Raw genomic sequence first — 53,587 nt, 5'->3', positions numbered from 1 at the left:
GAGATCGAAGCCGTGCTCGCCCACCGGGAGGTGAGCACCGATGCGGCTCGATGACCTGTACCTCAACGGGATCGGCTGCGACGTCGGTGCGCTGATCCCGGTCTCGGCGCCGATCGCGGCCGGGGAGTTCACCCACGACGACGCCGCCCGCACCGGGCAGCTGTCCACCGCCGTCGCCGAACGCCCCGGCCCGGAACTGGCCGTCCGGGCCGGGCGGCAGGCACTGGCGCAGGCCCGCGCCACGACCGGCGAGCCGGTCTGGCCGAGCCTGTGCCTGCACGCCGGGATCTACCACTCCGGCATCGACTTCTGGCACGCCGCGTCGTACGTGCGCGACCAGCTGGGGGTCGGCGCCGGGCCGGGACTGACGCTGGAGCTCGGCGCGATGAGCAACAGCCTCGTCGCCGGGATCGACGTCGCGGCCAGCGTGCTGCGCGGCCGTCCGGACCACGAAGCCGCCCTCATCACGGCCGGCGACCGGTTCGGCGCGCCCGGGTTCCCGCACTGGAGCACGGACATCGGGATCGTCTACGGCGACGCGGGCAGCGCCGTGGTGCTGACCCGGCGGCCGGGCCTGGCCCGGATCCGGGCGATCGCGTCGTACACCGACCCGTCGCTGGAGGGCCTGCAGCGCGGGGACGAGCCGTTCCGCGCGGCGAGCGTCGCCGCCCACCGGGGCATCGACATCCGCCGCCGCAAGCGCCAGTGGCTCAGCCGCCAGGGCGGGCCGGCGCACGTCGCGACCCGCAACGGCGACGCCGTCACGACGGTCGTGAAGACAGCGCTTTCCGACGCCGGGGTCGACCTGCCGGACATCGCGAAGATCTGCGCGCCGCACTACGGCAGGCGGCTGGTGGAGACACAGATCCTGCGCCCGCTCGGCATCACCGAGGACCGCACGATGACGGAGTTCGGGCTGCGGGTGGGCCACCTGGGCGCGAGCGACCAGGTCGTGGCGCTCGAGCACCTGCTGGCCGGCGGCGACGCGGGTCCGGGTGACACGGTGCTGCTGCTGGGCATCGGCGTGGGCATGACGTGGACCGCGGTGGTCCTGGAACTCTGCTGAACCGGATGGGGTGGCCCCGGCCACCCCATCCGGGGCGGGATCGGCACCGAATCCCGAGAAACCGCTTCACGAAGGGACGTGCCCGTGCCGCGTCGGACGTGGTCGAGCCGCTTGCTCGACGTCTCGGCCAAGGTGGTGCCCGGCATCGGCCGGGTCCGCGCGCAGAAGGAACCGTTCGCCCTCGCCTGGGCGGCGGCCAACCGCGTCGCGCTCGAGTCCGGCCGGCCGCTATGGGTGGCACTGGGCGACTCGATGACCCAGGGCATCGGCGCCCACGACGTCGACGGCGGCTGGGTCCCGCGCCTCAACGCCCGCCTCGGCGAGCCGTTCGCGGTGGTCAACCTGTCGGCGTCCGGCGCGCGGGTCCAGGACGTCCTCGACGACCAGCTGCCGCGCCTTCCGGCCACTCCGGCCCTGGTCACCGTGCTGGTGGGCGCGAACGACATGCTCACCCGGAGCCGCCGCCGCGACGTCCCGGCCCGGTTCGAGGCGTTGCTGGACCGGCTCCCGGCGGGCCGCTCGGTCGTCGCCACGCTGCCGCAGGGCAATACACAAGCCTTGGCGGTCAACGCCTTGCTGGACCGAGCGGGCGCGGGCGGCCGCATCGACGTCGCCGACCTGCGCGGCCCGGCGCTGGGCCCGCTGCGCGGCAGCCTGGCCGACGACTGGTTCCACCCGAACGACGTCGGCTACGAGCGGATGGCGGGACTCTTCGAAGGCCCGGTCCGCGCGTGCGTGGCCCGCTGGGCCCGCGACTGACCCCTCACGCGACCGCGCGGGCGATTTCCGCGGCCACCAGGGCCATTGTGGTGCGGGCGCGGTCCGGGTCCTCGGTCAGGAAGTAGTGGTCCACCCCGGGCGTCCGGTCGTGCAGCACCTCGACGCCCGCCGCGCGCAGCCGGGAGACGTAGTTCTCGCCGTCGGCGCGCAGGGCGTCGCGCTCGGCGGTCAGCACCACCGCTCGCGGCAGGCCGGCGAGGTCGTCGGCCAGCAGCGGGGACGCGTACGGGTGCCGCCGCGTCGCCGGGTCCGGGAAGTACACCCGGCGGACGAGGTCGCGCAGGCCCGGCGAGATCATCCCGCCGGCGGCCGGGTCCGGGTCGGTGGCGAGGTCCAGCGCGGGCACGCCCAGCACCTGCAACCGCGGCCGCCACCCACCGGCGTCGCGCGCCTGCAGGCAGACCGCCGCCGCGAGACCGCCGCCGGAGGAGAACCCGCCGACGGCGACGGGGTCCGCCGCGGCCCACGAAGCGACGTCGAAGCACTGGTGCTGCGCCACCGGGAATGCGACGTACGGACCGCAACGGTAATCGACGTTATACACCGTGACCCCGGCCGTGGCCGCGACGTACCGGCACCACCAGTCGTCCATCGCCGGGTAGCGCATCAGCCAGGCGCCGCCGTGGAAGTGGACGTACTCGCCGCCGGAATCGCCGGCGGGGCGGTAGACGTGCACGCGGACCGGTCCGTGCCGGGTCGGGGCCCGCACCACCGAGGGCGCCGGGAGGTCGGTCCCGGCGAAGCGCAGGTTGTCGCCGTAGTGCACGGTCCACCGCGCGGTGCCGTGCATGACCATCGCCGCGAGCCGGTCCCGGAGCCTCATACCCGGGGTTCGGAACCGGCGCCGCGGCGGACGGGCTCAGATCTTGCAGAAGCCGGTGGAGTGGTCCGGCGAGAACAGACGACGCCGGCGGGGGTGGTCCACGGGCCGTTCACCTGAAGGTGTCGCCCACCTTCGGCTTGTCAACCCGCAGATAGTGTTGGGAAATCACCAATCGCGAGGCCCTACGGAAGTCGGCTCCGGCGGTGTGTGTCCACGGGGTAAATTCCCCAAGCGCGCGCAAATCCGGCAAATCCCCGTCCCCCAACGAGGAGTCTTCCGATGTCCAGGAAGTTCGCTCTGACCGGCGCTGTCGCGCTCGCGATCGCCCTCACCCCGCTCGCCGCGGGCACCGCGACCGCCGCACCGGCCTCCACCCAGCAGGAAGCCGCCGTCACCACGGTGTACTACAGCACGTCGGGCGCCCCGTCGTTCCGCTCGCAGATCAACCAGGGCGCCGCGAACTGGAACAGCAGCGTGACCAACGTCAAGCTGGTCGAGCGGTCCTCCGGCGCCAGCCTGCGCTACGTCGAGGGCAACGACCCCCGCGGCTCGTACGCCCAGACCAACGGCCACGGCAGCGGCACCATCTTCATCGACTACACCCAGGCCCAGCAGTACTACCCGGTCCGGATCACCGCGCACGAGACCGGCCACGCCCTCGGCCTGCCGGACCACTACTCGGGCCCGTGCTCCGAGCTGATGTCCGGTGGCGGCCCCGGCACGTCCTGCCGCGTCGCGGTCCCGAACTCGACCGAGCGCAGCCGGGTGAACTCCCTGTGGGCCAACGGCTTCGCCGCGAACAACGCGCCGGAGCAGCGCATCTACGAGGACGGCACCGTCCTGACCTTCTGACCGGCCCCGGCACCACCGACGGCCCCCGGGGATCCGCTCCCCGGGGGCCGCTCGGCGCGTTCGAAGTGCGCAACCGGCCCGCGTGATCGACGATCGGGACGTGCAGACACCGCAGCCCCACGTGCTCGTCCTGTTCGGAGCCACCGGTGACCTCGCGCGCCGGAAGCTGTTCCCCGGGCTCTTCCGCCTCTACACCGCGAAGATGCTGCCCGACGGGTTCGCGATCGTCGGGTCGGGGCGGCACTCACCGGGCACCGACGACGAGTTCCGCGACCGCATCGGCGACGCCCTGCGTGAGAACCTCGGGGACGACTTCGACGACGACGCCTGGCGCGAGTTCGCCCAGCGGCTCTCCTTCCGCGTCTCCTCCGCCGACGACGGCGCCGACCTGGCCGGACACGTCCGCGAGCAGCGCGAAAGCCTCGGCGACGACGCCCGGACCCTGCTCTACCTCTCGGTGCCGCCCGGCGCGATGACCGGGATGGTCGGCATGCTCGGCGAGACCGGCCTGGCCGAGGGCTCCCGGCTGGTGCTCGAGAAGCCGTTCGGCAGCGACCTCGAGTCGTCGCGCGAGCTCACCGCCGCGCTGCACGAGGTGTTCACCGAGGAGCAGATCTTCCGGATCGACCACTTCCTCGGCAAGGAGGCGGTGCAGAACATCCTCGTGTTCCGCTTCGCCAACGGCCTGGTCGAGTCGCTCTGGAACCACGACCACATCGCCTACGTCCAGATCGACATCCCCGAGTCGATCGGCATCGAGGGCCGCGCGGCCTTCATGGAGTCGACCGGGACCTTCCGCGACATGGTCTCCACGCACCTGCTGCAGGTGCTCGGCTTCCTCGCGATGGAACCGCCGCCGGAGATCAGCGCCGAGTGGCTGCGCGCCGAGAAGCACAAGCTCTACCACAGCCTCCGGCCGCTCGACCCCGGCGACGTCGTGTTCGGCCAGTACGAGGGCTACCGCGACGAAGAGGGCGTCAATGACGCCTCGGACGTCGAGACGTTCGTCGCGCTGGAGGCCCGGATCGACAACTGGCGCTGGCAGGGCGTGCCGTTCTACCTGCGCACCGGCAAGGCCCTGGCCCAGACCCGCCGCACCGTGACCATCGGGCTGCGGGAGCCGCCGCTGGCGATGTTCACCGGGGCCGACGACCTCGGCGGCGGCAACGAGCTCGTCTTCGAGCTCACCGAGCAGCCGCAGCTGACCCTGGAGCTGCGGGCGAAGCGGCCCGGCGCGGACCTGTCCGTCGGCAAGGCCGCGCTGACCCTCGACGTCGCCGGCACCTTCGACGGCGTCGAGCCGCTCGAGGCCTACCAGAAGCTGCTGCTCGACGTCATGCGCGGCGACCACACGCTGTTCAGCAGCGCCGAGGAGATCGAACGGCTCTGGCAGGTCTGCGAGCCCGTCCTGCGGAACCCGCCGAAGACCCAGCCGTACGCGCAGGGGTCGTGGGGCCCCGAAGCGGCGTTGCGCCTGCCCGGCGAACGCGGCTGGCGGGTGCCCGAGTGACCTACCTGCCGATCGCCGAGCACGGCCTGGTCGGCGACCTGCGCACCGCGGCGCTCGTCGGCACCGACGGCCGGGTGAGCTGGTTCTGCGCGCCGCGGTTCGACTCGCCGAGCGTCTTCGGGGCGCTCGTCGACGACGGGCGCGGCGGCGACTGGGAGCTGGCGCCGGTGTGCGAGGTCACCGCGCGCCACCAGTTCTACTTCCCGGACACGAACATCCTCATCACCCGGTTCCTCACCGAGGACGGCATCGTCGAGCTGCAGGACTTCATGCCGATCCTGCGCCCGCACGACGACGAGCACCGGCAACGGCTGGTGCGGCGGGTGGTCAACATCCGCGGGCACGTCCGGATGCGCACCCGGGTCCGGCCGTGCTTCGACTACGGCCGCGACGTCCCGGAGGTGTCCGAGAAGGACAGTCGCATCTCCTTCCAGGGCAGGGAGATGCGCGTCTGCCTCGACTCGTCGGTCACCCTGGACACCGGCGACGGCGCGGCCACGGCCGAGTTCGACGTCCCCGCCGGCGACGCGGAGCTGTTCGTGCTGGAGGTCGCCGACGACACGGCCGACCACCCGGCGGCCGACGCGGCCGAGGCCCAGGACCTGTTCGACGCGACCGTCGGGTTCTGGCGCGACTGGCTGTCCCGCTCGTCCTACACCGGCCGGTGGCGGGAGATGGTGCACCGCTCGGCGTTGACGTTGAAGCTGCTCACGCACGAGCCGAGCGGCGCGATCGTCGCCGCGCCGACCCTCGGCCTGCCGGAGCGGATCGGCGGGGAACGCAACTGGGACTACCGGCACGTCTGGCTGCGTGACGCCGGGTTCTCGCTGTACGCGTTGCTGCGCCTGGGTTTCACCGACGAGGCCGAGGCGTTCGTCGGCTGGCTGACCGACCGCGTCTCCGACGACCGCGACGGCGACCTCGGCCCGCTGCGCGTGATGTACTCCATCGACGGCGACGCCGACCTCACCGAGCACGAGCTGGCGCACCTCGAGGGGTACCGCGGCTCCCGCCCGGTGCGCGTCGGCAACGGCGCGGCCGAGCAGCTGCAGCTGGACGTCTACGGCGAGGTCATCGACTCGATCTACCTGTTCGACAAGTACGGCAAGGGCATCTCGCACGCCAGCTGGGCGAGCCTGTGCACGATGCTGGACTGGCTGCTGGAGAACTGGGACCGGCCTGATCACGGCATCTGGGAAACCCGTTCGGGGCAACGGAACCACACGTTCTCCCGGCTGATGAGCTGGGTCGCGGTGGAGCGGATGGTCCGGGTGGCGCGCCGCCGCGGCCTGCCCGCCGACCTCACGCGCTGGACGTCGGTGCGCGACGAGATCTACGGCCGGATCCAGGAGCAGGGCTGGAACGCGGAGATCGGCGCGTTCGTCCAGCACTGCGAGCCCGAACCCGGCACCGCGCTCGACGCGTCACTGCTGCTGATGCCGATGGTGAAGTTCTGCTCCCCCACCGACCCGCGGTTCCTGTCCACTGTGGAACGCATCGGCGAGGAGCTGGTGCTGGACAGCCTGGTGTTCCGCTACAACCCGGAGGAAGCCCCCGACGGCCTCGACGGCTCGGAGGGCACGTTCTCGCTGTGCTCGTTCTGGTGGGTGGAGGCCCTGACCCGCGCCGGCCGCACCGACGACGCGCGGCTGGCGCTGGAGAAGATGTTCACCTACGCCAACCACGTCGGGCTCTACGCCGAGCAGATCGGGTTGACCGGGGAGCAGCTGGGCAACTTCCCGCAGGCGTTCACCCACCTGGCGCTGATCAGCGCAGCCCTCAACCTGGACCGAGCCCTGGACACCTAGCCCGGCCCGCGGCAACCACTCCGGTCCCGTGTCGGCCAGTCCGGCCAGCGTCTTGGCCACACCGGGTCGCCATATCGGCCACACCGGGCGCCATTGTGGCCCTTCCCGGCCGTCAGCAGGAAACCGCAAGTCGGCGGTGGCCGCGTGCCTGACCCGATCCTGCGTGATCCGGCCCGGATCACGCGAGTTCCGGGCTGAGTCACGCGAGTTCCGGGCCTGATCACGTGACTTCCGGGCTGAGTCACGCGAGTTCCGGGCCTGATCACGTGAGTTCCGGCTCGGGTCACGTGAGTTCCGGGCTTGATCACGTGAGTTCCGGCTCGGGTCACACATGATCCGGGCCGGAACTCGCGTGACCTGACCCGGAACTCGCGTGATCCGGGCCGGAACTCGCGTGACCTGACCCGGAACTCACGTGATCCCGGCCGGAACTCACGTGATCAGCGGGCGAACTCGCGTGTCCGGAGGGGCATCACGGGTGATCGCAGGGGCATCACGGGTGATCGGCGGGGCATCACGGCGCCAGGCCGTTCACGAGCGGCCACCGTGTTGGCCGGAACGGCCAACACGGTGGCCGTCGGTGCCGAGTGGGCACGGGGCCGCCGTCGGTGTGAGCGGGGCGGGTTACCAGGGGTTGTTGCCGAAGCCGTCGTCGTCGTCCGGGTCGGCTGCTCGGTGGCGGCGGCCGCGGCGGGGCTCCGCCGGGGCCGATGGCGGGGCCGGGGTGGGGGCGAACGGCGACGCCGCGCCCGCGCCCTGCTCCCCCGCGAAACCCTCCGGCTCGAAGCTCTGCGGGCCGCCGCTGTCGTCGCGGACGCCCCAGCCGGACTTGGTCTTGCGGTTGGCCATCTCCCGCACGTGCTGGACGTACCGCTCGGCCGCCTGCACCTGCTTGGTCATGTACTCCTGGGACTTGGCCTTGATCTCCTCACCCTGCTGCTCGCGCAGGGAGCGGCGCTCGGCCTGTTCGCGGACGAGGCCGTCCAAGCCGGCCTTCATGCCCGCCATCTCGTCGCTCATGCGTCCTCCTCAGCCCGCGCTCACCACCGGCGGGGGGCCGGTGGCTCCTCGTCGTCCAGCGACCCGACGATGCGGCCGGTGGGTTCGGCCATCGGCTCGAAGACGGCGCCCTCGATCCGGTACGCGCGGTTCGAGCGCTCCTGGTCGCCGCCGCCCTGGCCGCCGCCGCCCATGCCGCCCATCGGCATGCCGCCGCCCATCGACTGACCGGGCTGGCCGTTCGCACCGGACATGGCCGCCGAGGCGAACGCGGGCGCCGCCGTCTGCTGCTGGCTCGCACCCACCCCGCTGTGGACGCCCTCGGACAGCGACGGCGACTCGCCGAGCGAGCCCGTCACCGCACCGCCGCCCGTGTCGAGACCGGCCGTGGACAGCGCGTGCGCGCCACCCCCGCCGCCGCCCGGCGCGCCGGCCCCGTCGAGGGTGCCGCTGTGCTTCGGCAGGTCGTCGGGCTTCGCGTCGGGGGTGTCGCCGAGCGCGTGCGACGCCGTGTCGCCCCTGGTCTCGCCGCTGAGCGCGTCGTCGAGGTGCTTCCTGGCGTCGTCGTCCAGGCCGCCGGGCGACGTGTCGTCCTCGCCGAGGGTGTAGGTCGTCGGCTTGCCGGTGCCGTCGTCGACGGTCACGACCGTCGGGCCGTTCGGGCCGTCGGGCCGCTCGGCGGTGATCTTGACGTCGCCGTCCTGGATGTGGATCTTGCCGTCCGCGCCGGGGTGGTAGACGCCGTCGGCGTCCGGCTTCCCCGGGTCGTCCGAGCCGACGCCGAGGTCGGTCTTGGCGGCGTCATCGTCGGGCCAGTCGAGCTTGAAATCCTTCGCCGGGCCGTCGCCCTCGCCGACCTTGATGTCCATCTTGCCGTCGGAGTCCGGCTCGGTCATCTCGAAGGTCTTGTCGCCCTGCTTGACCTTCAGGTGGTCGAGCTTCTCGTCGCCGTCGGGCTTGCCGTCGCCGTCCTTGTCGGACTTGTCGTCGTCGAGCAGGCCGTCGCCGTCCTGGTCGGTCTTGATGCCGTCGCCATCGAGCTTGTCCAGCGCGTCGGACGCCTGCTTTTTCGCGTCCTCCGCGGCCTTTTCGGCCGCTTCCTTGCCGTCCGCGGCCGGGTCCGACCCGGAATCCGAGCCCGACCCCGAGCCGGAGCCCGCGTCGTCGCCACCGCCGCTGCCGCCGAGGCCCGAACCGCCACCGGAGTCGGTCTTGATGCCCTCGCCGGAGAACTCGCTCAACGCGTCGGCGGCCTTCTTCTTCGCCGCTTCCGCCGCCGCGGCGGCCGCGTCCTGACCACCGCCGGCTCCCGAGCCCGAACCGGCCCCGGACGGCGACGTGTCGCTGCCGCCGCCGGCACCACCGCCGGAGTCACTGCCACCGCCACCGCCGAGGCCGCCCGCGCCGTCGCCGGAGTCGGTCTTGATGCCCTCGCCGGAGAACTGGCTCAGGGCGTCGGCGGCCTTCTTCTTGGCGGCCTCCGCCGCCGCGGCCGCGGCCTCCTGACCGTCCGAAGACGACGGTGGCGGCGTCGAAGACGGCGTCGTGTCGTCGCCACCGCCCGAGCCCCCGCCACCGGACATGTCCGGAATGGACGGCATCGGGCCACCACCACCGGCGCCCGAACCCGAGCCGGAACCGCCGCCCGAGCCCGAACCGGAACCCCCGGAGATGTCCGGGATCGGCGGCACCGAACCGCCACCACCGGAGCCGGAACCCGGGCCCGAACCGGACCCGGAGCCGCCGCCGGAGGCACCGGACGGCGTGTCGAAGTCCGGGATCGGCGGCACGTTGCCGCCGCCACCCGAGCCCGAGCCGCCGGAACCCGACCCACCGCCCGAACCGCTGCCGGAGCCGGACCCGCCGGAACCCGAGCCGGAACCGGAACCACCGGCACCCGAACCGTCGCCGCCGCCCGAGCCACCGCCGTAGCCGCCACCGCCCGAACCCGAGCCACTGCCCGAGCCGGAACCGCCGCCGTAACCACCGTTGCCCGAACCGGAACCGGAGCCGCCACCGGACCCACCGGTGCCGGACCCGGAACCCGAGCCCGAACCGCCGGGCATCGTGACGCCCTCGAACTCGTTCTTGACCTTGCCCATGACCTTGTCGAGCGCGTCGTAGGCCTGGTCGACGAGGTCCTTGGTGTCCTTGCAGGTCTTGGCGAAGCCCTGGTAGAGCCGGTCCCACATGTCGGGGTTGAACTGGTTCTGGATCCACTGCTTGGCCAGGTCCTGGCCGTGCTTCTTGATCTCGTCGCCGTCGCAGCAGCCCTGGTCGTTGAGCGTCTTGACCAGGTTGGTGCCGAAGTTGGCGTCCATCCAGCCCGCGATCTGGGCCAGGTCCTGCTCGTTGCCGTGCTCGCCGCTGGCGACCGCGACGACCTTCTGCGCCATCGTGTAGTCGGCCTTGCCGACCAGGTCGGTGTACATCCCGATGACCGCGTCGGCCTTGCCCTTGCACAGCTGGAAGACCGTGGTCGCGGTGCTGAGCGTCGCCTCGCCCGCGTTGCCGAGGGTCTGGGACAGCTTGTTCGCCTTGGGCAGGATCTTGTCGTTGTAGGTGTCCGACGCGGCGTCGGCACCGGCGCCGGTCCAGCTCTGGTACAGGCCGGACAGCTCGGTGCCGGTGTTCTCCACCGTCTTGTCGACCGTGGTCGAGCCGGTCTTGAAGTGGTCGGCGTCCTCGACGAAGTTCTGGAAGCTGATGCCGCGCTGCTCGTCGAACGGCTTCCGGATGTCCTTGTCCAGGTCGAGCGCGCGGGTGTTGCCGCGGCAGTCGGCCGGGAGCTTCGCCAGCAGCGAGCCGAACGTCTCGAACAGCTTCAGCGCGGGCGCGGCGGCGTCGAAGATCTCGTCGGACGTCTTCGTGCCGGTGCTGGCCCCGCCGCCGGACTCGTCCGAGGCGGGCGGCTTGGTGTCGTCGAGCTTCTTCTTGCCGTCGTCGACGGCCTTCTTCTCCTGGTCTTCGTTGTAGCTGGCCTGGTCGCCCGCCTTCTTGGCGGTGTCGTAGGCCTCGTCGAGCGGGACGCCGGAGAAGAGCGGGTTCGCGTTGTAGGCGGTGGCGAGCTTCTCGGCTTCCTGCCGCTTCGCCTTGATGTCGTCCGGTTCCTGGTCGGCCAGGAACGGCGGGGGCGGCGGGTTCTCCCGCATCCAGCTGCTGATCAGCACGCTCTTGGTCTGCGCGGGCACGCTCGGGTCGTCGAGCACCGCCTTGACCTCGGTCCAGGTCTTGGCCATTACAGGTCAGCCCCCGCGGTGGTGATCGCGCCCGACTGGTTTTCCTCGTTCGCGCCGTAGCTGCTGCCGGCGGTGCCGAGGTTCGTGCCGAACGAGCCCAGCGTGCTGCTGTACCCGCTGACCGCGGCCCACAGCGCCGTCACCCCGGCGGTGTACTTCGCCGCGTGCGCGCCGTGGGCCTGGCCGAAGCCGGCCGCGTCGACCGGCGTGCTCGACAGGTCCGGGTTGTCGTCCAGCAGCTGTTCCGAAAGCTGGCCGATGTTCTTCGACGCCGACGACAACGCGTCGGTCGTCGCGGTGTACCCCCCGCTCATTTCAGAGCCTCTCGTCAGATCCGCCGGTCGCGCCCGCGAGCGCTTCCGTGAGCACTTCGGCCACCGAACCCACGTCGGTGAACCGGTCGAGCTGGTCCAGGTCGATCGTCACCCGGAAGTAGACCTCCAGCGCCGCCAGCAGCTTGATCCGGCCCTTGGAGTCGATGCCCAGCTCCTCGAGGGGAGCGTCGGGCTCGACGCCGGCGGGGTCCAGCATGAAGGTCTCGCTGACGACCTTCGTGACCTCGGCGCGGTGATCACCCACGGAAGTCACCATAACGCGCCTTGGCGGCCGACCGGGCGACCTTGCCACTGGAAGTGCGCGGAAGTCCGCCGGAAGGGACCAGACGTACCGAACGCAGCGTGAGGTCGTGCTCGCGCGACACCGCGCGCAGCACCGCCCTGGTCACTTCTTGGACGTTCACGCCGTCGGTGTCACGCGCCCACTCGGCCACGACCACCGCGCCCTCGCCGTCGTCGTCGGCCACGCCGAACGCGGCGACGCGGTCCCGGCGGACGGCCGGGTGCGCTTCCCCCGCCGCCGCTTCGATGTCCTGCGGGTGGAAGTTGCGGCCGTCGACGACGATGAGGTCCTTGATCCGGCCGGTGACGTAGAGGTCGCCGCGGTGCACGACACCGAGGTCGCCGGTGCGCAGCCAGCCGCGCAGGCCGTCGAGCGTGGCGCCGAACGCGGCGGCGTCACCGCGGCCCCAGTAGCCGGTGGCCACGTTCGAGCCATGGATCCAGATCTCGCCGACCTCGCCGTCGGGCGCCGTCCGTCCATCCCGGACGATCCGCACGCGCTGCCCGACCGGACGCCCGACCGACACGAGTTCCTGGCCGTCGACCATTTCGACGGCTGCGCCCTGCGCAAGGGCGTCCCGGTCGAACACCGCGCCGCGCGGTCCTTCGGGGCCCGCGCTCGTGACGTAGACGGTGGCTTCGGCCAGGCCGTAGGACGGGCAGTGCGCCCCGGGGCGGAACCCGCGCGGGCCGAACACCTCCTGGAACCGCCGAACCGTGCGCGGCCGGACGGGTTCGCTGCCGTTGAGGGCGACCCGCACGCCGGACAGGTCGAGGTCGTCGCCGGCCTCGGCCGCCGCGTCGGCCGCGAGGTCGAACGCGAAGTTCGGGGCGGCGGTGAACACCGCCGGGTAGTCGTGCAGCTGCCGCAGCCACCGCTGCGGCCGGTGCACGAACTCGGCCGGGGCCATGAACACCGAGCGGCCGCCGGCGAAGACGGGCAGGCACAGCAGCTGGATCAGGCCCATGTCGTGGAAGAACGGGATCCAGCCGGCGCAGGTCGTGCCTTCGTCGACGGCGTAGGCGCGGCTGCCCTGCCAGCAGGCGGCGACGATCGCCCGGTGCGGGATCACCGCGCCGGCCGGTTCCCGCGTCGAGCCGGACGTGTATTGCAGGTACGCCGGGGTTTCCGCCGTCACCGGGACCGGATCGACGCCCGGGCCGGACACTTCGTCGGCCACCACGAGGTGGTCGAAATCGCCGGCTTCGCGCACCCGGGCGGCCGCAGCCGACGACGTCAGCCAGACGCGGGCGCCGCAGTCGGCCAGCACGCCGGTGAGCCGGTCGCGCTGGCCGCGGCTCGCCGGCGCCATCAGCGGCACCGCGACCAGGCCGGCGGCGAGCGCGCCGAAGAACGCGAGCGGGTAGTTCAGGTCCTGGCCCGCGAGGATCGCGACGCGCTCCCCCGGCTCGGCGACGCGGCCCAGCGCGCCGGCCACCACGCGCACCCGCGCCGTGAACCCGGCCCACGTCAGCGTGTGCTCGGCGCCGGCGTTGTGGTCCTGGTGGGTGAACAGCGGACGCTCGTCGGCGCCGCGCGCGAAGAGGCGCTCGACGATCGAGGTGCGCAGCACCTCTTCGGGCACGTTCACCGGCGGCTCGGGCGGACGGGACGCATACGGGCAACCTACCGCGCGCGGTAGCCGGACTAGGCTCGGGTCGTGGCGCGGACGTTCCGCTTGGCGGTGGCCCAGAGCGAAGTGGTCGAAGATCCCGGCGACGTGACGGCGCTCCGCGCGTCGGGTACCCGGCTGCGCGAGCTGATGGTCGAAGCGCGCGACGCGGGCGCCCGGCTGGTGCAGTTCCCGGAAGGGGCGATCACCTACCCGCACAAGCGGGTGATGTCGGTGCACGGCCCGGAGCGGGTCGGCCCGGCCGACTGGACGCGCGCGGCGTGGCCGGTGCTGCGCGCGGAGGCCGAGGCGATCGCCGAGCTGGCCGGCCGGCTCGGGATCTGGGTCGCGTTCGGCTCGATCCACCCGCTGAGCGGCGGAAACCGCCCGCACAACAGCCTCTACGTCGTGTCGGACACCGGAAAGCTCGTCGGCCGGTACGACAAGCGGTTCCTGTCGAACACCGAGGTGCGGTACCTCTACTCGCCCGGCACCGAGCCGCTGGTCTTCGAGATCGACGGCTTCCGGTTCGGCTGCGCGTTGTGCATCGAGGTCAGCTTCCCCGAGCTGTTCGCCGAGTACGAGCGCCTCGACGTCGACTGCGTCCTGGTGTCGGTGATGGTGGACGACGCGGCCCGGGCCACGGTCGCCCAGGCGTACGGGACGCTGTACAGCTACTGGCTCGGCTACTCGGTCCCCGCCCAGTTCGCCGCCACCGTGCCCGCCGGTGTCGTCGCGCCCGGTGGCCGGTGGATCGCGCGGGCGTCCTCGAGTCCGGAGCCCGGTCTGGCCGTCGCCGACCTCGAGCTGTCGGACCCGGACATCGTCACGGCGGTGCAGCTGGCGCGGCCCTGGCGCCGCACCGCGCAAGCCGGGCTCTACGACGACCACGTCGTCCGCGGCGACCCGCGAAGCGACGAGCACGGCACCTTCTGACCGGCCACGCACAGCTTCCGCCGTCCCGCTGGACGAGGAAATCGAATCCGTCGAATCCCGTGGCGGTCACATCACTCCCCGTGTTCGCCGCGCCCCAGCCGAGTAATCACTCGGACGTGTCATAACGGGGGGTGAACCCCCTCGAATGCCGCAACGGGCACTACTCGCCGTCGATCATCGGGGAAATGCGTCGAGCCGAAGTGGCCACTTCGAGTTGTTTGTTTTCCGGAAGATCACGTTTCGCGAACTCGGGTAACCACCGGGGATCTCGGCCTACTTGGCAGCAAGCGCGATTTTGATAGCGTGGCCGAGCTTTCCTCCGCGGACCGAGTCACGCTCGGCCCGCCGTCGCCGCACGTTTTCGCGGCCCATTTCTTTGAAAGGACCTCGTTCATGCGCACAACCATGCTCCGAGCCGGGAGCCTGGCCGGCCTGACCGCCGTCGTCCTGGCCACCGGAGCCACCGGCGCCACCGGTGCGCCGGCCGGGGACGCCGGGGTGACCGGCTCCGCTTTCGGTGCGTCCGCCGGGGTCTCCCTGCTGCCCGGCGTGCTGAAGGATCTGGCCGGTGGCAAGGGGATCACCGTCGAGACCGGCAAGCTGGCCCCGTCGAGCAGCACCGGCCCGACCTCGGCGAACGTGGCCGACGCCCCGCTGAAGGGGCTCGTCACGGCGAAGGCGATCTCCAGCTCCGTCGTCTCCGACGCGGCTTCGGTCGCGAGCAAGGCGAGCATCGTCGAGGCGACGCTGCCCGTGCTGGCCGCGGTCGCCGGCCGGGTGCCGTCGGCGCGGGTGATCAGCGCCCGCTGCGCTTCGGCCGACGGCAAGGTCGTCGGCAGCAGCGACCTGGCCGGGGTCAACCTCGGCCGGCTCGGCACGATCCCGGCGGAGGCCGCGCCCAACACGCGTCTCGGCATCCCCGGCGTGGTCGAGGTGATCGTCAACGAGCAGGACCAGCGCTACGACGGCGGCCTCGACGTGACCGCGCTGCACGTCAAGCTGCTCGGCGGCGACGTCACCGGCGCCATCGGCAGCGGTGACGTCAAGCTCGCGTCCGTCTCCTGCGGCCCGGCGAAGGAACTCGCGCCGCAGGCCCCGCCGCGTCCGCAGAACCCGGGCCAGGTCACCGTCGTGCCCGCCGGTGCCCCGCAGACCGGCGACGGCAGCCTCGCGACCGAGGGCTGAGCCGATGCGCCGCGCACTTCTCTTCGTCCTCACCGCGTTGCTGCTCGCCGGGTGCGGTGCCGCGACGCCGACCGCGGCCGGCAACCCGGCGCCCGTGCCCGCCGCGGTCGCCCCCGCTGGGCTGTCGCGGTCCCTGCCCACCGCGATCGACGTCCCCGCCATCGACGCGCAGTCGTCGCTGGTCTCGCTCGGGCTCAACGCCGACAAGACCGTCGAGGTTCCGCCGGTCGACCAGCCCCTGCAGGCCGGCTGGTACGAGTACGGGCCGACGCCCGGCGAGGTCGGCCCGGCGGTCATCCTGGGCCACATCGACGGCGACCACCAGAAGGGCATCTTCTGGCGGCTGCACGAGATGAAGGTCGGCGACCAGGTGCACGTCGACCGCGCCGACGGCGGCAAGCTCACGTTCACCGTGGCGAAGGTCGACCAGATCGCGAAGAAGGAGTTCCCCACGGAAGCCGTGTACGGGAACACGAACGAGCCGGAACTGCGGCTGATCACCTGTGGTGGCAAGTACGACGCGGCGAGCCGCAACTACCTCGACAACGTGATCGTCTACGCGAAACTGGTGAAGTAACCCGCCGGTCGTGAGTGTTCAGGGCGGTTCTGACCGCCCTGAACACTCACGACCACTCGGGACGGGACGAGCCGCGCGGCACCAGGACCGTGCGGTAGTGGCCCGGCGTCGCCGACATCCGGACCTGGTCGGTGACGCCCTGGTAGTGCCCGAGCGGGGTGTCCGCGGTGAACGTCTCCGGGTCGAGGTAGGCGTGTTCCTCGCCGCGGCCGGCGGTGTCGAGCGCGTAGGCCTTGTCGAACACGCCCATGCTCAGGATCCACAGCGCCGCACGGGTGAGCGAGACGTGCACGCGGTAGCTGCCACCGTCGGTCGCCCGCCGCGCCAGCGCCTCCACGATCCCCGCGGCCAGCAGCCACGAGACGATGTAGTCGTTGACGACGAGGATCGGCGGCAGCGCCGGGGTTTCGCCGTCGCCTTCCAGGTGCATCATGCCGGTGAGGCTGCCGGCGGTCTGGTCGAACCCGATCCGGCCGGCCCACGGCCCGTGCTCGCCGTTGAGCGACGCGGTCGCGTACACGATCCCCGGCCGGGTTTCCGCGGCCTGCTCCGCGGTCAGCCCGATCTTCGCGAGGTAGCCGGGCCTTCGGTTGGCGTAGAAGACGTCCGCGGTGCCGAGCAGCTCCCGGATCTTCCGAGCGCCCTCGTCGCTGTACGGGTTCACGATGGCCGACCGCGTGCCGACGTTCGCCGTCACGTAGGTGACGTCGTGCTCGAGTTCACCCGGGCGCCACAGGTTGAGGACGTCGGCGCCGTGCAGGGCGAGCGCGCGGCCGACACCCGCGCCCGCGATCACGTGGCCCATGCCCAGCGCGCGGACGCCCGACAGCGGATCGGCGGCGCCGGCGGGCAACGGCACCGGGTCGCTGTCGGCGATCTTCGTGATCTCGATCAGCGGCAGCCCGGCCAGGGTCTCCCGGTAGTGCGGCTCGGCGAGCAGCTCGGTGGTGGTGCGCAGCATCGGCAGCACGGTCCCGGCCGCCACCGCGGCCTCTTCCAGCTCGATGCCCTTCCAGCCGGCGACGGCGGCGGCCACCCGGTCCGGGTCCTCCGGGACGTCGAGCAGCCGTTGCGCGGCGATCTTGATCTTCGGGTACGGGTTGAGCGGCATCACCCAGCGGTCGTCGGCGGTGCGGTAGAACCGGAACCCCAGCGCCTGGCTCGGGTTGGCCGCCGCGCTCTGCGGGAAGCCGTTGACCAGCTCCCACTTCCGATCGTAGAACGGGCACAGCCGGTGCGGCGCGACGCGCAGGTCGACGCCGATGTCCTGGCCGTCGCCGCCGCGCAGCCGCCAGAGTTTCGCGATCGCCGCCGACTTCGCGGCCAGTGCGATGGCCGACGCGCCGCCGAGGCGCAGCGTGCTCGGGACGACCGGGTCGGCGCCGTCGAAGGTGATCGTGCCGCCGGTGTCGGCCGGGCTCATCCCGATGCCGGACAGCAGGTCGGCGAGCTCGGCGTGCGGGTCGAAGGCGTCGCCGGTCGCCGGGTGGGCGACCGCGTGCGCGACCCGGTCGGTGAGCGTCATCGGGAGTCCTTCCGCTGCAGGAGTTCTTCGGGGACGGGCACCAGCCGGGCGCGCAGGTACTCGCCGACGGCCTTGCCGACCTGGTCGACGCGCAGGTTCGCCGAGCCGCCGGTGCCGAGCAGCCCGCGCAGGACGAAGTGCACGGCCCGCAGGTGCGGGAACTCGTGCCGGACGATCTCGAGTCCGGCGGTCTCCGGCAGCAGCGTGCGGAGCCCGGCCGTGCTCAGCGTCCGCCGCAGCCACGGCCAGGCGTCCGGGTCGGCGGTCCAGACGCCGAGGTTGCCGTTGCCGCCCTTGTCGCCGCTGCGGGCGTGCGCGACCGTGCCCAGCGGCACGAGCCGGGTCCCCGCCGGCTCTTCGGTGGGGTCCGGGTGCGCCGGTTGGTCCACAATGGACGTCTGAGGTGGCGGCGGGACGTCTTGTGCTCGCCCGTCGGCGAAAACGACACGGTGCGGAACGACGTCGGCGTCCAGCACGGCGGGCCAGTAGTCGATCCGCGGCCGCGGCCGGACGGCCAGTTCGCCGCCGCCGTCGTGGAAGAAGCCGGGGATGCTCTGGAGGTACAGGCTGCCGATCCGCTTCGCGAGCCCGAAGCGTTCGAGGGGTTCTTTCTCGCGGGACGTCGCCATGATCCGGACGGCCGCGGTGGCGTCCCACTGGCTGCCGGGGTCCGCGGCCGGGACGCCGATCCGCGTGACGTCGAGGTCGACGCCGTCCGCGCGGCCGAGCTGCTCGCGCAGCAGGGCGATCTTCGCGTCGACGTCGAGGCCGGTGACGTACACGGTGTTGACGACGCTGTACCCGATCTGCCCGAACAGCGCGACCTTGGTGGTCGGGGGCGGCGGCGAGCCGGTCGCGCCGGTGATCGCCACCCGGTCGGGGCCGGCCGGGGTGAGGCGGACGTCGTCGAGGTGGACGGTGACGTCGGGGTTGAGGTAGCGCGGGCCCTGGATCTCGTAGACGAGCTGGGCGGTGACGGTGTCGGCGGTGACCGTGCCGCCGTCGCGGGTGTGCTTGGTGATCACGCAGCCGCCGTCCGCGGCGATCTCGGCGATCGGGAAGCCGGGCTTGACCATGCCCGGGACGCCGGTGAAGCCGGAGAAGTTGCCGCCGACGGCCTGCGGCCCGCATTCGACGACGTGCCCGGCGACGACGGCGCCGGCGAGCCGGTCCCAGTCGCCGGCGGCCCAGCCGTGCCACCACGCGGCCGGCCCGGCGGCCAGCGACGCGTCGGTGACCCGCCCGCACACGACGACGTCGGCGCCCCCGGCGAGCGCGGCGGCGATGCCGTGGCCGCCGAGGTAGGCGTTGGCGGCGATCGGCGTGGTGCCCCAGCTCGACAGGGGGCGTCCGGTGTCGAGGTGGGGCAACGGGTGCGTGGCGGCCAGCGCGTCGAGGTCCGCGAGGAGGTTGTCGCCTTCGACGTGCGCGACCGACAGCGTGACCCCGGCCTCGGCGGCGGCCGCGCGGACGGCGTCGGCGAGCCCGGCGGGGTGGAAGCCGCCGGCGTTGGTGACGACCTTGACGCCCCGCTCGGCGAGGGTCGCGAGGTGGGGCCGCAGCTGGTCGAGGAAGTAGTCGACGTAGCCGCGCGCGGGATCGCGCCGGTGCCGCGCGGCGAGCACGGCCAGGGTGATCTCGGCGAGGTAGTCCCCGGCGAGGACGTCGACGGGGTCGCCGTCGAGCGCTTCGGCGAGCGCGGTGAAGCGGTCGCCGAGGTAGCCGGAGAAGGTGCCGATCCGGATCGCCCGGTCCCGCATTTCCCGCTCCCCCCGCCGACGGCTGGTCGGTTCCGACGCTAGCCGCCCGCGGCGGGCGCGGCATCCCCGGCTCGCGCCGGGCCGCACCTCGGCGCCTGCGCCCGCACCCGGCGGGCGGGTGCGGGCACGGAGATCGATTCACTCGTTCGGGGATCACCCGGTGTCCGCGGCTGACCTGCGGATTCAAGGTCCTTGCAAGGTTTCGCCACGGTGCGCGGGGCATCCTTGTGGGGTACGCCGGACCGGGCCGTCGAGGGGGCGGCTCCGGTCCGGCGCGCCGTTCGGTCACGTCCCGGACGGCGCTTGGAGGATCCACGTGCGCCCGTCGGGATCGCGGACGCTCATCTCGCGCGTCCCGAAGTGGGTGTCGGCGAACGGGCTGACGACCTCCACCGGCGCGCAGGCTTCGAAGGTGTCCTCGGCGGGGACCTTGATGACGACCTGCATCCCGGTCGGCTGGTCCTGCGGCACCTCGGCGACGAACAGGTAGGCGCCGTCGCCGTTGCGCAGCAGTCCCGAGCTGTGGTCCGTCGCGAAGTCGATCTCGAACCCGAGCGCCTGGAAGAACTTGGTGGCCTTCCCCCAGTTGTGCGTCTCCAGGTACAGGGCTTCGACGCGGTCACTCTTCATCGCTGTTCTCCTTCTGAGTCGGCCGTGGCGGTGGCGAGGTACTGGCGCAGCGCCGCGGTGACGAGGGCCGACAGCGACTGTTCGGTGTCCACGGCGTGGTGCTTGACCTCCCGGATCAAGTCCGTCGGCAGGTACACGTTGAACTGCTTGACGTCCTTGTCGCTCATGACAGGATGCTAGCACGCTAGCTCACTAGGCGACTAGAACGCCGTGAAGGGCACCTTCAGGGCGTTCAGGTCCCTGAAGGTGCCCCTCACGGCACTTCAGGCCGGGGTCAGCTCGCCAGGACGACCGAGCGGGTCAGGTGGGCCGGGCGGTCCGGGTCGCGGCCCGCCGCTTCGGCGAGGGCCACCGCCAGGCGCTGGACCAGCACCAGCTCGGCCAGCGGGTCCAGCTCGCCCTGCCGCAGGTACCCGCCCGTCGCCTCGATCTGGCGGACCAGGCCCGCGTCCAGGGGCGCCAGGCTCCAGACCGCCCGGCCCGGCGCGGCCACGGCGATCGGGCCGTGGCGGTACTCCATCGCCGAGTACGACTCCGTCCACCAGGCCGCCGCCTCGCGGACCTTCAGCGCCGCCTCGTTCGCCACTCCGACGTGCCAGTCCGCGCCCAGGAACGAGAGCTGCGACGCCGCGAGCAGCTCCGGGGCGAGCGGGGTGGTCAAGGCGCGGGAGACGTCGGCCAGCGCCCGGTCGATCGGCAGGCCCAGGTGGGCGCGCAGGAGCAGCAGCTGCGTCGTCGGGAACCGGGTCTGGACCACCGAACGCTCGTCGGCGTACGGCAGGCGGACGACGTCGTCGGACAGCGCCGCCGCCGGCGAGTCGGCCACCGCGGTGATCGTCGTGACGCGGGTGCCCGGCCGCGTTCGTTCCAGCGCGGTCAGGATCTCCGTCGTCGTGCCGGAGCGGGTCATCGCCAGCACGCGGTCGTACGGCCGGTCGAGCTTCGCCTCCGACGCCGCGAAGACGTCGGTCAGGCCGTGGCCGGCGTCCTCGCGCAGCCGGGCGTAACTCTGCGCCATGAACCACGAGGTGCCGCAGCCGATGACGGCGACGCGCTCCCCCATCGCGGGCAACGCGGGTGCGTGCAGCGGCAGTTCCCGGACCACGCGCGCCCAGCACTCCGGCTGGCTGGTGATCTCGTCGAGGGTGTGGGACATCGTTCTCCTGAATCAGTGGCCGAGAAGGGTACGCAGTGCGGGCTGGAGACGGTCGCCGTGCGCGCGGACCAGGTCGTCGCACAGCTCCCAGATCCGCTCGACCGGCAGCGATGCCGCCGTGGCGGGGTCGGTCATCGCGGCGTGGCGGATGTGCCGCGGGTCGTCCTCGATCGCCGCGCGCACGACCAGGTCGTTCATGCTCAGGTACGTCCGGTTCAGCGCGGCCAGCTGCGGGGGCAGCGCGCCGATCCGGGTCGGCCGGACGCCGGTGCCGTCGACCAGGCACGGCACCTCGACCACACCACCCGTGGGCAGGTTCTCGATCAGGCCGCGGTTGACGACGTTGCCGTAGACCGTGCGCGGGGTGCCCGTGACGATGCTGTGGATGACCTGCGGCGCGTACTCGTTGGTGCCTTCGACGGGCAGGGGCTCACCGGCGGCGACGGCGTGGCGCGTCCGCTCGTACTCGGCCTCGTTCTCCGCGACGATCTCCAGGTACGCCCCGACCGGCAGCCGCAGCCGCTCGATCTCGCTGTCGTGGTGCAGGTACCAGGGCACGTACTCGGCGGAGTGCTCGCTGGTCTCGGTCGGGTAGAAGCCGAGCCGCCGGAACATGTCGAACCGGACGCGCCGCCGCAGCTGCTCGTCGCCCTCGGCCAGCGACGTCAGCCGCGGGTAGAGGTCGGTGCCGCCGTGCTCGAACCGCAGCACCCAGGCCTGGTGGTTGACGCCGGCCGCGACGTAGGTGACCTCGTCGAACGGCACCCCGACCAGCTCGGCGAGCCCGTGCACCGTCCAGTACACCGAGTGGCACAGCCCGACGACCCGCGTCAGCCCGGTGGCCTCGCTCAGGTACTGGACGTTCATCGCCATCGGGTTGGTGTAGTTGAGCAGCCACGCTTCCGGGCAGACGTCGGCGATGTCCGCGCCGAGTCCCTTCAGGAACGGGAACGTCCGCAGGGCGCGGAAGATCCCGCCGATGCCGAGGGTGTCGCCGATGGTCTGGCGCAGGCCGTAGCGGGCCGGGACGGCGAAGTCGGTACGCGTCGACTCCCCCATCCCGATCTGGACCATGTTCACGACGAAGTCCGCGTCCGCCAGCGCTTCCCGGCGGTCGGCGTGCGCGGTGAGCAGGGGTTTGACACCGCGGGCGGCGGCGATCTGCCGGGCCGCGGCCAGCGCCGTCGCCAGCCGTTCCGGGTCGATGTCGTGCAGGGCGACGTGCACGCCGTCCAGCTCGGAGTAGGTGAACAGGTCGGCGAGCAGGCCCTGGGTGAACACGACGCTGCCCGCGCCGACGAAGGTGATCTTGGGGGTGGTCATGCGTGATCCGATTCGGTGCGTTCGAGGTGGACGAGGACGTCGTCCCACGTGGCCTGGCCGGCGGTGCCGCCGCGGGCGCGGACCGAGAAGCCGCCGCAGACGACGCCGCAGCGCAGCGCCGTCCCGAGCGGCAGCCCGGCCAGGACGCCGGCGAGGAACCCGGCGTTGAAGCTGTCCCCGGCGCCGACGGTGTCGACGGCGGTCACCGGGATCCCCGGGGTGGTGGTGAGTTCGCCGTCGCGGCAGGCGAAAGCGCCGGCGGCGCCGTCCTTGACCACGACGGCCGGGCCGCGGGCGGCCAGCAGCGTGGCGGCCTCCCACGCGCCGGCCGCGCCCGTCAGCCGGCGTGCCTCGGCCGCGTTGGGCAGCAGGAAGTCCGTCTCTGACAACAGATCCCCGACTTCCCATCGCCCGGCCGGGTCGTCGTTCGTGTCGACGGACGTCGTCGCGCCGTGCCCGCGGGCGGCACGCAGCAGACCCGGCAACGAGGGCGCGAGCTTCGGGAGCAGGAAGCACGACGACGAGTGGACGTGCCGGCTCGCCGCGAGCAGCTCCGGCGGGACGTCGCCGGCGCCGATCGCGGCCAGGGTGCCCGGCGCGGTGACGATCGCGCGGTCGCCGTCGCGGGTCAGGACGGTGGTCAACGGCGTCGGCAAGGACGGGTCGATCCGCAACGCGCTGGTGTCGACGCCGCGTTCGTCGAGGGCGTCGCGGACGAACCGGCCGCCGGCGTCGTCGCCGACGCGCCCGGCGAAGGCGACCTTCAGGCCCAGCCGGGCGGCGCCGGCGGCGGTGATGGCGCCCGAGCCGCCGAGGGTGAGCACGCCGGAGTCGGCGAGCTGCTCCCGCTGGCCGAACGCCAGGTCCGTCCGTAGTGGACCGATGATGACGTCGGGGTTGGCGTCGCCGACCACGAGCAGGTCGAACCGGTGCACGCTCACCCCTTGAGCCCGCTGGAGGTGATGGACTGGATGAACGTCTTCTGCGCGCCGAGGAACGCGAGCAGCACCGGCAGCACGGTGATCACGTTGCCCGCCATCACCGCGGCCCAGTTGGTGTGGTGCTGGCCCTGGAACGTCGTCAGGCCCAGCTGCAGCGTGTAGACGGTGTCGTGGTTGAGCGCGATCAGCGGCCAGGTCAGGTCGTTCCAGGTGCTCAGGAACGTCAGCACGGCCACGGTGCTCAACGCAGGCCGCGACAGCGGCAGCACGATCGTGAACAGCACGCGCAGCCGCGAGCAGCCGTCGATCCAGGCGGCCTCTTCCAGTTCCCGGGGCAGGGACAGGAAGAACTGACGCAGCAGGAACACCGCGAACGGCGTCACCAGCGACGGCACGATGAGCGCGCCCAGGCTGTCGATCAGGCCGAGCTTCTTCATCACCAGGAACGTCGGGATCATGGTCAGCTGGAACGGGATCGCCATCGTCGCGATCATCAGCGCGAGCAGCGCCCGCGACCCGGCGAACCGCATCCGCGCGAACGCGTACCCGCCGAGCGCGCCGAACAGCAGGTTCGACACCACGGTCACCGCCGACACGATCAGCGAGTTCGTGAACCAGCGCACGAACAGGGCGTTGTCGAGGACGTAGCGGTAGCCCGAGAAGTCCACGTGGGACGGCCAGAGCGCGGGCGGGAACCGGTTGATCTCGGCGTTGCTCATCACCGAGCTGAGCAGCAGCCACACCAGCGGCGCGGCGAACACCACGGCCAGCGGCACGAGCAGCAGGTGCCAGGGGCTGAACGGCAGCCGCGGGCGGCGCAGCACGGGCAGCACCCGCGGCGCGGGCACGCTGTCGATCCGGGCGGTCATCGGAGCACCTTCCGAGCCATCTTCCGGGGCCGGCGGAGCAGGCGGACGGCGACCACGACGACCAGCAGGGCGACCGCGAGCACGTAGGCCGACGCCGCGCCGTAACCGGCGGTGAAGTTCTTGAACGCCTGCTCCCAGACGAAGTAGACGATCACCGTGGTGGAGCCGAGCGGGCCGCCCTTGGTCGTCACGTACACCAGGTCGAACACCTGCAGCGACGTGATCAGCTGCCACACCACCAGGAACGCCGTCACCGGCGTGATCGCCGGCAGCGTGACGTGCCGCAGCACGCGCCAGGTGCCCGCGCCGTCCAGCCGCGCGGCCTCGACCAGCGACGGCGGGACGTCCTGCAGCGCGGCCAGGTAGACGATGACGCAGAACCCGGTGCCGCTCCACAACGTGATGGCCACGAGCACCAGCAGCGCCTGCCCCGGATCGGTCAGGAACCCTTGCGGGGACACGCCGAGGTGGTGCAGCAGCGAGTTGGCCGCGCCGAACTGCGGGTCGAGGATGAACGAGAACAGCACGCCCTGCGCGGTCGCCGAGAGCACGAACGGCACGAAGACCAGCGTCCGGTAGACGCCGATCAGCCGGATGCGCCGGTTCAGCGCCTGCGCCAGCAGGAAGCCGAAGAAGATGCTCAGCGGGACGTAGAGCACCGTGTACAGCGCGGTGTTCCCGACGGCCTGGGCGAAGTTCGGGTCCTGGGCCAGCGCCGCGTAGTTGTCCCAGCCGACCCACCGGCTGGGCGTCACGAGGTCGTCGACCTGGAACGACAGCAGCAGCGACCAGGCCACGGGCACCACGCCGAGGCCGAGGATGATGAGCACGGCGGGTGAGACGTAGGCCCACGCGGCCGCGCTCTCACGGCGACGGCGCTTCTTGGCGTGAACCTGTGCGGGCGGGACGGTGATGGGCCTCGGCAGTCCGGGCATGGCGGCTCCCTAGCGGGGGATGATCAGGGCGGCGTCGGCGGCCGCGGCGCAGTCGCGCAGCGCGTCGGCCGGGGTGGCCCGGCCGAGCAACACGGCGACGATCGCGGTGCCGACGGCCGCCGACACCTGCGGGTAGGCCGGGTGCACCGGCCGGACCCGCGCGTTCTCGAGCGCGTCGACGAACACCGGCAGCCCCGGCGTCTCGGCGGTCTTCTCCTGCCACGCGGGCAGTTCCTGCGTCCGGCGGCTCAGTGGCAGGCTGCCGGCGCCCTCGTCCCAGCGGACGTCCTGGGCCGGGTCGGCCAGCCAGGCCAGGAACGTGCGCGCCGCCGCGACGCGCTCCTCGCCGTTGTCGAACAGCGTCCAGGTGTCCGGCCCGGAGATGGTGCCGGGACGGCCGCTGAAGCTGGGCAGCGGCACGACCGCGTAGTCGACGCCGGCGTCGGCGATGTCGGGCAGCTGCCACGGCCCGGTGGGGACCATGCCGATGTGCCCGGCTTCGAACGCCTGGTACATCTGCTCGCTGCCGGACTTCGGGTCGAGGTAGACGGCCTTCGCCGCGGCGAGGTCGCGGACGACTTCGAGGGCCCGCACCCCCTGGTCGGCGAACCCGATGCCGCGGCCGCCGGCGCCGATCACGTCGCCGCCGAGGTCCCACACCATCGGCCACAGCCGCCACACGGTGTCCTCGTCCCCGGTGGCGGGCCAAGCGGTGCCGAAGGTGCCGTTGGCCGCGTCGGTGAGCTTCTTCGCCGCCTCGACGAAGTCGCCCCACGTCCAGCCCGCGACGGGCAGCGGGATCCCGGCCGCGTCGAACAGCGTCTTGTTGCACACCACGGCCAGCGAGTCGAGCAGCGCCGGGACCGCGCGCACCCGGCCGTTGACCGTCACCGCTTCCCGTGCCGGGGCCCAGAAACCGGGCCCCGCGTCGACGAGGTCGGTGACGTCGACGACGCTCGGGCTGCGCGCGACGCTGGCGAGGTCCGAGCCGAAGACGTAGGCGATGTCGGGGAAGGACCCCGACGCCAGCGCCGCGGTGATCTTCTGCAGCATCGCGTCGGCGAGGACACCGCCGCCGAGGTCGATGCGGATCCCCGCGTGGGTCCGGTGGAAGTCCGCGACGAGCTCGTCGAGGACCTTCTTGCCGGTGTCGGTCTGGCCGTGCCAGACCTCGACCGTCACCGGCCCGCCGTCGCTCCCGACGGCCGCGCCGCACCCGGCCAGCGCGGTGCCGAGGGTGAGACCGCCGACACCGCGCAGGAAAACCCGCCGGTCCATCAGCAGGTCTTGCGGACGTAGCCGGACTCGCCCTTCGGGACGACGTCGAGGTCGCGGCGGACGATGCTGAGCGAGCTCCACCGGCTGCAGGCGGTCTTGAGACCGGCGTCGGTGTACTCGATGACGATCACGTGGTCGCCGAACGCGGGCGTGAACTCGCCGCAGTTCTTCTGCTGCCCGCACTCTTCGGCGATGGCGAAGTCGAGCCCGTTGGCCTGGCGCTGGCCGGCCAGCTCGCTGGTGTTCTTCTGGCCGATCGCGAGGCCCTTTTGGTGGGCGTGCGCGGAAAGCAGGCGGATGTAGGCCTGGGCGTCGCTGTCGGAGAGCAGGCCGCGGGAGCGCGTGAAGCTGTCGTAGTTGTCCGGCTCGATCGCCTGGTAACCGCGCGCGGCGCAGTCGTCGACCCAGGCGTTGACCTTGGCCGCGACGCGCGTGCGCTTGTCGGCGGTGTGCAGGTCGAGCAGCGCCTCGTCCCAGTCCTCGTCGACGACGACCTTGCCGTTCGCGTCGCGCAGCAGCAGGTCGCCCCACTCCCCCTCGGCGCCGGGCTGGGACTGGAAAGCGTTGACGTAGCAGATGTTGTAGAGCCCGGCGGCCGGTGCGGCCGTGTGGTCGCGGCTGACGACCTTGACGCCGGCGGGCGGGGTGTAGGCGCCGCCGATCTGGTAGTCGAAGCCCGCCTTGACCGGTGGCGGGGTGACCGCGGCCGGGGCGGCCGAGGCCGTGCACGCGCTACCGCCGAGGACGGCGGCCGCGAGCGCGGCACTGGCGAGGAACTGAACGCGGGAGAAGGGCATCATCGAACTCCGGATGATGGTGGGCACGACCCCGCCTCGGACCACGAGCGCGTCCTGGCGACTCAGTCCGGGCTCGCGGCGGAGGCCGACATACCGGCTGGGCGTACCTCTGACGTCGGGCGTCCGTTCCGACGTGCCCAGAAGTAAAGCGAGCAGGACCGGGCATGTCAAGTGCTCGATACTGGGGTTTCTCCGTCGTTAATGGACAGTTTCGAGCAGTTACAGCTCAGTGCGCGCCGACTCCGCGCAGCAGGGTGGCGACGAGCAGGTCCGCCGCCTCCGGGGCGCTCGACGGCTGCCGCGACGCCAGGTGCAGCAGCTGGATCACGACGTTGTACACCCAGCCGTCCGGGACGTCCGCCCGGAAGAAACCCTCCGCGGTGGCACGCGCGATGAACGCGTCCACCTCGGCGATCACCCGGCCGCGACGGTCCTGAATGGACGGTTCGGCCCGCATCCGGGTCAGCTCGACCGGCCACGTGCGGTTGACCTCGATGACGCCTTCGGCGTAGCGGTGCAGGGCCACCGGAACCGGCGCTTCGCGCAGCCGCGCGTGGCCGACGGCCTCCTCGACCGCCGTCAGCCGGGCGTCGTAGATCGCGGCCAGCAGCTCGTCACGGGACGCGAAGTGGCGGTAGACCGTGCGGCGGTCCACGCCGGCCGCGGCGGCGATCGCGGCCACGCCGGTCGCCGGGTCCTCGGCGAGCAGGCGCGCGCCCGTCGTCAGGACGGTCTCGAGGTTGCGGACCGCGTCGGCTCTCATACCGTGAGCTTACCGTCACAGCAGGAATGAGGTACGAGCCATAAGCGCTACAGTGGTGTGACAAATAGGAGGCGACCGTGATCACCTGCGACAAGCTCTTCATCGGCGGCGAATGGACCGAGCCGAGCGGCCCGGACCTGCTGGACCTGGTGTCCCCGCACGACCAGTCGCCGCTCGGCCGCGCCGCGCAGGCCCTCCCGGCCGACATCGACCGCGCCGTCGCCGCGGCCCGCGCCGCTTTCGACGCCGGCACCTGGCCGAACACTCCGCCCGCCGACCGGATCGCCGTGCTCCGCAAGCTCAACGCGCTGCGCGAGGCGCGCGCGGACGACGTCGCCACGATCATCTCCGCCGAGAACGGCTCGGCGCTCTGGTTCACCCGCGCGGGCCAGACCGGGCTGACCCGGCAGGCGAACGCCTACCTCGATGCGGCCGAGGCGTTCGGCTGGGAAGAGACCTTGACGCCGTCGGACCCGGGCGTGCCGGTCCGCTCGGTCGTGCGCCGGGAAGCGATCGGCGTGGTCGCCGCGATCATCCCGTGGAACTCGCCGTTCTCCGCCGCGCTGGCCAAGGTCATCCCGGCGCTGCTGGCCGGGAACACCGTGGTGCTCAAGGTTTCCCCGGAGAACTCGCTCAGCATGAACCTGCTCGCCGGGCTGCTGGCCGAGGCCGGGCTGCCGCGCGGCGTCGTCAGCGTGCTGCCGGCCGACCGCGAGACCAGCGAGTACCTGGTGAAGCACCCGGACGTCGACAAGGTCGCGTTCACCGGCTCGACCCGCGCGGGCCGCCGGATCGCTTCGCTGGCCGGCGAACAGCTCAAGCGCGTCAGCCTCGAACTCGGCGGCAAGTCCGCGGCGATCATCCTGCCCGACGCCGACCTCGGCGCGGCGATCCCGGGCCTGAGGTTCGGTTCCCTGCTCAACAACGGCGAGGCCTGCATCGCCCAGACCCGCATCCTCGCGCCGCGCGGCCGGTACGACGAGGTCGTCGCCGGGCTCAAGGAGATGGTCGAGTCGCTACCGGTCGGCGACCCCGCCGACGAGAAGACGTTCATCGGCCCGATGGTCCGGCCCGACCAGCAGCAGCGGGTGCGCGACTACATCTCGCTCGGCGTCGAGGAAGGCGCCCGGCTCGTCACCGGCGGCCCGGACGTCCCGGCCGGGCTGGAACTCGGCAACTACGTCACGCCGACGCTGTTCGCCGACGTCTCGAACACGATGCGCATCGCCCAGGAGGAGATCTTCGGGCCGGTGCTGGTGGTGATCGCCTACGACGACTCGGACGGCACCGAGGACGACGCCGTGCGCATCGCCAACGAGTCCGAATACGGGCTCTCCGGCGGGGTCTGGTCCGCGGACCGGGAGCACGCGCTCGCCGTCGCCCGCCGCCTGCGGACCGGCACCGTCACGGTCAACGGCGCGCCGATCGGCTTCGACGGCCCCTTCGGCGGCTTCAAGGCCAGCGGCTTCGGCCGCGAATACGGCGTTGTCGGGCTCACGCAGTACATCGAGTACAAGACCGTCACGGTGCCGGCGTGACCGCGTCGGTCGACGCCGCGGCCGGGTACCCCGAGCGCGCGTACGGCCGCCTGGACGTCCTGGTGAACAACGCGGGGTTGCCGCTGCCGCGGGAGTCGCCGTCGCCGCGGATCGTCAACGTGGCGAGCAACTCCGCGAGCTTCGCGAAGGCCACCGGGCCGGGATCGATGTTCGCCCGCTCGCACGACTCGTTCGCCTGCTCGGCGACGACGGCCGGACCGGCGGGTTCTTCGACGAGGACGGGCCCGCTGCCGTGGTGCTCAGCCGCGCGCGGGCACGGCGCTGGTGTGGGTGAACTCGACGGTCGAGAGCATCGAGGTGTCCGAGGCGGGCGTGCGCTGCCGGCCGAACGTGAGCACCTTCGCCGGCTCCACCGCGAAGATCAGGGCGTCGTTGCCGCCCTGGCGCAGGCCGTCGTCGCCCACCTCGTACTTCCAGCTGCCGTCCCACTTCTCGAGGTACGCGACGGCGAGGCGTTCGAGGGTCGGGCGGTCGGTGACGCGCCGCGCCTCACCCTCGACCATGACGTCGAGGCCGTCGTCCCAGCTGGTGCGGCCGGTCGTCAGCACGACGTGCGGGTTCACGGTCAGGTTGCGGCACTTCTGTTCGGTGGCCCCGGTCCCGAAGCAGAGCTTGCCGTCCAGCCACACCGCGACCAGCGGCGTGACGTGCGGGCGGCCGTCCGCACGGACGGTGGTGAGCCAGCTGATCTGCGCGGTTTCGAGCACTTCCCGCGTCGTGGCCCAGTCGGTGGGCCGCGTGCCGGGATCGCTGAACCGGTCGTCGAGGCGGATCGTCGGGTCGTTCATCGGTGAACTCCGATCATCAGTGGGTGAGGGAAGCGGTGTAGGCGGCCTCCATCCGGGCCGCGACGGTCGGACCGTCCGGCGCTTCTTCGTGGCGGGCGCCCGGTCCGAGGTGGGTTTCCCGCAGTTCGTCCATGAAGGCGTCCCACAGCGGCGGGCCGCCGGCGGTGAGCACCCCGGCGCGGGCGGCGTAGGCGTCGCCCACCGGGAGGTGCCGGACGCCCCAGGTGCTGAGCTGGACCAGCACGGGCACCAGCTCGATCGCCTGCTCGGTGAGGCTGTAGGTGACCTTCTGCTTGTGCGTGGGATCGCCGGCCCGGGTCAGCATCCCGTGCTCGACGAGCACGGCGAGCCGGTCGGCGAGGACGTTCGACGAGATCCGCTCGGGCCCGCCGAGCAGCTCGCGGAAGTGCCGCGCGCCGGCGAAAACGACGTCCCGCAGCACGAGCAGCGTCCAGCGGTCGCCGAAGATCTCCAGCGACAGGTTGATCGGACAGCCCGACCTCGTGTCCTTGCGCACTGCTCTCACCTCAGGACTGGTTGCATTACCGCACCAGTATGACGCACGGCGCCGTCGTCGGCAAACCGACGGCGATGAGGCCATCTTGAGGGTGCTGCGCCCGGCGCGCCGAGATGGGCCGAAGGGCAGTGGTCACCGCCTCGGTGATCTTCGGCAGCGGGATCACCGACGCCGCAACGGGGTCCACCCAGGGGCCGACTGCGTCTTCCACCGAGCCGGCACCGAAGGGCGAGTCAGCGCCCCGGACTCGGACCACATCAGCTACGCGTCGCACGCCTCGTTCAGCGATCCGGACGACAACAGGCTGGGCGCTCCAGGAGATCACCACGCGACTGCCCGGTCGAGTGATCGACGTGACGTCCTTCCGGGTACGTGAGCCGCGGTCAGCGGTAGGGGCGGAAGAACTCCCGCAGCTCCCGGGCGTAGACCTCCGGCTCCTCGAACGCGGCGAAGTGCCCGCCGTGCTCGGGTTCGGTGACGCGCACGGTGTTCGCCGTGCGCTCCAGCCACGCCCGCGGTGGCCGCACGACGTCGCCCCGGAACAACGCGAACCCGGACGGCACCTCCACCCGGCGGGCGAGCTGCTCGGCCGGGATCGCCGAGTTCGCGTGGTACATGCGCATCGACGAGCCGATCGTGCCGGTCAGCCAGTAGATCATGACGTTCGTCAGGATCTCGTCCTTCGTGTAGCTCCGCTCGATGTCACCGCCGGTGTCGCTCCAGCTCTGCAGCTTTTCGACGATCCACGCGGCCAGCCCGGCCGGCGAGTCGTTGAGGGCCGCCGCCGCTGTTTGCGGCTTCGTGCGGTGCATCGCGGCGTACGCGCCCTCCGTCGCACCCCACGCCGCGACGGTCTCGAACCACGCGAGCTCCTCCGGCGCCAGCTCCGCCCGGTCGCCCGAGAAGATCGGGAGGCCCGCGTCCGTGCGGTGGACCGCCACCACCCGGTCCGGGTGGTCGAGCGCGAGGTACCGGCTGACGTGGCTGCCCACGTCCCCGCCCGCCGCGCCGAACCGTGCGTAACCCAAGCCCGCCATCAGTTCCGCCCACAACCCGGCGACGGCGATGGAGTCCAGCGGCGGCCCGGCCGGCCGGTCGGAGTAGCCGAAGCCCGGCATGTCGGGCACGACCACGTCGAACGCGTCGGCGGGGTCGCCACCGTGCGCGCCCGGGTCGGTCAGCAGCGGGATCACCTTGCTGTAGCGCCAGAACGAGTCCGGCCAGCCGTGGCTGAGCACGAGCGGGAACGCGGGCCCGGCCGCCTTCGCGTGCACGAAGTGGATGCCGAGGCCGCCGACCGGGGCCCGGAACCGGGGCAGCTCCCCCAGCTCGGCTTCCCGCGCGGGCCAGTCGAACCCGTCGGCCCAGTAGGCGACCAGCTCGCGGAGGTAGCCGACGTCGGTCCCGAGCGACCACCCGGCGTCCTCCGGCGAGTCCGGGAAGCGGGTCGCGCGCAGCCGTGCGCGCAGGTCGTCGAGCACCGCGGGCTCGGTCTTCGGGGCGAACGGCTCAGGCGTGATCTCCGGCATGCCCGCACCCTACGACCCGATACGGCGGCCGGAATCCCGCCCGAAGACATTCCTTGACAAGAATATTCTTTCCAGTGAATACTTCAGGACATGGACGAGATCGCGGCAGCACTGGGAGACGGCGCGCGGTGGCGCATCGTGGAGCTCCTCGCGGAGCGGCCGCGGTCCGTCGGCGAGCTGGCCGAGCGCACCGGCCTGCGGCAACCGCAGACCACCAAGCACCTGCAGACCCTCGCCCGCGCCGGCCTCGTCACCATGGCCCCGCTCGGGCAGCGCCGGGTCTACGCGCTCAAAGCCGGCCCGCTCGCCGCTTTCGAAGCGCGGTTACGGGAGCTGGTCGGCGCCATCGAGGCGCACGCCGGCACCCGGGACGTCCTGGCGCGCTACCAGGCCGCGATCGAGGCGGAGACCGCCGCCGCGGACCGGCGGCAGTGGGCGGACGGACGCACCTTCTCCTTCGACCGCGTCCTGCCGGTGGCCCCGGACGTCGTGTGGCGGCACTGGGTCGACCCGGACCTGCTCGCGTCGTGGTGGGCGCCGCCGTCGCTGACGATCACCGAGTGCGTCCTCGAGCCGGCACCCGGCGGGCGCGTCGTGCTCGATTACCGCGACGCCGAAGGGCGCTACCGCTCCGAAGGACGGGTCCACGCCGCCGACGGACCCGGGCACCTCGCGTTCGAGCTCTCGGTGCTCGACGCGGCCGGGAAGGTCTCCTTCACCGGCCATTACGACCTGACGCTGACCGCGGATCCGGGCGGCACCCGTCTGCGGCTCGGCCTGCGCATCACCGAAACGACCGTCGAGGCCGCCGCGTTCGTCGCCGGGATCGAAACCGGCTGGGGCCAGGTGCTCGACAACCTCACCGCCACACTCATCCGACAAGAAGGACCACGCTCATGACCAGCACCACCGGCCGCAAGGTCACCGCGAACATCGCCCTCACCCTCGACGGGCACTACAACGGCCCCGCCGGCCCCGCCGACTTCGGCGCCATCGCCCCGTACGTGACCACCGAAGTCGCCCGGGACCACATGACGCGCATCTGGGAGAACGCGACGACGGCGGTGCTCGGCCGCACCAACGCCGAAGGCTTCCTCGGCTTCTGGCCGTCGGTCGCCGGGGACGAGAACGCCGACCCGCGCGACCGCGGCTACGCGAAGTGGCTCGTCGACACGGAGAAGGTCGTCCTGTCGACCACCCTGACCGAGGCGCCGTGGGAGCGCGCCCGCGTCGTGAACGCCCCCGCGGCCGACGTCGTCACCGGCCTCAAGGCCACCGGCACGGGCGAGATCCTCGTCAACAGCAGCGCGAGCGTCATCAAGCCGCTCCTCGCGGCGGACCTGATCGACCGGCTCTACCTGCTCATCTGCCCCGAGATCACCGGTGGCGGCGGCCGCCTGTTCGAGGACGGCCTGCCCGCGACCCAGTGGACGCTCGCCCGCCACGAAACCGGGGTGCTGGGCGAAACCGCCGTGATCTACGACCGCGTGCGCTGAACCGGCGGCTTCACCCGAAGCGCTTTGTCGACGCGGCAGGTCTTCGCGCCCCGATCACCCGACCGGGGCGGGGAGCCGAGTGAAAGATCACCATCCGGATTGCCGGGTTCCGGGGCCGGTGGCAGCGTCGGACGCGCCCGAACGCACACCACCACCACGAAACCCGGGAGCCCGGTATGACGACGACCGAAATGCCTGCCGTCCACGAGTGCACCGTCAGCGGCTGTTCCTACAACGACGACGGCTGCCACGCCTTCGCGATCACCGTCGGCGGCGACAACGGCTCGGCCGACTGCGGCACGTTCGTGCCGCTGAACACCAAGGGCGGCCTCGACCGCGTCACCGCGCAGGTCGGCGCCTGCTCCCGCGCGGACTGCCGGCACAACGCGGCGCTGGAGTGCACCGCCTCGAGCGTCCGGATCGGCGCCGGCGGCGGCACGGCGAACTGCCTGACCTACCAGAAGTAGGCCGGCCCCGGGTGGACGCCGCGCGTCCACCCGGGACACCTCACCCGGGGTCGAGGTCACTCACGAACGCGGTGCGCCGGTGGCTCACCGTTCGGGGTCCTCCGTACCGCGTGCCGCTGCCACGCGTCCTCGGCGTCGTCGGCGTCCACAGTGGACAGTGCGGCGCCGGTGCGGCCCGCGCCGCCGGAGCCGGTCACCCGCGTCATCGGGCCAGCCACTCCGCCAGCCGGGTCTCCGCGACCTGCGCGCCCGGCCCCGGCAGGAGGCTGTCCTTCTCCAGCAGCGTCCCGAAGTAGCGTGCCCGCGGGTCGGAGACGACCTCGCGCGCGTCGGACCGCGCGGCCAGCACCGTGCGGACCCACTCGTCGAGGCCGAACACCTCCGGGCCGCCGATCTCGATCGTGCCGCCGGCCGGCGCGCCGGCCGCGGCCCGGCCGACCGCCGCGGCCACCTCGGCGGCCGCGATCGGCTGGACCCCGCCGCCGGGCAGGCGCACGACGCCGTCCGTCGTCGCGGTGTCCGCGATGCCGCCGGCGAACTCGAAGAACTGGGTCGCGCGCACGATCGTGTAAGGCAGGCCGGCGGCCTCGATCAGTGCTTCCTGCGCGACTTTCGCCCGCAGGTAGCCGGACTCGGGCAGCCGCTCCGAGCCGACCACCGACAGCGCGACGTAGTGCCCGACCCCGGCTTCCTCGGCGGCGTCGACGAGGTTCCCGGTCGCGGTGCGGAAGAACGCCATGACGTCGTCGTCCGCGAATGACGGCGAGTTCGACACGTCGACCAGGACGTCCGCGCCCCGCAGCACTTCCTTCAGCCCTTCGCCGGTGATCGTGTCCACGCCGGTGCTGGGCGCGGCGGGCACCGCCTGGTGGCCGTGCTCCCCCAGCCGGGCCACGACGGTCGAGCCGATGAGTCCGGTACCGCCGATGACGACGATCTTCATGGTGTTCCTTTCGTCGGTGGTGTTCGTCAGGGAAGACAAGACAGCCCGCCGGATCGTGACAGCGACCTGCCTCACACCGCGGCCACCGCTAGGCTCGGGGTCAGGCCCGAAAGGGTGTGGTGAAGGGGATTCATGGACGTGACCGCCGACCTGGACGACGCGGCCGCCGTCTTCGCCGAGGTCCGGCCGCGGTTGTTCGGCATCGCCTACCGGATGCTGGGCGGTGTGGCCGACGCCGAAGACCTGCTGCAGGAGGTCTGGCTGCGGTGGCAGACCTGCGACCGGTCGGCCGTCACCAATCCGGGCGCCTACCTCGCCACGACGACCACGCGGCTGGCCATCAACGCGGGCAAGACCGCCCGCGCGCGGCACGAGACCTACGTCGGGCCGTGGCTGCCGGAGCCGGTGGACACCTCGGCCGACCCGCAGCTCGGCGCCGAACGCGCCGCGGCGCTGGAACTCGCGGTCCTGGTGCTGCTGGAGAGCCTGACGCCGACCGAGCGCGCGGCGTACGTGCTGCGCGAAGCGTTCGACTACCCGTACCGGCAGATCGCCGAGATCGTCCAGGCGACGGAACCCGCGGCCCGACAGCTGGTCAGCCGCGCCCGCAAGCACCTCGCGGCCGGCCGCCGCGCCCCGGCGAGCGCCCCCGAGCAGCGGCGCCTGCTGACGGCGTTCGTCGCCGCGGCCCAGGCGGGTGACCTGGCGGCGTTGGAGGACCTGTTCGCGGCGGACGTGGTGAGCTACTCCGACGGCGGCGGCGTCGCCCGCGCGTCGCGCATCCCGGTCCACGGCGCGACGACGGTGGCGAAGTACGTCCGCGCGTTCGCGGACCGCTTCTGGGTGGGTGTCGAGGTGGCGCCGGTGGTCGTCAACGGCCTGGACGCGGTGGTCCTGCGGCGTGACGGCGTCGCGTTCGCGGTCCTGACCGTCGCGGCGTCGGCCGAGGGCATCGACCAGGTCTTCTGGATGATGAACCCCGCCAAGCTCGCGGCGGTGTAGCCGGTCCGTCCACTGAGGACGGACCGGCTCACGCGCTCAGGCCGTGAGGGTGATCGCGGCGTCCGGTTCCGCGACCCGGAAGCTGAAGCTCTCCTCCAGGTACAGCGTCACGCTCTCGGCGTCGTGGTAGCTGTAGCCGACCGCGAGGTCCTGGCCCAGCTCCAGGAAGAAGTCGCCGCCGGCGAGGCTCAGGACCATCGCGCCGTCCAGGCCGGGGGCGCGGACGATCTTGCCGCCGCCGAGGACGCGGCGGACGTGGTCGAAGACCAGCTGGCCGCCGTGCTCGGTGCTCTCCACGATCCGGGTGTAGCCCGCCGGGCCGATCGCGAGGCCGTACGGGCCGTCGATGCCCGCGCGGCGCAGCGTGTCCACCGCCCGGGCGATCACGCCGGGGTACGCCTCGGCGTTCGCCCCCAGGGCCGGCCGGTCGTACGGGCACGTCTCGGCGATGCCGGTCATCCCCGCCGCCGCCCAGCCGTGGAACACCGCGCGGTTCTCGACCATCGCGATCTGCTTCGCGGCGCGGTCGAGGTCGTCGAACTCCAAGTCGTCGGCGCCGCGTTCGGCGTCGTCCAGCTCCGCGCGGGACACGGTGAACGGGACGCGGACCTCGGCCAGCGGCAACACGCGGCGCTGCCGGACGAGGACGCCTTCCTCACCGTCGGGCAGGGAGGACCCCTTGAGGGAGGTGGTCCGGCCCAGGTCGGTGGCGGAGTACTGCCAGCCGTGCGGACCGGCGACGTCGACCAGGCGCCGGGCGGCGAGGTGCGTGTGCAGCCGTTCCTTCGCCTCGGCGTCGACCTCCTTCCACCCCGCGTCCGTGATCGGGGCCAGACCGCGCATCAGGTGGTTCATGTTCAATCCCGTTCCTTGAGGCTGCCGATACCGAGCGAACCGTCGCCGGGGCCGGTACCGAGTTCCGCTTCGACGTACTCTTCCGGGTCGATGTCGCTGACGTCGAGATCGCGCGCACCCTCGTGCTGCCGCTTGAACTCGACGAACTTGCGGCCGAGCTCTTCGCGCAGACCGGGGTCGGCGTGCCGCCGGAAGTCGGCCAGACCCTCGTCCTCCTCCTCGGCCATGTGCTCGCTGTTCGCCATCCTGGCCTTCCGGACGGCGTCGAGCCAAGCGGTGCTGCCGACGGGGTGCAACGCGGCCTCGTGGACGCCGTCGCGGATGTCGTTGTGGTCGCCGATCGCGTCGAGCGTCTCCTCCTTCGCGTCTTCGCCGCGGCGGAGCAGGTGCGGGTAGAAGATCTCCTCCTCCGCCCGCGCGTGCACGTCGAGCAGGTCGGCCAGCGGTTGCCAGACCGCCGCCAGCTCACCGGCGTCGGAGATGTCGTCCATGCGGGCGAACTGCCGCCGGAACCAGTCGTGGTCGTCGAGGATAAGGCTGGTGATGTCGGCCATGCGGTCAGCCCCTGACCCGCGGTGTGGTGGAAGTAGCCATGCCCGTCTCTACCCCGTCCCCGGCACCGGAAAACACCGGACCGCCAGTCTCCGGCGCGGCCGGGTGCCGTGCCCGGCCGGACGCGGGGTTTTCACCCTTACGAGGGTGCCCGTGAACGGGGCCCGGGTCGGGTAGCCTACGGACGTGTTCACGAAGTGAACATCCTTTTCACGCCCTCGATCACCGCTCGCCGGAGGCTCCCCGTGACCAAACCGACCCGGTCGCCGGAGGCCACGCGCGCCGATCAGGCGGACATCCAGGCGGTGAGCCGCGTCAGCCAGATCCTGGCGCTGTTCGACCCGGCCACGCCGGAGGTGACGGCCGGCGAGATCGCCGAGCGGCTCGGCCTGAACCGCACCACCGCGTACCGGTACTGCACGTCCCTGGTCGCGGCCGGTCTGCTCGAACGCAGCGCCGAGGGCGGGTACGTCCCCGGTGGCCTGCTGCTGCAGCTGGGCGCGTTCGCCATCGGCCACCGCCGCGTCGTCAACCTCGCCCCGCGGCACATGCAGGCGCTGTCGCGCGCCACGCAGACCAGCGTCGTGCTCAGCCTGTGGGGCCTCACCGGCCCGGTGGTCTCCCGGGTCGAGGAGAACGTCTCGACGATCGTCGTCGTGTCGGTGCGCGTCGGCAGCCACCTGCCGCTGGACACGGCGCAGAGCAAAGTGTTCCTGGCCTACCACGCCGACCAGCTGTCGATGGAACGCCTGATGGCGAACCTGTCCGGTTCGGCGCGCGACGAGCTGCGCGACGACGTCGAACGCGTTCGCGAAGTGGGCCACTGTTCCGCGATGAGCACACCCGGCGTCGTCGCGGTGGCCGCGCCGGTGTTCGACGAGTACGGCATCTGCGCCACCATCGCCATCGTCGGCCCGGACAACACGCTCTCGATGTCGGACGACGCGCCGGAGCTGCGGGTCATCGCCGACACGGCGCGCGAGCTGACCCACGAGCTGGGCGGCCACTACCGCCCGGACGACCTCAGCCGCGCGGTGTAGGGCAACCAGGCCGGCGACGGCAGCGGCGGGATCTCGGCGTACTCCCGCGCCCCGGCCAGCGCGCTGCCCACGAACGTCGCCAGGTCCAGGCCTTCCAGCCCGGCGACCAGCTTCGCGATCACCCCGGGACCCTCGATCCACAACGCCGTGACGACCTCGACGGCCGACGCGCCCGAGGCGAGGAACCGCCGGACGTCGTCGGCGGTGCGGGCGCCGTTGGTGCCGATCAGCGGCACGTCCGCGCCCAGGGCCAGGCGCGTCTTGCCGACCCAGTACAGGCTCATCGGCAGGCACCCTGGCGCACTCCACGCGCCCCAAGAGCCGAGGACCGCGCCGCCGTCGAGGTCGGGCAGGAAACCCGGGTACCGGCCGACCAGGCCGATCGCGTCCGCGCCCGCCGAGCGGGCCGCGCGGGCGAGCGCGACGACGTCGGACGCCTGCCCGGGCAGCTTGACGAACAGCGGCACGTCGACGGCGTCCCGCACGGTCCGGACGGCTTCGCCCACCGCGTCCGCTTCGGTCAGCTGGCGCACCGCGGACGCCTCACGGCCGTGCGGGGCGCCGATGTTCAGCTCGACGGCGGGCACCACGGCCGCCAGGGAACGCCCGATGCGCGCGGCCGCGGCGGGTTCCCCGAGGGTGATGCTGCCGATGACCGGGCAGCCCCGCGGGGCGCCGTACGCGCCGGCGTCGGAAAGGATCGCGAGCCAGTCGTCCAGGTCCACCTGGGCGAGGCCGGAGCGGTTGAGCAGGCCGTCTTCGAGCCGCGCTCCGCCCGGCGGCCGCACCGCGCCGCCGGGCGAGACGAACGCGTAGTCCGCGATGTCCAGCTGCCGCCGGGCGGCGGCGCTCTCGTTGACGGACTTCGCCACCACCGCCCCGGCTCCCGCGTCGACGCAGGCGAAGAGCCCTTCGCGGGTCATGGTCAGCTCGGACGAACCGACCCAGACCGGGTTGGCGGTGGCGAATCCACCCGGCTGTCCGATCAGGACAGTGCCGGGATCGTGCTGTCGTCGCCCATGTCGACGTCCTTGGTCTCCGGGCCGAGGAAGCCGCCCAGGCTGATCAGCACGCCGGCGAGCGCGATGAGCACCGCGGGCGCCAGGTGCGCGGGCATGACGCCGTCGAACCGCTGCAGGTAGAACTGGTAGAACGCCGGGGCGATGAGGGCGAGGCTGTAGCCGACGCCGTAGCCGGTGGAGCGGATGCTCGCCGGGAACCGCTCGGTCAGGTACGCCGCGATCGGGCCGAACGTGCCGACGGTGAAGATCCCGATCAGCACACCCCAGCCGAGCGCCGCGCCGAAGCCGCCGTCGGACGCCATCAGCAGCGTGTACGAGCCGGCGCCGATCACCAGGACCGCGAGGCCGTAGCCGATGTAGAACCGCCTTCGCCCGATGCGCTGGGACAGCAGCCCGAAGAACGGGTACGACAGCGCGGCGGCGGCGTTGATGACGAGCATCGTCATCGTGACCTCCTTGCTGGAGAGCAGGAGGTGCGACTTCAGCTGCGCGGGCGTCACGGCGGCTTCCATGTTGGTCGCCAGCCAGGTGCCGGTCATCAGCACGAACACCTGCGCCAGCGCCCGCGGGTACTTCACCAGCAGCCGGACGAACGGCATCTTGTGCTTCTCGCCGGTCAGCTCCGCCGGCGTCTCGTGCACGTTCTTGAGGTAGTAGCGGAACAGCACGGCCGCCAGCGCCGCGCCGACGAAGAACGGGATCCGCCAGCCCCACTGGACGTAGGCGCTGTGCAGCCCGGCCGAGGGCAGCAGCTGCAGCATCAGCAGCGTGATCGCGGCGATCACGGCGTACGCGGCGGGCGAGGTCGACGTGATGATCGAGGCGTAGAGGCCGCGCTTGTGCTTCGGGCTCCACTCCATCGCGAGCGGCACCGCGGTCGTGTACTCGCCGCCGAGGAAGATCCCGTCGACGAACCGCAGGCCGATGAGCAGGCCGACCGACCACACCCCGATCGTCTCGTGGCCGGGCAGGCACGCGGTCAGCAGCGTGATGGCCCCGAAGCCGCCGACGGCGACCAGCGTCGTGCGCTTGCGCCCGACGGTGTCGGCGAAGTGCCCGAAGATGATCGCGCCGAGCGGGCGGCCGATGAGCGTGGACGCGAACACGAGCGACGCCAGCAGCGCCGTCGTGCTCGCGCTCAGGTTGGCCGCCTGGAAGTACGCCGTCGCCGGTGCGAGCACCACGATCGGCAGGTAGATGTCGAACTGGTCGACGAAGTAGGCGAGGGTCCCGCCGCGGACGGCGGCGCGCACCTTGGCGCTGTCCGGGCCGTGCGGGACGCGGGGGCTGACGTCGTCCAAGGCCGTCGATCGCGGCTCTGCGGCGGGTGGCGGTACGGACATCGTCGTCCTCCGAGGGCTCTGGCTACTCGCAGCGCGTAGGTGACCACACCGAGTGCAATCCGAACTGCGAGTTCACGAAGTGAACAACGGATACCGTAAACACGAGATCCTCGCCGCACAAGAGGGTCTCCAGGGTTGACACGCGGTCTTATAGTGAACTTCGAATTCACAATGCGAACGAAGGGCTGCCCATGAGCCAGCGTCCCGCCATCGCCGCCGTCCTGGACGGTCTGGTCGACATGCACGTCCACTCCGGGCCCAGCCCGTTCCCCCGGCGCTTCGACCACGTCGAGGCCGCGCAGGACGGCGCCCGGATCGGGCTGCGCGCCATGGTCGCGAAGTCCCACCACCACAACACCCAGATGGACGTCCTCGCGATGAAGGGCCGCCTCGAAGGCGTCGCCGCGAAGGTCTACGGCGGCATCGCGCTGAACAGCACCGTCGGCGGGCTCAACGTGCACGCCGTGCGCATGTGCCTGCGGATGGGCGGCAAGGTCGTCTGGTTCCCGACCATCTCCTCGGGCCGGCACATCGACTGCCACCCCGAGGACGGCGCCTTCCCGACCACCACCGTGCCGCTGACGCTGGAGCGCATCGACATCGTCGACGACAACGGCGAGCTGAAGCCCGCGGCGATCGAGATCCTCGACGAGATCAAGGACCAGCAAGCCGTCCTCAACGGCGGGCACATGTACCCCGAGTACATCAAGACGCTCTTCGCGGCGGCCAAGGAACGCGGAATGAAGCGGCTGGTCGTCAGCCACCCGGACTTCGTGATCGGCGCCGACCCGGAGCTGTGCCGCGAGCTGATCGAGCTCGGCGCGTTCGTCGAGCACGAAGTCGGCATGTACGACCCCGAGGGCAACCAGAAATGGGACCCGAAACAGCTCCTGACCTGGATCGAGAAGCTCGGCCCCGAGCACATCGTGCTGGCCTCGGACTTCGGCCAGCAGGCCAACCCGAAGCCGGTCGACGCGTGGATGCGGGTCGGCGAGGCGCTGCTCGACCTCGGCGTGCCGGAGAAGGACCTGCGGCGGATGGTCCGCGACAACCCGACCTACCTGCTCGACCTCGACGCCTGAAAGGACTCCCCCCGTGTACGAAAAGGACGATCCCCGGTCCGCGCTCGCGACAGCCACCGCGTCCCGGCCGGACAGCGGCGCCGCGATCACCACCGCGCAGTACCTCGACCTGCACGACACCGAGGTCGTGCGCGCGCAGAACGTCATCCTGATCCACACCGAGGCGCACGCCGGTGACGACCTCGACAACGGCTACCTGGAAGGCGAGCTGGCGATCGTCGTCACCGGCGCCTCCCCCGCGTTCACCCTGTTCACCGACGACGGCGCCACCCGGATCGCCGAGCCCGGCCTCGTCGTCGCCCCGCCCGGCGCGTCCCGGATCAGCGTCGAGGGTGACGGCCCGCTCGTCCGCCTGGTCGAGGCGACCGAACGCGACTGGCGCGACCGGCCCGCGAACGCCGGTGCGTACGCCGAAAACCACCCGCGCGTCACGCTCCTGCGGCGGTGGCCGGAGCCCGCCGGCGGCAACCGCGTCCGGTTCTACCCGCTCTCCGAGGTCCCGCAGGACCCGAAGCGGTTCGGCCGCATCTTCCGCACCCGGGCGTTCATGGTGAACTTCCTGCCCGAGCAGGACGGCCCGCGCGACCCGCGCAAGCTCTCGCCGCACCACCACGACGACTTCGAGCAGCTTTCCCTCGCCGTGCAAGGAGAGTACGTCCACCACATCCGCACGCCCTGGCTCAACGACCGGACGACGTGGCACGACGACGAGCACGTGCGGATCGGCAGCCCGTCCGTCACGGTCATCCCGCCGCCGACCGTGCACACCTCGGAGGCGAGCGACCCGGGTGTCAACCAGCTGATCGACATCTTCAGCCCGCCGCGCGTGGACTTCTCGGAGAAACCGGGCTGGGTCCTGAACGCCGACGACTACCCGATGCCGTGAGCGCGCGCACCGGCGGCGGGCTGTTCACCCGCGAGACCACTCCCCTGGGCACCTGGCTGAAGATCGCGTCGGGCGAGCCGGTCGAGATCATGGCGTACGCCGGGTTCGACTTCGTCGTGATCGACCTGGAGCACGCGCCGCTCGACCTGCAGACCGCGTACCGGCTGATCAACGCGGCCGCCGCGCTGGGGGTCACGCCCGTCGTGCGGGTGCCGGACACGACGGCGTCGACCATCCAGAAGATCCTCGACGCGGGCGCCATGGGCATCCTCGTGCCGCACGTCGACACCGTCGAGCAGGCGGCCGCCGCCGGGCGCGCGTGCCGGTTCCCGCCGCACGGCGTCCGCGGCGCCGGCGGCACCAGCCGCGCCGGGGCGTGGGGCCTGCGCCCGAACGCCGAGTACCTCGCCACCGGCAACGACGAGGTGCTGTGCATCCCGCAGCTCGAGAGCGTCGAGGCGATCAAGGCCGCGCCGGAGATCCTGGCGCTGGACACCGTGGACGCCGTGTTCGTCGGCGCCGCGGACCTGTCGATGTCGATGGGCTCGACGCCGTCGTCGCCCGAGGTGCTCGACCTCATCGCGTCGGCGATCGAGGCCGCGCACACCGCGGGCAAGCGCTGCGGGCTGGCGTTCGGCGGCGTGCCCGAGCGAGCGGCGCAGGCGGTGCGCGACGGCTGCGACTTCGTCCTGCTCAGCAACGACACGACGATGCTGGCCGACGCCGCGCGCACCCTCGTCACGGCGTTCCGGGAAGCCGACGGATGACCCTTTCCCTGCCGCGCACCGCGTTGTCGATCGCCGAGCTGGACGACCTCGACCACGAGGGTGCGATCAAGTTCGTCCACGCGCTCGAAGAAGCCGGGCACCGGATGGTCTGGATCCCGGAGGTCGCCGGGCGTGAAGCCTTCACGACCGCGGCCCTCGTGCTGCAGTCCACGGAGCGGCTGATCGTCGGCAACGGCGTCGCCCGCGCGCTCGAACGCGTGCCGAAGTCGGCGGCCTCCGCGGCGCGGGACCTCGCCGCGGGCTTTCCCGGCCGGTACGTGCTCGGGCTCGGGGTGAGCGGGGCGGTCCGCGAACGCGGGGTCGGACCGCTGCCGTTCCTGCGGGACTACCTCGACGGCGTCGAGGCGACCCTGCCGAGGGCCGTGCCGCGGGTGCTCGGCGCGTACTCGGAAGGGATCACCCGGCTGGCCGCCGAGCGCGCCGACGGGCTGCTCACCTTCCTCGTCACGCCCGAGCACACGCGCTGGGCGCGCGAGACGATCGGGCCGGACCTGTTCCTCTCGGTCGTCCAGTGGGCGGTGGTGGGCCGGACGCGGGCGGCGGCTCGCGACGTCGCCCGCGAGCGCCTCGCCTACTACCTGACGCTGCCGCACCAGCTCGCCAAGCTGACGCGGCTCGGCTTCACCGACGCCGACCTCGCGCCACCGGGGTCCGACCGGCTGGTCGACGCGCTCGTCGCGTACGGCACGCCGGACCAGGTGCGCGAGTCGTTGCGGCAGCAGTACGACGCGGGCGCGACGCAGGTCGCCGTCACCCTGGTCGGCCCGCTGGACGACGCCAAACTCGACGCTTACCGAGCCCTCGCCGAACAGGAGAACTGATGCGCGCAGCCGAAAAGGTCATCATCACGACCGCGATCACGGGGTCGGTGAACATCCCGTCCCAGAGCCCCTACCTGCCGCTGTCGGCCGCCGAGGTGAGCAAGGCGGCCCTGGAGGCGATCGCCGCCGGGTCGGCCGTCGTGCACCTGCACGCCCGGCACCCCGACGGGCGGCCCGCGTTCGAACCGGCGGTCTTCGACGAGATCCTCGAGCCGATCATCGCCGAGACCGACGCCGTCATCAACATCACCACCGGCGGTGCGTCGTCGATGACCATGGACCAGCGGCTCGCGGCGGCCCACCACGTGCGGCCCGAGCTCGCGTCGCTGAACATGGGGTCGATGAACTTCGTCTACTCGGGCATCGCCGACAAGGTCACCGAGTGGAAGCACGACTGGGAGAAGCCCTACGTGCTCAACACCTACTCCCACCCGTTCGTGAACACCTTCGACAAGATCGAGCACACCCTGCGCACGCTCGGCGCGGCCGGCACCCGGTTCGAGTACGAGTGTTACGACATCGGGCACCTGTACTCGCTCGCCCACTTCGCCGAGCGGGGCCTGGCGAAGCCGCCGCTGCTGATCCAGGGCGTGTTCGGCGTCCTCGGCGGCATCGGCGCCGACCACGCGAACCTGGAGCACATGGTGCGGATCGCCGACAAGCTCTTCGGTGACGACTACCAGTTCTCCGCGTTCGCGGCCGGACGCGACCAGCTGGCGTTCGGCACGCACAGCGCGTGGCTCGGCGGGCACGTGCGCGTGGGCCTCGAAGACAGCCTGTGGATCGGCAAGGGCGAGCTCGCGGAGAGCAACGCCCAGCAGGTGCGGAAGATCCGCGCCGTCGTCGAGGACATGGGCAAGCAGATCGCCACCCCGGACGAGGCGCGGGCGATGCTCGCGCTTCGCGGTGCTACCAAGGAGAACGCATGAGCACCCCCCTGCTCGCGGACAAGGTCGTCCTCGTCGTCGGCGCCAGCTCGGGCATCGGCGCGGAGGCCGCCCGCGTCTTCGCCGAAGACGGCGCGTCGGTGATGCTCGTCGCCCGCACCGAGGAACCCCTTGCGGCGCTGGCGAAAACCCTCGACGCGGCGGGCCACGACGTCGCGTACACGACGGGAGACGTCGCGGACGCCGACAGCGTCGCGGCCTTCGTCGACGCGACGATCGCCCGGTTCGGCCGGCTCGACGGCGCGTACAACAACGCCGCGATGGGCCAAGGCGGCCGGCTCGACGCGGTGTCCGAGGCGGACTTCGACCGGATCATGGCGGTGAACGTCAAGGGCACGTGGTTGTGCCTGCGCGAAGAGGTGCGGGTGATGGAGGCGCAGGGGTTCGGGGCGATCGTCAACGTGAGCAGCATCGGCGGCCTGCGCGGCAGCTCCGGCATGGGCGCCTACCAGGCCACCAAGCACGCGGTCATCGGCCTGACCCGCACCGCCGCGCACGACTTCGGCCCGCTCGGCATCCGCGTGAACGTGATCGCCCCCGGCCCGACGGAGTCCCCGATGCTCGACGAGCTGCGCCGCACCATCCCCGGCGGCGTGGAAGCACGCATCGCCGCGACGCCGTTGCGGAAGGCCGGCACCGGAGCCGAAGCGGGCGCCACCGCGGCCTTCCTGCTCAGCGACCGGGCGAGCCACCTCAGCGGCGTCGTCCTCCCGGTGGACGGCGGGTTCACCGCCTGATTGTCCCTCTCGAGAGCTACACCGGATGTCCGTCACGGAGTGATGTGGCACCGGCCAACGCGCTCGTAATCTCGCCGCACTCCACAAAGACGTCCGGCGAGAGGAACCCCGATGACCACCCCCACCGAGCGGAAGCCCCGGCTGCGGCGCTTCCGGTTCCCCGTCCTGCTCCTCGCCACCGCCGTCCTGCTGATCGCGGCCCGCGGGCTGGACGCGCTCGTGGCGGGCGTGCCGGTCCTGCGCCTCCTGGTCGGGGCCGGCGCGGCCGCCGGCGCCGTCTTCGCCTACAAATGGGTGGCCCGGCGGGTCGAGAACCGGGACGAGATCACCGAACTGGCCACCGCCGGGCGCTGGGGCGGGCTCGGGCGCGGCGCGCTCATCGGCGGCGCCGCCTTCGTCGCGACCATGCTGCTCTCGATCGTGTTCACCCACGCCGACATCAGCGGCGGCTCGTTCTGGGCCTGCCTGGGTGTGGCCGGCTCGATGGCTTCCGTCGCGGTCACCGAGGAACTGCTGTTCCGCGGGGTGCTCCACCGCATCCTGGAGCAGCGCGCGGGCAGCGTCATCGCGATCGTGGTCTCGTCGCTGCTGTTCGGCCTGACGCACCTGATCAACGGCAACGCCACGCTCTGGGGCACCCTCGCCATCGCCGTCGAGGGCGGCACGATGCTGGCCGTCGCCTACACCGCCACGCGGTCGCTGTGGCTGCCGATCGGCCTGCACTTCGCCTGGAACTGGCTGCAGGGCGGCGTGTTCGGCACCGCGGTCTCCGGCGCCGACAGCGAACCCGGCCTGCTGCGCACCGTCCTTTCCGGACCGGCCGCGCTCACCGGCGGCTCGTTCGGCCCGGAGGCCGGCCTGTTCGCGCTGCTGTGCTGCCTGGTGCCGACGGTGCTGCTGCTCCGCCGCGCGAAGCTCATCCCTCGGCGCTGACCAGCCCGGTCCGGTAGGCCAGCACCACGGCCTGCACCCGGTCCCGCAGGTCCAGCTTGGTCAGGATCCGCGAGACGTACGTCTTCACCGTCTCCACGCTCAGCACCAGCTCGGCCGCGATCTCGGCGTTCGACAGGCCGCCGGCGATCAGCTTCAGCACCTCCAGCTCCCGTCGGGCGAGCCCGTCCAGGGGGCCGCCGGCAGGAGCGGCCGGGCGGATGCGGTCGGCGTAACGGCCGATCAGCGTCCGGGTCACCGAAGGCGCGAGCAGCGACTCGCCGCGGGCGATCGTGCGGACGCCCTCGACGAGCTCGTCCAGCGGCGCGTCCTTGAGCAGGAACCCGCTCGCCCCGGCGCGCAGGGCGTCGTAGACGTACCGGTCGACGTTGAACGTGGTGACCACCAGGACCTTCGCCGGGTCGGCCGCCTCGGGGCCGGCGATGCGGCGGGTCACCTCGATCCCGTCCAGCAGCGGCATCTGGATGTCCATCACGACGACGTCCGGGCGCAGCCGGTCGAACTCGGCGAGCGCCTCGTGGCCGTTGGCGGCCTGGCCCACGACGTCGAGGTCCGGCTGGGCGCCGAGCACCGTCACGTACCCCGCCCGGATGAGCTCCTGGTCCTCGCAGATCAGGACGCGGATCGGATCGTCGGTCATCCGTTGCTCCTCGTCGGAATCCGGGCACTGACCACGAACCCGTCCCCCGACGGGCCCGCGGTGAACCGGCCGCCGAGCGCGTCGACGCGGTCCCGCAGCCCGGCCAGCCCGCGGCCGCCGGACCCGAGGGCGCCGGCCGCCGTCGCCGGGCCTTCGGTGGTCACCTCGATTTCGAGGAGGTCGGCGCGGTAGCCGACGCGCACCGCCGCGGGCCGGCCGGCGGCGTACTTGGCCGCGTTGGTCAGCGCTTCCTGCACGATCCGGTACGCCGTGAGCTCGGTTTCGGCTGGCAGCGCCGGGCGTTCGCCCTCTTCGACGAGCTCGACCACCCGCCCCGGCTGCTCGACGAGGGCGCGCAGCGCGCCCAGGCCCGGCGTGCGCGCGCCGGTGGCTTCGAGGACGCCCAGCAGGAACCGCAGCTCGGTCAGGGCGTCGCGGCCGGAGCCGGTGATGGTGGTGAGCACTTCGGGGACGCGCTCGGGTGGCAGGTACCGGGCGGCGTCGGCCTGCACCACCATGGCGGTCACGTGGTGGGTGACGACGTCGTGCAGCTCGCGGGCCAGCCGGGCGCGTTCCTCGGCCGCGGCGGCGCGGGCGGTGAGCCGCCGCCGCTGCACCTCCTGCCGCCGCCGTTGCCGCACCAGGGCGCCCAGCAGCCAGAACAGCGTCAGCACCGCGAAGTAGACGACGTAGTCGAGCAGCCCTGACGGCGACCCGCGAAGGGCCAGCAGGACCGCGAAGGCGACGTACCCGGCCGACGCCGTCGCGGCCAGCGCCCGGCGGAACCGCTCTTCGTGCGCTCCGGCGGAATAGAGCGCGAAGTACAGGGCGAGGCTGCCGACGGTGGTGGGGTACGCGAGCACCTCGTGCGCGGCGAAACCGGCCGCGGTCACCGCGAACGCCGCGGCGGGCCACCGGGTCCGCACGGCCAGCGGGAGCGTCTGCCCGAGCACCAGCACGACCGCGAGGAACCCGCCGTCGTGCCGAGGCAGATCGCCGAACTGGGCGCCGAGCACGGCGAGCCCGGGCACGAACGCGGCGACCGTGACGACCACCGCGAGGCCCCGGTCCCGGACCTCGAGCGAGACCCCCGCCCACCGGCTCCGGAGACGTCCCAGCTTCGGCATGGCGGGGAGCCTAGCGAGCCCCGGACCCCGCCGGATCACCGATCGCCGTCACCCGTGTGGGGGACGCGGGTTTTACCGGGTCACGGCGAGGGTAGCCAGCCTCCGGCCGGACGCGGGACGCGTCCCGCGGAGAAGGAGCGGTTCGTGGTCATCATCGGCATCACCCTCGGCGCGAGCGGGCTGGTCCTCGGCATCGGCGTGCTCTTCCTGCTCGGCCTGCTGCTCCTCGTCGGCGGGCTGATGTTCCGGCTGCTCGCCAAGCAGGCCTTCTAGTTCACAGCTCCCGGTCGCGCAGGTACGCCGCGATCCGGACGCGCAGGCCGCGGACGTGCACCAAGCTCAGGGTGAAAGCCGCTTCGGGCTGCTCCGCCGGAAGGTGGCACGGACCCGCGATGTGCACGAAACCGTCGTCGGGGTCGTGCCGCGGCGCCGACCACACGTCCTGCTCGCCCGCCGAGCGATCCTCGGCGCGGGCCCGCGCCGACCAGTAGACCGGCAGCTTCATGACCTCGCCGAGCGCCTTCCCGAAGGTGGGCAGATCGGCCTCCGGCAGCGCGAGCCCCCGGCCGCTCCACACGCGCGGGTCTCCCGGCGCGGACCGGACCCGGGTGAAGGTGGCGATGTCACCGGCGGTGCCGATCGTCCAGTGCGGTGTTTCGGTGGTGGTGGTGGTGGTCGCCACGGTTTCTCCTCGTGCGTAGCGGCCCCCAGGCTGACGCCCACTCTAGTGGATCACCCGGCGTCCCACGGCCGGCCCGCGAGGAGGTTCGTCACCCAGCGCACCGCCAGCCCGCAGAGCGCGCGTTCGGGGCCGCGCCGGTGGGACACCACGACGTCGTCGCACCAGAGCATCAACGCGGTCGCCCCGCCGGCGGTCGGGGTCAGCCCGACGACCCAACGCCGGCCGTGCGCGTCGACGGTGCGCTCGGCGGTGAGCCACCAGCCCTTCGACGCGGTGACCGTCCACGCCCGCACCTGGGCGAGGTCGGCCACCGAAGCCGGTTCACGCGCGGTCGGTTCGTCCACATCGGCCACTCTCGCACACCGGTTCACGTTTCCCGAACGATCGCGAACGCCTTCGTGAGGTGCGCGGCCACCGCGTCGAGCGCGGCGACCGCGACGCCGACCGGCTTGCCGTGGGTGAACCCGTGGTCGACGCCCGCGAACCGCTCGTGCGTCACCGGGACGCCGGCCCGCGCCAGCCGGGCCGCGAACCGGTCGCTCTCGGCCGCCATGGTGTCCAGTTCCGCGGTCATCACCAGCGCCGGCGGGAACCCGGCCAGGTCGTCGTCGAGCGCGGGTGACGCGAGCGGCTCGCTCCGGCGTCCGGCGTCGGCGAAGTACGTCCGGTACATCAGGTTCAGCAACCAGGGCGCGACCGCCGGGTGCTTCTCCGGCGACGTGCGCTCGCCCGGCGCCACCGTCACGTCCGTCGCGCCGTAGCCGCTCACCAGGGCGAGCGGCCGGAAGGCACCGCTGTCCCGCGCCTGCTGGCAGACGTTCACCGCGAGCTTGGCCCCCGCGCTCATCCCGCCGACGGCGAGCCGCCCGCCGTCCCAGCCGTGCTCGGCGCCGTGGCGGGCGACCCACGCGGCGACGTCGTAGGCCTGCTCCTCGGCGACCGGGTACCGCACCCGGGGCGCCGTGTCGTAGTCGACGTTGACGACCACCGCACCGGTCCGGGCCGCGACGTAGCGGCAGAGGTGATCGTCCTGCTCCGGCGCGCGGACGATGAAGGCGCCTCCGTGGAACTCGACGTACACCGGCGGCGTCTCCGGCCCGGGTGCCGGGCGGTAGACGAGGCAACGGACGTCGCCGTGCCGGGTCGGCACCCGGATCTCCGCGGGGTCGGCGATGCCGGGGCCGAGGTCCCGCAGCCGGTCCCGCAGTTCCTTCGGCACCGAGCCGATCACCGAGAACGAAGCCTGCAGCAGCCGGGCGCCCAGGCGCGCGGCAAAGGGAAAAGTGGTCATCCCAAAAAGGTAAGCGAGTTACCTTTGCGCGTCAAGCACCTCAGTCTCGGCGGCTGCCGAAGATCAAGCGGTAGCCGACCAGGATGATCAGCGCGCCCAGCACGGCGAGACCCCAGGTGCGCAGGTCGAAGAACGTGCCGAGGTCGGTGTGGAAGAGCGTCTTGCCCACCCAGCCGCCGACGAACGCGCCGCCGACGCCGAGCAGGATCGTGATGATGCAGCCGCCGGGGTCCTTGCCCGGCATGAGGATCTTCGCGATCACGCCGGCGATGAGCCCCAGCACGATCCAGCCGATGATGCCCACGGACTGCTCCTCTCATCCACGCTCGACCCAGCCGGCACAGGATGGCAGCCGGGCGTGGCGGCGTCGCGCCGAGTGAGGTGGACGTGACCTGGATCTCAGCCGGCCCGCCGCTAGGGTCCCGGCCATGGGAACGCCGATCGCCGGAGACCTCGCCCCGACCGGCGTCCTGCGCGCCTCGATCAACCTGGGCAACGCCGTGCTCGCCCAGGGCACGCCGGACGCGCCCACCGGCGTCACGGTCGACATCGCGCGCGAGGTCGCCGCGCGGCTGGCCGTCCCGGTGGAGTTCGCCTGCTTCGACGCGGCGCGGAAGTCGTTCGACGCCTTGGCCTCCGGCGCCGCCGACCTCTGCTTCCTGGCGATCGACCCGGCCCGCGCGACGGAGGTCGCGTTCACCGCGCCGTACGTCGTCATCGAGGGCGTGTACGTGGTGCCGCGCGGCTCGGCGCTCACCACCCCGGCCGACGTCGACCGGCCGGACGTCCGGATCGGCGTGAAGCAGGGCTCCGCCTACGACTTGTTCCTCTCCCGCACGCTGGAGCACGCGACCGTCGTGCGCGGCGACGAAGGCGTCACGACGTTCGAGACCGAGGGCCTCGAAGCCGCGGCCGGCATCCGGCAGCCGATGACCGCCTACGCCGCCGCGCACCCCGGCGTCCGAGTCGTCCCCGAGCGGTTCATGCGGATCGAGCAGGCCGTCGGCACGGGCAAGGACCGCCGCCCCGAGACCGTCGCGTTCCTGCACGACGTCGTCGAGGAGCTGAAAGCGAGCGGGTTCGTCGCCGACGCGTTGCGGCGCGCGGGCCGGCCCGACGCCGCCGTCGCTCCCCCGGCCCGCTGACGCTCAGGCCGCCGTCCAGGCGCGCAGCTTCTCGGGGTTGCGCACCGCCCAGATGTGCTTGATCCGGTCACCCTCGACGTCGAACGCGAACACCGTCACGGTGACGCCGTCCTGCTGGGAGAGCAGGCCGGGCCGGCCGTTGACGGTGGTCTCGCGGAAGGTCATGCCGGGCAGCACGTCCAGGATCGCGACACAGGCGCGCGCGACCGCTTCGCCGCCGTACACCGGTTCGAGGCGGGCGGTCGCCAGCCCCCCGCCGTCGGCGGTCGCCGTGACGCCGGGGTCGAGCAGGCCGACCAGCGCCGCGATGTCCTGGGCCTCCCAGGCCGCCTTGAAGCTCCGGACGAGGTCCGCCTGCTTGCCGGTCGGGGTGGCCACGGGTGGGCGCGACGCCTGGATCCGCCGGCGCGCCGACGAGGCCAGCTGCCGGCACGCCGCCGCCGACCGGCCGACGATCCCGGCCACTTCGGCGAACGGGTAGCGGTAGACGTCGTGCAGGACGAACGCGACGCGCTCGGCCGGGGTCATCGCCTCGAGGACGACGAGGAAGGCCATGTCGACCGACTCGTCGAGGGTGACCCGGTCCGCCGGGTCCACGTCGATCCACTCCGTGCTCCCCGGCAGCGGCTCCGGGATCCAGTCCCCCACGTACGCCTCGCGCCGCACGCGCGCGGAAGCGAGCTGGGTCAGGCAGATCCGGCCGGCGACCGTCGTCAGCCAGGCACCGGGTGACGCGATCGCGTCCCGCTCCCGCGCGGACAGCGCGTACCAGCGGGCGAAGGTCTCCTGGACGACGTCCTCGGCGTCGGCCAGCGAGCCGAGGAGCCGGTAGCCGAGGCTGGTCAGGTGCCGCCGTTCGCTCGTGATCGGGTCGGGCCGGGTCATCGGGTCGCCTCACATTCCGCGGTGCTGCTTGGTCGTAGTCCTGACGAACCCCACGGCTTCGTTGTGACACGACCCCGCAGGAGGAACCATGACCCCGTTCACCGCCGCCGCGCCCGCGGCGAGCCTGGAGCGAGCGGCTACCGCACTGAAGGAACACGGCTTCGCCGTGGAGATCCTCGACGACGTCGCCGCCGCGCGCGACCGCGTCCGCGAGCTCGTCCCGGCCGGTGCCAGCGTGTTCACCTCGGCCAGCGAGACGACCCGGCTGTCCGGCATCGAAGAGGACCTCAACACCGGCGGCCGGTACGACGCCGTCAAGCCGCGGGTCCTGGCGATGGACCGCGCCACCCGGGCCGACGACATCCGCCGGCTGATCGCCACGCCGGACTTCGTGGTGGGCAGCGTCGCGGCGGTCACCGAGACCGGTTCCGTGGTGGTCGCGTCGGGCAGCGGCAGTCAGGTGCCCGCCTACGCCGGCGGCGCGGGCCGGGCGATCTGGGTCGTCGGGGC

Annotated in this window: 60 protein-coding genes (2 of these 60 cut by a window edge); 25 read left to right on the top strand and 35 right to left on the bottom strand. The window is 72.3% G+C overall.

Annotation, left to right across the window (positions count from 1 at the left end; translation table 11 throughout):
* The 3 genes from MUY22_RS34255 to MUY22_RS34245 all read left to right on the top strand — a co-directional run.
* A protein-coding gene (locus MUY22_RS34255) for a hypothetical protein (RefSeq protein WP_247051315.1) crosses the window boundary here: on the top strand, window positions 1–54 show its end. 369 nt of this gene lie to the left of the window's left edge; the window shows 54 of its 423 coding nt (coding positions 370–423); its start codon lies beyond the left edge, outside the window; the stop codon is at window positions 52–54.
* Window positions 41–1,066, top strand: coding sequence for a 3-oxoacyl-[acyl-carrier-protein] synthase III C-terminal domain-containing protein (locus MUY22_RS34250; protein ID WP_247051314.1), 1,026 nt, complete (start codon window positions 41–43; stop codon window positions 1,064–1,066). The genes MUY22_RS34255 and MUY22_RS34250 overlap by 14 nt, the downstream gene beginning before the upstream one ends.
* 111 nt (window positions 1,067–1,177) lie before the next feature.
* Window positions 1,178–1,825: an SGNH/GDSL hydrolase family protein gene (locus MUY22_RS34245; RefSeq protein ID WP_247051313.1), complete on the top strand. Its 648-nt coding sequence runs from the start codon at window positions 1,178–1,180 to the stop codon at window positions 1,823–1,825.
* A gap of 4 nt (window positions 1,826–1,829) precedes the next feature.
* Here MUY22_RS34245 and MUY22_RS34240 read toward each other — a convergent pair whose 3' ends face one another.
* Window positions 1,830–2,669: an alpha/beta hydrolase gene (locus MUY22_RS34240; RefSeq protein ID WP_247051312.1), complete on the bottom strand. Its 840-nt coding sequence runs from the start codon at window positions 2,667–2,669 to the stop codon at window positions 1,830–1,832.
* A 279-nt stretch (window positions 2,670–2,948) separates the two neighbouring features.
* Between MUY22_RS34240 and MUY22_RS34235 the strand changes: the two genes are divergently transcribed.
* The 3 genes from MUY22_RS34235 (at window position 2,949) to MUY22_RS34225 (ending at window position 6,839) form a co-directional block, all read left to right on the top strand.
* A complete protein-coding gene (locus MUY22_RS34235; RefSeq protein WP_247051311.1) occupies window positions 2,949–3,521 on the top strand; it encodes a snapalysin family zinc-dependent metalloprotease in 573 nt (190 codons plus the stop codon).
* Between the two features lie 100 nt (window positions 3,522–3,621).
* Window positions 3,622–5,031 (top strand): glucose-6-phosphate dehydrogenase, encoded by a 1,410-nt coding sequence (gene zwf / locus MUY22_RS34230; protein ID WP_247051310.1) that lies wholly within the window; start codon window positions 3,622–3,624, stop codon window positions 5,029–5,031.
* Entirely contained in the window at window positions 5,028–6,839 is a 1,812-nt protein-coding gene (locus MUY22_RS34225) for a glycoside hydrolase family 15 protein (RefSeq protein WP_247051309.1), read from the top strand. Before zwf ends, MUY22_RS34225 begins: the two co-directional genes overlap by 4 nt.
* Before the next feature lie 624 nt (window positions 6,840–7,463).
* Here the strand turns inward: MUY22_RS34225 and MUY22_RS34220 are convergent.
* From MUY22_RS34220 to MUY22_RS34200, 5 genes are read right to left on the bottom strand one after another with little or no spacing between them, the layout of a single operon-like run.
* The gene (locus MUY22_RS34220; RefSeq protein ID WP_247051308.1) at window positions 7,464–7,859 is read right to left on the bottom strand and encodes a hypothetical protein; all 396 of its coding nucleotides are present in this window, start codon (window positions 7,857–7,859) and stop codon (window positions 7,464–7,466) included.
* A gap of 20 nt (window positions 7,860–7,879) precedes the next feature.
* Window positions 7,880–11,077: a WXG100 family type VII secretion target gene (locus MUY22_RS34215; protein ID WP_247051307.1), complete on the bottom strand. Its 3,198-nt coding sequence runs from the start codon at window positions 11,075–11,077 to the stop codon at window positions 7,880–7,882.
* Window positions 11,077–11,391, bottom strand: a complete 315-nt coding sequence (locus MUY22_RS34210) for a hypothetical protein (RefSeq protein ID WP_247051306.1) — start codon at window positions 11,389–11,391, stop codon at window positions 11,077–11,079. The genes MUY22_RS34215 and MUY22_RS34210 overlap by 1 nt, the downstream gene beginning before the upstream one ends.
* A gap of 1 nt (window position 11,392) precedes the next feature.
* Window positions 11,393–11,656: an acyl carrier protein gene (locus MUY22_RS34205; protein WP_247051305.1), complete on the bottom strand. Its 264-nt coding sequence runs from the start codon at window positions 11,654–11,656 to the stop codon at window positions 11,393–11,395.
* Complete coding sequence (locus tag MUY22_RS34200) at window positions 11,649–13,286, bottom strand: fatty acyl-AMP ligase (protein ID WP_247051304.1); 1,638 nt, start codon at window positions 13,284–13,286, stop codon at window positions 11,649–11,651. The genes MUY22_RS34205 and MUY22_RS34200 overlap by 8 nt, the downstream gene beginning before the upstream one ends.
* Before the next feature lie 69 nt (window positions 13,287–13,355).
* Between MUY22_RS34200 and MUY22_RS34195 the strand changes: the two genes are divergently transcribed.
* From MUY22_RS34195 to MUY22_RS34185, 3 genes are all read left to right on the top strand, one after another.
* The gene (locus tag MUY22_RS34195) at window positions 13,356–14,243 is read left to right on the top strand and encodes a carbon-nitrogen hydrolase family protein (protein WP_247051303.1); all 888 of its coding nucleotides are present in this window, start codon (window positions 13,356–13,358) and stop codon (window positions 14,241–14,243) included.
* Window positions 14,244–14,636: 393 nt separating this feature from the next.
* Entirely contained in the window at window positions 14,637–15,428 is a 792-nt protein-coding gene (locus MUY22_RS34190) for a choice-of-anchor P family protein (RefSeq protein ID WP_247051302.1), read from the top strand.
* A gap of 4 nt (window positions 15,429–15,432) precedes the next feature.
* Window positions 15,433–16,005: a class F sortase gene (locus MUY22_RS34185; protein ID WP_247051301.1), complete on the top strand. Its 573-nt coding sequence runs from the start codon at window positions 15,433–15,435 to the stop codon at window positions 16,003–16,005.
* Between the two features lie 46 nt (window positions 16,006–16,051).
* On the opposite strand, the gene MUY22_RS34180 is transcribed toward MUY22_RS34185, so the two are convergent.
* From MUY22_RS34180 to MUY22_RS34125, 12 genes are all read right to left on the bottom strand, one after another.
* Entirely contained in the window at window positions 16,052–17,530 is a 1,479-nt protein-coding gene (locus tag MUY22_RS34180; protein ID WP_247051300.1) for a CoA transferase, read from the bottom strand.
* On the bottom strand, window positions 17,527–19,290 hold the full coding sequence (locus MUY22_RS34175; protein WP_247051299.1) for an acyclic terpene utilization AtuA family protein: 1,764 nt from the start codon (window positions 19,288–19,290) through the stop codon (window positions 17,527–17,529). Before MUY22_RS34175 ends, MUY22_RS34180 begins: the two co-directional genes overlap by 4 nt.
* A 285-nt stretch (window positions 19,291–19,575) precedes the next feature.
* A complete protein-coding gene (locus MUY22_RS34170) occupies window positions 19,576–19,920 on the bottom strand; it encodes a glyoxalase/bleomycin resistance/extradiol dioxygenase family protein (protein ID WP_247051298.1) in 345 nt (114 codons plus the stop codon).
* Window positions 19,917–20,087: a ribbon-helix-helix domain-containing protein gene (locus tag MUY22_RS34165; protein ID WP_247051297.1), complete on the bottom strand. Its 171-nt coding sequence runs from the start codon at window positions 20,085–20,087 to the stop codon at window positions 19,917–19,919. The genes MUY22_RS34170 and MUY22_RS34165 overlap by 4 nt, the downstream gene beginning before the upstream one ends.
* A 107-nt stretch (window positions 20,088–20,194) precedes the next feature.
* Window positions 20,195–21,076, bottom strand: coding sequence for an SIS domain-containing protein (locus MUY22_RS34160; protein WP_247051296.1), 882 nt, complete (start codon window positions 21,074–21,076; stop codon window positions 20,195–20,197).
* A gap of 12 nt (window positions 21,077–21,088) precedes the next feature.
* Entirely contained in the window at window positions 21,089–22,399 is a 1,311-nt protein-coding gene (locus tag MUY22_RS34155; RefSeq protein ID WP_247051295.1) for an alpha-glucosidase/alpha-galactosidase, read from the bottom strand.
* Window positions 22,396–23,334 (bottom strand): carbohydrate kinase family protein, encoded by a 939-nt coding sequence (locus MUY22_RS34150; protein WP_247051294.1) that lies wholly within the window; start codon window positions 23,332–23,334, stop codon window positions 22,396–22,398. Before MUY22_RS34150 ends, MUY22_RS34155 begins: the two co-directional genes overlap by 4 nt.
* 2 nt (window positions 23,335–23,336) lie before the next feature.
* Window positions 23,337–24,209: a carbohydrate ABC transporter permease gene (locus MUY22_RS34145; protein ID WP_247051293.1), complete on the bottom strand. Its 873-nt coding sequence runs from the start codon at window positions 24,207–24,209 to the stop codon at window positions 23,337–23,339.
* Complete coding sequence (locus tag MUY22_RS34140) at window positions 24,206–25,144, bottom strand: carbohydrate ABC transporter permease (RefSeq protein ID WP_247051292.1); 939 nt, start codon at window positions 25,142–25,144, stop codon at window positions 24,206–24,208. The genes MUY22_RS34145 and MUY22_RS34140 overlap by 4 nt, the downstream gene beginning before the upstream one ends.
* Before the next feature lie 9 nt (window positions 25,145–25,153).
* Window positions 25,154–26,422 carry an ABC transporter substrate-binding protein gene (locus MUY22_RS34135; RefSeq protein ID WP_247051291.1) on the bottom strand — a complete coding sequence of 423 codons (1,269 nt, stop codon included), beginning with the start codon at window positions 26,420–26,422 and terminating at the stop codon, window positions 25,154–25,156.
* Window positions 26,422–27,246 carry an endo alpha-1,4 polygalactosaminidase gene (locus MUY22_RS34130; RefSeq protein ID WP_247051290.1) on the bottom strand — a complete coding sequence of 275 codons (825 nt, stop codon included), beginning with the start codon at window positions 27,244–27,246 and terminating at the stop codon, window positions 26,422–26,424. Before MUY22_RS34130 ends, MUY22_RS34135 begins: the two co-directional genes overlap by 1 nt.
* 199 nt (window positions 27,247–27,445) lie before the next feature.
* Window positions 27,446–27,982: a TetR/AcrR family transcriptional regulator gene (locus MUY22_RS34125; protein WP_247051289.1), complete on the bottom strand. Its 537-nt coding sequence runs from the start codon at window positions 27,980–27,982 to the stop codon at window positions 27,446–27,448.
* Window positions 27,983–28,059: 77 nt separating this feature from the next.
* Here MUY22_RS34125 and MUY22_RS34120 point away from each other — a divergent pair, with 77 nt between their 5' ends.
* Complete coding sequence (locus MUY22_RS34120) at window positions 28,060–29,520, top strand: aldehyde dehydrogenase (protein WP_247051288.1); 1,461 nt, start codon at window positions 28,060–28,062, stop codon at window positions 29,518–29,520.
* Here the strand turns inward: MUY22_RS34120 and MUY22_RS34115 are convergent.
* The 4 genes from MUY22_RS34115 to MUY22_RS34100 form a co-directional block, all read right to left on the bottom strand.
* Window positions 29,504–29,674 (bottom strand): hypothetical protein, encoded by a 171-nt coding sequence (locus MUY22_RS34115; protein ID WP_247051287.1) that lies wholly within the window; start codon window positions 29,672–29,674, stop codon window positions 29,504–29,506. The genes MUY22_RS34120 and MUY22_RS34115 overlap by 17 nt on opposite strands.
* A 106-nt stretch (window positions 29,675–29,780) precedes the next feature.
* Window positions 29,781–30,329 (bottom strand): pyridoxamine 5'-phosphate oxidase family protein, encoded by a 549-nt coding sequence (locus MUY22_RS34110; RefSeq protein WP_247051286.1) that lies wholly within the window; start codon window positions 30,327–30,329, stop codon window positions 29,781–29,783.
* Window positions 30,330–30,345: 16 nt separating this feature from the next.
* The gene (locus MUY22_RS34105) at window positions 30,346–30,846 is read right to left on the bottom strand and encodes a helix-turn-helix domain-containing protein (protein ID WP_247051285.1); all 501 of its coding nucleotides are present in this window, start codon (window positions 30,844–30,846) and stop codon (window positions 30,346–30,348) included.
* 383 nt (window positions 30,847–31,229) lie between these two features.
* Window positions 31,230–32,375 (bottom strand): epoxide hydrolase family protein, encoded by a 1,146-nt coding sequence (locus MUY22_RS34100; RefSeq protein WP_247051284.1) that lies wholly within the window; start codon window positions 32,373–32,375, stop codon window positions 31,230–31,232.
* Between the two features lie 90 nt (window positions 32,376–32,465).
* Between MUY22_RS34100 and MUY22_RS34095 the strand changes: the two genes are divergently transcribed.
* The 3 genes from MUY22_RS34095 to MUY22_RS34085 all read left to right on the top strand — a co-directional run bounded on the left by MUY22_RS34095 (window position 32,466) and on the right by MUY22_RS34085 (window position 34,338).
* Entirely contained in the window at window positions 32,466–33,275 is an 810-nt protein-coding gene (locus MUY22_RS34095; protein WP_247051283.1) for a metalloregulator ArsR/SmtB family transcription factor, read from the top strand.
* A complete protein-coding gene (locus MUY22_RS34090; protein ID WP_247051282.1) occupies window positions 33,272–33,871 on the top strand; it encodes a dihydrofolate reductase family protein in 600 nt (199 codons plus the stop codon). Before MUY22_RS34095 ends, MUY22_RS34090 begins: the two co-directional genes overlap by 4 nt.
* Before the next feature lie 176 nt (window positions 33,872–34,047).
* On the top strand, window positions 34,048–34,338 hold the full coding sequence (locus MUY22_RS34085; protein WP_247051281.1) for a DUF1540 domain-containing protein: 291 nt from the start codon (window positions 34,048–34,050) through the stop codon (window positions 34,336–34,338).
* Window positions 34,339–34,394: 56 nt separating this feature from the next.
* Here MUY22_RS34085 and MUY22_RS34080 read toward each other — a convergent pair whose 3' ends face one another.
* Entirely contained in the window at window positions 34,395–34,544 is a 150-nt protein-coding gene (locus tag MUY22_RS34080) for a hypothetical protein (RefSeq protein WP_247051280.1), read from the bottom strand.
* Entirely contained in the window at window positions 34,541–35,281 is a 741-nt protein-coding gene (locus MUY22_RS34075) for an SDR family oxidoreductase (RefSeq protein ID WP_247051279.1), read from the bottom strand. The genes MUY22_RS34080 and MUY22_RS34075 overlap by 4 nt, the downstream gene beginning before the upstream one ends.
* A gap of 132 nt (window positions 35,282–35,413) precedes the next feature.
* Between MUY22_RS34075 and MUY22_RS34070 the strand changes: the two genes are divergently transcribed.
* Window positions 35,414–36,283 carry an RNA polymerase sigma-70 factor gene (locus tag MUY22_RS34070; protein WP_247051278.1) on the top strand — a complete coding sequence of 290 codons (870 nt, stop codon included), beginning with the start codon at window positions 35,414–35,416 and terminating at the stop codon, window positions 36,281–36,283.
* Window positions 36,284–36,319: 36 nt separating this feature from the next.
* Here MUY22_RS34070 and MUY22_RS34065 read toward each other — a convergent pair whose 3' ends face one another.
* Both MUY22_RS34065 and MUY22_RS34060 read right to left on the bottom strand, forming a co-directional pair.
* Window positions 36,320–37,138 carry a family 1 encapsulin nanocompartment shell protein gene (locus MUY22_RS34065; RefSeq protein ID WP_247051277.1) on the bottom strand — a complete coding sequence of 273 codons (819 nt, stop codon included), beginning with the start codon at window positions 37,136–37,138 and terminating at the stop codon, window positions 36,320–36,322.
* Between the two features lie 2 nt (window positions 37,139–37,140).
* Window positions 37,141–37,692 carry a hemerythrin domain-containing protein gene (locus MUY22_RS34060; RefSeq protein ID WP_247051276.1) on the bottom strand — a complete coding sequence of 184 codons (552 nt, stop codon included), beginning with the start codon at window positions 37,690–37,692 and terminating at the stop codon, window positions 37,141–37,143.
* 243 nt (window positions 37,693–37,935) lie between these two features.
* Between MUY22_RS34060 and MUY22_RS34055 the strand changes: the two genes are divergently transcribed.
* A complete protein-coding gene (locus tag MUY22_RS34055) occupies window positions 37,936–38,730 on the top strand; it encodes an IclR family transcriptional regulator (RefSeq protein WP_247051275.1) in 795 nt (264 codons plus the stop codon).
* On the opposite strand, the gene MUY22_RS34050 is transcribed toward MUY22_RS34055, so the two are convergent.
* On the bottom strand, window positions 38,697–39,653 hold the full coding sequence (locus MUY22_RS34050) for a hypothetical protein (RefSeq protein ID WP_247051274.1): 957 nt from the start codon (window positions 39,651–39,653) through the stop codon (window positions 38,697–38,699). The two genes, MUY22_RS34055 and MUY22_RS34050, sit on opposite strands and share 34 nt — an antisense overlap.
* A 62-nt stretch (window positions 39,654–39,715) precedes the next feature.
* Window positions 39,716–41,095: an MFS transporter gene (locus tag MUY22_RS34045; protein ID WP_247051273.1), complete on the bottom strand. Its 1,380-nt coding sequence runs from the start codon at window positions 41,093–41,095 to the stop codon at window positions 39,716–39,718.
* A gap of 191 nt (window positions 41,096–41,286) precedes the next feature.
* Between MUY22_RS34045 and MUY22_RS34040 the strand changes: the two genes are divergently transcribed.
* The 7 genes from MUY22_RS34040 to MUY22_RS34010 all read left to right on the top strand — a co-directional run bounded on the left by MUY22_RS34040 (window position 41,287) and on the right by MUY22_RS34010 (window position 47,289).
* Window positions 41,287–42,177 carry a DUF6282 family protein gene (locus tag MUY22_RS34040; protein ID WP_247051272.1) on the top strand — a complete coding sequence of 297 codons (891 nt, stop codon included), beginning with the start codon at window positions 41,287–41,289 and terminating at the stop codon, window positions 42,175–42,177.
* Between the two features lie 13 nt (window positions 42,178–42,190).
* On the top strand, window positions 42,191–43,063 hold the full coding sequence (locus tag MUY22_RS34035; RefSeq protein WP_247051271.1) for a hypothetical protein: 873 nt from the start codon (window positions 42,191–42,193) through the stop codon (window positions 43,061–43,063).
* Window positions 43,060–43,830 (top strand): HpcH/HpaI aldolase/citrate lyase family protein, encoded by a 771-nt coding sequence (locus tag MUY22_RS34030; RefSeq protein ID WP_247051270.1) that lies wholly within the window; start codon window positions 43,060–43,062, stop codon window positions 43,828–43,830. Before MUY22_RS34035 ends, MUY22_RS34030 begins: the two co-directional genes overlap by 4 nt.
* Entirely contained in the window at window positions 43,827–44,672 is an 846-nt protein-coding gene (locus tag MUY22_RS34025; RefSeq protein WP_247051269.1) for an LLM class flavin-dependent oxidoreductase, read from the top strand. Before MUY22_RS34030 ends, MUY22_RS34025 begins: the two co-directional genes overlap by 4 nt.
* Window positions 44,672–45,601 (top strand): 3-keto-5-aminohexanoate cleavage protein, encoded by a 930-nt coding sequence (locus tag MUY22_RS34020; RefSeq protein WP_247051268.1) that lies wholly within the window; start codon window positions 44,672–44,674, stop codon window positions 45,599–45,601. The genes MUY22_RS34025 and MUY22_RS34020 overlap by 1 nt, the downstream gene beginning before the upstream one ends.
* On the top strand, window positions 45,598–46,356 hold the full coding sequence (locus MUY22_RS34015; protein WP_247051267.1) for an SDR family NAD(P)-dependent oxidoreductase: 759 nt from the start codon (window positions 45,598–45,600) through the stop codon (window positions 46,354–46,356). The genes MUY22_RS34020 and MUY22_RS34015 overlap by 4 nt, the downstream gene beginning before the upstream one ends.
* 111 nt (window positions 46,357–46,467) lie before the next feature.
* Complete coding sequence (locus MUY22_RS34010) at window positions 46,468–47,289, top strand: CPBP family intramembrane glutamic endopeptidase (RefSeq protein WP_247051266.1); 822 nt, start codon at window positions 46,468–46,470, stop codon at window positions 47,287–47,289.
* Here MUY22_RS34010 and MUY22_RS34005 read toward each other — a convergent pair.
* Window positions 47,273–47,947 carry a response regulator transcription factor gene (locus MUY22_RS34005; protein ID WP_247051265.1) on the bottom strand — a complete coding sequence of 225 codons (675 nt, stop codon included), beginning with the start codon at window positions 47,945–47,947 and terminating at the stop codon, window positions 47,273–47,275. The two genes, MUY22_RS34010 and MUY22_RS34005, sit on opposite strands and share 17 nt — an antisense overlap.
* A complete protein-coding gene (locus MUY22_RS34000; RefSeq protein WP_247051264.1) occupies window positions 47,944–49,074 on the bottom strand; it encodes a sensor histidine kinase in 1,131 nt (376 codons plus the stop codon). Before MUY22_RS34000 ends, MUY22_RS34005 begins: the two co-directional genes overlap by 4 nt.
* A gap of 144 nt (window positions 49,075–49,218) precedes the next feature.
* On the opposite strand from MUY22_RS34000, the gene MUY22_RS49545 reads away from it, so the two are divergent.
* A complete protein-coding gene (locus tag MUY22_RS49545) occupies window positions 49,219–49,347 on the top strand; it encodes a hypothetical protein (protein WP_256474735.1) in 129 nt (42 codons plus the stop codon).
* Window position 49,348: 1 nt separating this feature from the next.
* On the opposite strand, the gene MUY22_RS33995 is transcribed toward MUY22_RS49545, so the two are convergent.
* From MUY22_RS33995 to MUY22_RS33980, 4 genes are read right to left on the bottom strand one after another with little or no spacing between them, the layout of a single operon-like run.
* Entirely contained in the window at window positions 49,349–49,756 is a 408-nt protein-coding gene (locus MUY22_RS33995; RefSeq protein WP_247051263.1) for a hypothetical protein, read from the bottom strand.
* A 50-nt stretch (window positions 49,757–49,806) separates the two neighbouring features.
* Window positions 49,807–50,100: a hypothetical protein gene (locus MUY22_RS33990; protein WP_247051262.1), complete on the bottom strand. Its 294-nt coding sequence runs from the start codon at window positions 50,098–50,100 to the stop codon at window positions 49,807–49,809.
* Between the two features lie 23 nt (window positions 50,101–50,123).
* Window positions 50,124–51,047 carry an alpha/beta hydrolase gene (locus MUY22_RS33985; RefSeq protein ID WP_247051261.1) on the bottom strand — a complete coding sequence of 308 codons (924 nt, stop codon included), beginning with the start codon at window positions 51,045–51,047 and terminating at the stop codon, window positions 50,124–50,126.
* A gap of 40 nt (window positions 51,048–51,087) precedes the next feature.
* A complete protein-coding gene (locus tag MUY22_RS33980) occupies window positions 51,088–51,351 on the bottom strand; it encodes a GlsB/YeaQ/YmgE family stress response membrane protein (protein ID WP_247051260.1) in 264 nt (87 codons plus the stop codon).
* A gap of 124 nt (window positions 51,352–51,475) precedes the next feature.
* Between MUY22_RS33980 and MUY22_RS33975 the strand changes: the two genes are divergently transcribed.
* Window positions 51,476–52,192, top strand: coding sequence for a transporter substrate-binding domain-containing protein (locus MUY22_RS33975; RefSeq protein WP_247051259.1), 717 nt, complete (start codon window positions 51,476–51,478; stop codon window positions 52,190–52,192).
* 3 nt (window positions 52,193–52,195) lie between these two features.
* Here MUY22_RS33975 and sigJ read toward each other — a convergent pair whose 3' ends face one another.
* Window positions 52,196–53,077, bottom strand: coding sequence for an RNA polymerase sigma factor SigJ (sigJ, locus tag MUY22_RS33970; protein WP_247051258.1), 882 nt, complete (start codon window positions 53,075–53,077; stop codon window positions 52,196–52,198).
* An 88-nt stretch (window positions 53,078–53,165) separates the two neighbouring features.
* On the opposite strand from sigJ, the gene MUY22_RS33965 reads away from it, so the two are divergent.
* Window positions 53,166–53,587, top strand: partial view of an LUD domain-containing protein gene (locus MUY22_RS33965; protein WP_247051257.1) — the 5' portion only. It continues 187 nt past the right edge of the window; 422 of the gene's 609 nt are visible here — the first part of the coding sequence; its start codon is at window positions 53,166–53,168; its stop codon lies beyond the right edge, outside the window.

The sequence above is a fragment of the Amycolatopsis sp. WQ 127309 genome, assembly GCF_023023025.1.
Taxonomy (GTDB): Bacteria; Actinomycetota; Actinomycetes; order Mycobacteriales; family Pseudonocardiaceae; genus Amycolatopsis.
The sequence above is the reverse complement of the archived record's forward strand: the minus strand, read 5'-3'. Positions and strand labels throughout refer to the sequence as shown.

What these genes read in the sequence shown, in the direction of transcription:
- MUY22_RS34190 (WP_247051302.1), top strand. Translation starts at nt 14,637, where the DNA reads ATGCGCACAACCATGCTCCGAGCCGGGAGCCTGGCCGGCCTGACCGCC.
- MUY22_RS34235 (WP_247051311.1), top strand. Translation starts at nt 2,949, where the DNA reads ATGTCCAGGAAGTTCGCTCTGACCGGCGCTGTCGCGCTCGCGATCGCC.
- MUY22_RS34135 (WP_247051291.1), bottom strand. Translation starts at nt 26,422, where the DNA reads ATGGACCGGCGGGTTTTCCTGCGCGGTGTCGGCGGTCTCACCCTCGGC.
- MUY22_RS34045 (WP_247051273.1), bottom strand. Translation starts at nt 41,095, where the DNA reads ATGTCCGTACCGCCACCCGCCGCAGAGCCGCGATCGACGGCCTTGGAC.
- MUY22_RS34005 (WP_247051265.1), bottom strand. Translation starts at nt 47,947, where the DNA reads ATGACCGACGATCCGATCCGCGTCCTGATCTGCGAGGACCAGGAGCTC.
- MUY22_RS34070 (WP_247051278.1), top strand. Translation starts at nt 35,414, where the DNA reads ATGGACGTGACCGCCGACCTGGACGACGCGGCCGCCGTCTTCGCCGAG.
- MUY22_RS34060 (WP_247051276.1), bottom strand. Translation starts at nt 37,692, where the DNA reads ATGGCCGACATCACCAGCCTTATCCTCGACGACCACGACTGGTTCCGG.
- MUY22_RS34220 (WP_247051308.1), bottom strand. Translation starts at nt 7,859, where the DNA reads ATGAGCGACGAGATGGCGGGCATGAAGGCCGGCTTGGACGGCCTCGTC.
- MUY22_RS34160 (WP_247051296.1), bottom strand. Translation starts at nt 21,076, where the DNA reads ATGTCCCACACCCTCGACGAGATCACCAGCCAGCCGGAGTGCTGGGCG.
- sigJ (WP_247051258.1), bottom strand. Translation starts at nt 53,077, where the DNA reads ATGACCCGGCCCGACCCGATCACGAGCGAACGGCGGCACCTGACCAGC.
- MUY22_RS34170 (WP_247051298.1), bottom strand. Translation starts at nt 19,920, where the DNA reads ATGAAGAGTGACCGCGTCGAAGCCCTGTACCTGGAGACGCACAACTGG.
- MUY22_RS34215 (WP_247051307.1), bottom strand. Translation starts at nt 11,077, where the DNA reads ATGGCCAAGACCTGGACCGAGGTCAAGGCGGTGCTCGACGACCCGAGC.
- MUY22_RS34015 (WP_247051267.1), top strand. Translation starts at nt 45,598, where the DNA reads ATGAGCACCCCCCTGCTCGCGGACAAGGTCGTCCTCGTCGTCGGCGCC.
- MUY22_RS34140 (WP_247051292.1), bottom strand. Translation starts at nt 25,144, where the DNA reads ATGCCCGGACTGCCGAGGCCCATCACCGTCCCGCCCGCACAGGTTCAC.
- MUY22_RS34095 (WP_247051283.1), top strand. Translation starts at nt 32,466, where the DNA reads ATGGACGAGATCGCGGCAGCACTGGGAGACGGCGCGCGGTGGCGCATC.
- MUY22_RS34025 (WP_247051269.1), top strand. Translation starts at nt 43,827, where the DNA reads ATGACCCTTTCCCTGCCGCGCACCGCGTTGTCGATCGCCGAGCTGGAC.
- MUY22_RS34240 (WP_247051312.1), bottom strand. Translation starts at nt 2,669, where the DNA reads ATGAGGCTCCGGGACCGGCTCGCGGCGATGGTCATGCACGGCACCGCG.
- MUY22_RS34175 (WP_247051299.1), bottom strand. Translation starts at nt 19,290, where the DNA reads ATGCGGGACCGGGCGATCCGGATCGGCACCTTCTCCGGCTACCTCGGC.
- MUY22_RS34165 (WP_247051297.1), bottom strand. Translation starts at nt 20,087, where the DNA reads ATGAGCGACAAGGACGTCAAGCAGTTCAACGTGTACCTGCCGACGGAC.
- MUY22_RS34085 (WP_247051281.1), top strand. Translation starts at nt 34,048, where the DNA reads ATGACGACGACCGAAATGCCTGCCGTCCACGAGTGCACCGTCAGCGGC.
- MUY22_RS34075 (WP_247051279.1), bottom strand. Translation starts at nt 35,281, where the DNA reads ATGAAGATCGTCGTCATCGGCGGTACCGGACTCATCGGCTCGACCGTC.
- MUY22_RS34000 (WP_247051264.1), bottom strand. Translation starts at nt 49,074, where the DNA reads ATGCCGAAGCTGGGACGTCTCCGGAGCCGGTGGGCGGGGGTCTCGCTC.
- MUY22_RS33985 (WP_247051261.1), bottom strand. Translation starts at nt 51,047, where the DNA reads ATGACCACTTTTCCCTTTGCCGCGCGCCTGGGCGCCCGGCTGCTGCAG.
- MUY22_RS34010 (WP_247051266.1), top strand. Translation starts at nt 46,468, where the DNA reads ATGACCACCCCCACCGAGCGGAAGCCCCGGCTGCGGCGCTTCCGGTTC.
- MUY22_RS34155 (WP_247051295.1), bottom strand. Translation starts at nt 22,399, where the DNA reads ATGACCACCCCCAAGATCACCTTCGTCGGCGCGGGCAGCGTCGTGTTC.
- MUY22_RS34125 (WP_247051289.1), bottom strand. Translation starts at nt 27,982, where the DNA reads ATGAGAGCCGACGCGGTCCGCAACCTCGAGACCGTCCTGACGACGGGC.
- MUY22_RS34210 (WP_247051306.1), bottom strand. Translation starts at nt 11,391, where the DNA reads ATGAGCGGGGGGTACACCGCGACGACCGACGCGTTGTCGTCGGCGTCG.
- MUY22_RS34110 (WP_247051286.1), bottom strand. Translation starts at nt 30,329, where the DNA reads ATGAACGACCCGACGATCCGCCTCGACGACCGGTTCAGCGATCCCGGC.
- MUY22_RS34180 (WP_247051300.1), bottom strand. Translation starts at nt 17,530, where the DNA reads ATGACGCTCACCGACCGGGTCGCGCACGCGGTCGCCCACCCGGCGACC.
- MUY22_RS34050 (WP_247051274.1), bottom strand. Translation starts at nt 39,653, where the DNA reads ATGACCCGCGAAGGGCTCTTCGCCTGCGTCGACGCGGGAGCCGGGGCG.
- MUY22_RS34065 (WP_247051277.1), bottom strand. Translation starts at nt 37,138, where the DNA reads ATGAACCACCTGATGCGCGGTCTGGCCCCGATCACGGACGCGGGGTGG.
- MUY22_RS34100 (WP_247051284.1), bottom strand. Translation starts at nt 32,375, where the DNA reads ATGCCGGAGATCACGCCTGAGCCGTTCGCCCCGAAGACCGAGCCCGCG.
- MUY22_RS34090 (WP_247051282.1), top strand. Translation starts at nt 33,272, where the DNA reads ATGACCAGCACCACCGGCCGCAAGGTCACCGCGAACATCGCCCTCACC.
- MUY22_RS34040 (WP_247051272.1), top strand. Translation starts at nt 41,287, where the DNA reads ATGAGCCAGCGTCCCGCCATCGCCGCCGTCCTGGACGGTCTGGTCGAC.
- MUY22_RS34185 (WP_247051301.1), top strand. Translation starts at nt 15,433, where the DNA reads ATGCGCCGCGCACTTCTCTTCGTCCTCACCGCGTTGCTGCTCGCCGGG.
- MUY22_RS34145 (WP_247051293.1), bottom strand. Translation starts at nt 24,209, where the DNA reads ATGACCGCCCGGATCGACAGCGTGCCCGCGCCGCGGGTGCTGCCCGTG.
- MUY22_RS34020 (WP_247051268.1), top strand. Translation starts at nt 44,672, where the DNA reads ATGCGCGCAGCCGAAAAGGTCATCATCACGACCGCGATCACGGGGTCG.
- MUY22_RS34080 (WP_247051280.1), bottom strand. Translation starts at nt 34,544, where the DNA reads ATGACGCGGGTGACCGGCTCCGGCGGCGCGGGCCGCACCGGCGCCGCA.
- MUY22_RS33975 (WP_247051259.1), top strand. Translation starts at nt 51,476, where the DNA reads ATGGGAACGCCGATCGCCGGAGACCTCGCCCCGACCGGCGTCCTGCGC.
- MUY22_RS34250 (WP_247051314.1), top strand. Translation starts at nt 41, where the DNA reads ATGCGGCTCGATGACCTGTACCTCAACGGGATCGGCTGCGACGTCGGT.